Origin of the sequence: Cohnella hongkongensis, from assembly GCF_042654645.1 — a bacterium.
In the GTDB taxonomy this organism is placed as follows: domain Bacteria; phylum Bacillota; class Bacilli; order Paenibacillales; family Paenibacillaceae; genus Cohnella; species Cohnella hongkongensis.
Map to the genome: position 1 here is coordinate 1 of NZ_JBHSEP010000030.1, position 57,671 is coordinate 57,671.

50 protein-coding genes and 1 pseudogene are annotated in these 57,671 nt (G+C 55.6%); 24 read left to right on the plus strand and 27 right to left on the minus strand.

Going from position 1 to position 57,671, the window contains the following annotated elements; genetic code table 11:
- The first annotated feature begins 1,294 nt into the window (after nt 1–1,294).
- Complete coding sequence (erm, locus tag ACFO3S_RS26045) at nt 1,295–2,131, plus strand: 23S ribosomal RNA methyltransferase Erm (RefSeq protein WP_378102178.1); 837 nt, start codon at nt 1,295–1,297, stop codon at nt 2,129–2,131.
- A 259-nt stretch (nt 2,132–2,390) separates the two neighbouring features.
- Here the strand turns inward: erm and ACFO3S_RS26050 are convergent, their stop codons facing one another.
- The gene (locus ACFO3S_RS26050) at nt 2,391–3,644 is read right to left on the minus strand and encodes a molybdopterin-dependent oxidoreductase (RefSeq protein ID WP_378102181.1); all 1,254 of its coding nucleotides are present in this window, start codon (nt 3,642–3,644) and stop codon (nt 2,391–2,393) included.
- 939 nt (nt 3,645–4,583) lie between these two features.
- Here ACFO3S_RS26050 and ACFO3S_RS26055 point away from each other — a divergent pair.
- From ACFO3S_RS26055 to ACFO3S_RS26070, 4 genes are all read left to right on the plus strand, one after another.
- Nucleotides 4,584–5,066 carry a DUF2975 domain-containing protein gene (locus ACFO3S_RS26055; protein ID WP_378102184.1) on the plus strand — a complete coding sequence of 161 codons (483 nt, stop codon included), beginning with the start codon at nt 4,584–4,586 and terminating at the stop codon, nt 5,064–5,066.
- Nucleotides 5,067–5,076: 10 nt separating this feature from the next.
- Nucleotides 5,077–5,298, plus strand: coding sequence for a helix-turn-helix domain-containing protein (locus ACFO3S_RS26060; RefSeq protein ID WP_378102187.1), 222 nt, complete (start codon nt 5,077–5,079; stop codon nt 5,296–5,298).
- Between the two features lie 48 nt (nt 5,299–5,346).
- Complete coding sequence (locus ACFO3S_RS26065; protein ID WP_378102190.1) at nt 5,347–5,868, plus strand: RDD family protein; 522 nt, start codon at nt 5,347–5,349, stop codon at nt 5,866–5,868.
- An 88-nt stretch (nt 5,869–5,956) separates the two neighbouring features.
- The gene (locus tag ACFO3S_RS26070; RefSeq protein ID WP_378102191.1) at nt 5,957–8,032 is read left to right on the plus strand and encodes a serine hydrolase domain-containing protein; all 2,076 of its coding nucleotides are present in this window, start codon (nt 5,957–5,959) and stop codon (nt 8,030–8,032) included.
- A 733-nt stretch (nt 8,033–8,765) separates the two neighbouring features.
- Here the strand turns inward: ACFO3S_RS26070 and ACFO3S_RS26075 are convergent.
- The 11 genes from ACFO3S_RS26075 to ACFO3S_RS26125 all read right to left on the minus strand — a co-directional run bounded on the left by ACFO3S_RS26075 (nt 8,766) and on the right by ACFO3S_RS26125 (nt 23,040).
- Nucleotides 8,766–9,248, minus strand: a complete 483-nt coding sequence (locus ACFO3S_RS26075; RefSeq protein ID WP_378102194.1) for an AfsR/SARP family transcriptional regulator — start codon at nt 9,246–9,248, stop codon at nt 8,766–8,768.
- A 10-nt stretch (nt 9,249–9,258) separates the two neighbouring features.
- Nucleotides 9,259–9,885 (minus strand): response regulator, encoded by a 627-nt coding sequence (locus ACFO3S_RS26080; protein ID WP_378102196.1) that lies wholly within the window; start codon nt 9,883–9,885, stop codon nt 9,259–9,261.
- Nucleotides 9,882–11,609, minus strand: a complete 1,728-nt coding sequence (locus tag ACFO3S_RS26085; protein ID WP_378102198.1) for a sensor histidine kinase — start codon at nt 11,607–11,609, stop codon at nt 9,882–9,884. Before ACFO3S_RS26085 ends, ACFO3S_RS26080 begins: the two co-directional genes overlap by 4 nt.
- 97 nt (nt 11,610–11,706) lie before the next feature.
- Nucleotides 11,707–14,505: an immunoglobulin-like domain-containing protein gene (locus ACFO3S_RS26090; RefSeq protein WP_378102200.1), complete on the minus strand. Its 2,799-nt coding sequence runs from the start codon at nt 14,503–14,505 to the stop codon at nt 11,707–11,709.
- Between the two features lie 82 nt (nt 14,506–14,587).
- Nucleotides 14,588–16,126 carry a response regulator transcription factor gene (locus ACFO3S_RS26095; RefSeq protein WP_378102203.1) on the minus strand — a complete coding sequence of 513 codons (1,539 nt, stop codon included), beginning with the start codon at nt 16,124–16,126 and terminating at the stop codon, nt 14,588–14,590.
- Nucleotides 16,114–17,949 carry a cache domain-containing sensor histidine kinase gene (locus ACFO3S_RS26100; protein ID WP_378102206.1) on the minus strand — a complete coding sequence of 612 codons (1,836 nt, stop codon included), beginning with the start codon at nt 17,947–17,949 and terminating at the stop codon, nt 16,114–16,116. The genes ACFO3S_RS26095 and ACFO3S_RS26100 overlap by 13 nt, the downstream gene beginning before the upstream one ends.
- 89 nt (nt 17,950–18,038) lie before the next feature.
- Nucleotides 18,039–18,860, minus strand: a complete 822-nt coding sequence (locus ACFO3S_RS26105) for a PfkB family carbohydrate kinase (RefSeq protein WP_378102209.1) — start codon at nt 18,858–18,860, stop codon at nt 18,039–18,041.
- A gap of 21 nt (nt 18,861–18,881) precedes the next feature.
- Nucleotides 18,882–19,880: an SIS domain-containing protein gene (locus tag ACFO3S_RS26110; protein ID WP_378102212.1), complete on the minus strand. Its 999-nt coding sequence runs from the start codon at nt 19,878–19,880 to the stop codon at nt 18,882–18,884.
- A 35-nt stretch (nt 19,881–19,915) separates the two neighbouring features.
- Nucleotides 19,916–20,740, minus strand: a complete 825-nt coding sequence (locus ACFO3S_RS26115) for a carbohydrate ABC transporter permease (protein ID WP_378102215.1) — start codon at nt 20,738–20,740, stop codon at nt 19,916–19,918.
- Nucleotides 20,740–21,663, minus strand: coding sequence for a carbohydrate ABC transporter permease (locus ACFO3S_RS26120; RefSeq protein ID WP_378102218.1), 924 nt, complete (start codon nt 21,661–21,663; stop codon nt 20,740–20,742). The genes ACFO3S_RS26115 and ACFO3S_RS26120 overlap by 1 nt, the downstream gene beginning before the upstream one ends.
- Nucleotides 21,664–21,762: 99 nt before the next feature.
- Nucleotides 21,763–23,040, minus strand: a complete 1,278-nt coding sequence (locus ACFO3S_RS26125; protein WP_378102221.1) for an ABC transporter substrate-binding protein — start codon at nt 23,038–23,040, stop codon at nt 21,763–21,765.
- Between the two features lie 286 nt (nt 23,041–23,326).
- On the opposite strand from ACFO3S_RS26125, the gene ACFO3S_RS26130 reads away from it, so the two are divergent.
- The 5 genes from ACFO3S_RS26130 (at nt 23,327) to ACFO3S_RS26150 (ending at nt 28,361) form a co-directional block, all read left to right on the plus strand.
- Complete coding sequence (locus ACFO3S_RS26130; RefSeq protein ID WP_378102224.1) at nt 23,327–23,896, plus strand: PadR family transcriptional regulator; 570 nt, start codon at nt 23,327–23,329, stop codon at nt 23,894–23,896.
- Nucleotides 23,893–24,303, plus strand: coding sequence for a DUF6194 family protein (locus tag ACFO3S_RS26135; RefSeq protein ID WP_378102227.1), 411 nt, complete (start codon nt 23,893–23,895; stop codon nt 24,301–24,303). The genes ACFO3S_RS26130 and ACFO3S_RS26135 overlap by 4 nt, the downstream gene beginning before the upstream one ends.
- Nucleotides 24,304–24,497: 194 nt before the next feature.
- Nucleotides 24,498–24,899, plus strand: coding sequence for a GntR family transcriptional regulator (locus ACFO3S_RS26140; protein ID WP_378102230.1), 402 nt, complete (start codon nt 24,498–24,500; stop codon nt 24,897–24,899).
- Nucleotides 24,896–26,002 carry a DUF5808 domain-containing protein gene (locus tag ACFO3S_RS26145; RefSeq protein ID WP_378102233.1) on the plus strand — a complete coding sequence of 369 codons (1,107 nt, stop codon included), beginning with the start codon at nt 24,896–24,898 and terminating at the stop codon, nt 26,000–26,002. The genes ACFO3S_RS26140 and ACFO3S_RS26145 overlap by 4 nt, the downstream gene beginning before the upstream one ends.
- Nucleotides 26,003–26,039: 37 nt before the next feature.
- The gene (locus ACFO3S_RS26150; RefSeq protein WP_378102236.1) at nt 26,040–28,361 is read left to right on the plus strand and encodes a preprotein translocase subunit SecA; all 2,322 of its coding nucleotides are present in this window, start codon (nt 26,040–26,042) and stop codon (nt 28,359–28,361) included.
- A gap of 48 nt (nt 28,362–28,409) precedes the next feature.
- Here the strand turns inward: ACFO3S_RS26150 and ACFO3S_RS26155 are convergent, their stop codons facing one another.
- Entirely contained in the window at nt 28,410–30,425 is a 2,016-nt protein-coding gene (locus tag ACFO3S_RS26155; protein ID WP_378102239.1) for a glycoside hydrolase family 65, read from the minus strand.
- 319 nt (nt 30,426–30,744) lie between these two features.
- Between ACFO3S_RS26155 and ACFO3S_RS26160 the strand changes: the two genes are divergently transcribed.
- The gene (locus tag ACFO3S_RS26160; RefSeq protein WP_378102241.1) at nt 30,745–33,312 is read left to right on the plus strand and encodes an S-layer homology domain-containing protein; all 2,568 of its coding nucleotides are present in this window, start codon (nt 30,745–30,747) and stop codon (nt 33,310–33,312) included.
- Between the two features lie 392 nt (nt 33,313–33,704).
- On the opposite strand, the gene ACFO3S_RS26165 is transcribed toward ACFO3S_RS26160, so the two are convergent.
- Both ACFO3S_RS26165 and ACFO3S_RS26170 read right to left on the minus strand, forming a co-directional pair.
- Nucleotides 33,705–34,334: a TetR/AcrR family transcriptional regulator gene (locus ACFO3S_RS26165; RefSeq protein WP_378102244.1), complete on the minus strand. Its 630-nt coding sequence runs from the start codon at nt 34,332–34,334 to the stop codon at nt 33,705–33,707.
- Nucleotides 34,335–34,453: 119 nt separating this feature from the next.
- On the minus strand, nt 34,454–35,077 hold the full coding sequence (locus tag ACFO3S_RS26170) for a nucleotidyltransferase domain-containing protein (protein ID WP_378102246.1): 624 nt from the start codon (nt 35,075–35,077) through the stop codon (nt 34,454–34,456).
- A gap of 152 nt (nt 35,078–35,229) precedes the next feature.
- Here ACFO3S_RS26170 and ACFO3S_RS26175 point away from each other — a divergent pair, with 152 nt between their 5' ends.
- The gene (locus ACFO3S_RS26175; protein ID WP_311284003.1) at nt 35,230–35,325 is read left to right on the plus strand and encodes a putative holin-like toxin; all 96 of its coding nucleotides are present in this window, start codon (nt 35,230–35,232) and stop codon (nt 35,323–35,325) included.
- A gap of 311 nt (nt 35,326–35,636) precedes the next feature.
- Here the strand turns inward: ACFO3S_RS26175 and ACFO3S_RS26180 are convergent, their stop codons facing one another.
- Complete coding sequence (locus ACFO3S_RS26180) at nt 35,637–36,488, minus strand: sulfurtransferase (RefSeq protein ID WP_378102248.1); 852 nt, start codon at nt 36,486–36,488, stop codon at nt 35,637–35,639.
- A 34-nt stretch (nt 36,489–36,522) separates the two neighbouring features.
- Nucleotides 36,523–37,728 carry an MFS transporter gene (locus ACFO3S_RS26185; RefSeq protein WP_378102250.1) on the minus strand — a complete coding sequence of 402 codons (1,206 nt, stop codon included), beginning with the start codon at nt 37,726–37,728 and terminating at the stop codon, nt 36,523–36,525.
- 181 nt (nt 37,729–37,909) lie between these two features.
- On the opposite strand from ACFO3S_RS26185, the gene ACFO3S_RS26190 reads away from it, so the two are divergent.
- On the plus strand, nt 37,910–38,404 hold the full coding sequence (locus tag ACFO3S_RS26190; protein ID WP_378102253.1) for a GNAT family N-acetyltransferase: 495 nt from the start codon (nt 37,910–37,912) through the stop codon (nt 38,402–38,404).
- Nucleotides 38,405–38,509: 105 nt separating this feature from the next.
- A complete protein-coding gene (locus tag ACFO3S_RS26195; RefSeq protein WP_378102256.1) occupies nt 38,510–38,713 on the plus strand; it encodes a DUF378 domain-containing protein in 204 nt (67 codons plus the stop codon).
- 71 nt (nt 38,714–38,784) lie between these two features.
- Here the strand turns inward: ACFO3S_RS26195 and ACFO3S_RS26200 are convergent.
- Both ACFO3S_RS26200 and ACFO3S_RS26205 read right to left on the minus strand, forming a co-directional pair.
- Nucleotides 38,785–38,982: pseudogene (locus ACFO3S_RS26200) on the minus strand (4a-hydroxytetrahydrobiopterin dehydratase); the annotation flags it as partial.
- Between the two features lie 15 nt (nt 38,983–38,997).
- Nucleotides 38,998–39,138: a hypothetical protein gene (locus tag ACFO3S_RS26205; RefSeq protein ID WP_378102258.1), complete on the minus strand. Its 141-nt coding sequence runs from the start codon at nt 39,136–39,138 to the stop codon at nt 38,998–39,000.
- 147 nt (nt 39,139–39,285) lie between these two features.
- Here ACFO3S_RS26205 and motA point away from each other — a divergent pair, with 147 nt between their 5' ends.
- Together motA and ACFO3S_RS26215 are read left to right on the plus strand one after the other, a co-directional pair.
- Nucleotides 39,286–40,092, plus strand: a complete 807-nt coding sequence (gene motA, locus ACFO3S_RS26210) for a flagellar motor stator protein MotA (RefSeq protein WP_378102261.1) — start codon at nt 39,286–39,288, stop codon at nt 40,090–40,092.
- On the plus strand, nt 40,073–40,906 hold the full coding sequence (locus tag ACFO3S_RS26215; RefSeq protein WP_378102263.1) for a flagellar motor protein MotB: 834 nt from the start codon (nt 40,073–40,075) through the stop codon (nt 40,904–40,906). The genes motA and ACFO3S_RS26215 overlap by 20 nt, the downstream gene beginning before the upstream one ends.
- A gap of 213 nt (nt 40,907–41,119) precedes the next feature.
- Here ACFO3S_RS26215 and ACFO3S_RS26220 read toward each other — a convergent pair whose 3' ends face one another.
- Entirely contained in the window at nt 41,120–41,932 is an 813-nt protein-coding gene (locus tag ACFO3S_RS26220; RefSeq protein WP_378102266.1) for a hypothetical protein, read from the minus strand.
- Nucleotides 41,933–42,163: 231 nt separating this feature from the next.
- Between ACFO3S_RS26220 and tadA the strand changes: the two genes are divergently transcribed.
- Entirely contained in the window at nt 42,164–42,625 is a 462-nt protein-coding gene (gene tadA / locus ACFO3S_RS26225) for a tRNA adenosine(34) deaminase TadA (protein ID WP_378102269.1), read from the plus strand.
- On the opposite strand, the gene ACFO3S_RS26230 is transcribed toward tadA, so the two are convergent.
- Nucleotides 42,622–42,837 (minus strand): Spo0E family sporulation regulatory protein-aspartic acid phosphatase, encoded by a 216-nt coding sequence (locus ACFO3S_RS26230; RefSeq protein WP_378102271.1) that lies wholly within the window; start codon nt 42,835–42,837, stop codon nt 42,622–42,624. The two genes, tadA and ACFO3S_RS26230, sit on opposite strands and share 4 nt — an antisense overlap.
- Before the next feature lie 223 nt (nt 42,838–43,060).
- Between ACFO3S_RS26230 and ACFO3S_RS26235 the strand changes: the two genes are divergently transcribed.
- The 4 genes from ACFO3S_RS26235 to ACFO3S_RS26250 all read left to right on the plus strand — a co-directional run bounded on the left by ACFO3S_RS26235 (nt 43,061) and on the right by ACFO3S_RS26250 (nt 48,374).
- The gene (locus tag ACFO3S_RS26235; protein WP_378102274.1) at nt 43,061–43,744 is read left to right on the plus strand and encodes a response regulator transcription factor; all 684 of its coding nucleotides are present in this window, start codon (nt 43,061–43,063) and stop codon (nt 43,742–43,744) included.
- Nucleotides 43,732–45,042 (plus strand): sensor histidine kinase, encoded by a 1,311-nt coding sequence (locus ACFO3S_RS26240; protein ID WP_378102276.1) that lies wholly within the window; start codon nt 43,732–43,734, stop codon nt 45,040–45,042. The genes ACFO3S_RS26235 and ACFO3S_RS26240 overlap by 13 nt, the downstream gene beginning before the upstream one ends.
- A gap of 93 nt (nt 45,043–45,135) precedes the next feature.
- Nucleotides 45,136–45,828, plus strand: coding sequence for an ABC transporter ATP-binding protein (locus ACFO3S_RS26245; protein ID WP_378102279.1), 693 nt, complete (start codon nt 45,136–45,138; stop codon nt 45,826–45,828).
- On the plus strand, nt 45,825–48,374 hold the full coding sequence (locus ACFO3S_RS26250; protein ID WP_378102281.1) for an ABC transporter permease: 2,550 nt from the start codon (nt 45,825–45,827) through the stop codon (nt 48,372–48,374). The genes ACFO3S_RS26245 and ACFO3S_RS26250 overlap by 4 nt, the downstream gene beginning before the upstream one ends.
- Nucleotides 48,375–48,640: 266 nt before the next feature.
- Here the strand turns inward: ACFO3S_RS26250 and ACFO3S_RS26255 are convergent, their stop codons facing one another.
- Nucleotides 48,641–49,651, minus strand: coding sequence for a LacI family DNA-binding transcriptional regulator (locus ACFO3S_RS26255; RefSeq protein ID WP_378102284.1), 1,011 nt, complete (start codon nt 49,649–49,651; stop codon nt 48,641–48,643).
- Between the two features lie 136 nt (nt 49,652–49,787).
- Between ACFO3S_RS26255 and ACFO3S_RS26260 the strand changes: the two genes are divergently transcribed.
- Nucleotides 49,788–50,087 (plus strand): hypothetical protein, encoded by a 300-nt coding sequence (locus tag ACFO3S_RS26260; RefSeq protein ID WP_378102286.1) that lies wholly within the window; start codon nt 49,788–49,790, stop codon nt 50,085–50,087.
- Here the strand turns inward: ACFO3S_RS26260 and ACFO3S_RS26265 are convergent.
- Genes ACFO3S_RS26265 through ACFO3S_RS26280 form a run of 4 tightly spaced genes read right to left on the minus strand, consistent with a single transcriptional unit; the run spans nt 50,066 to nt 54,705 of the window.
- Nucleotides 50,066–51,031, minus strand: a complete 966-nt coding sequence (locus ACFO3S_RS26265) for an ABC transporter permease (protein WP_378102288.1) — start codon at nt 51,029–51,031, stop codon at nt 50,066–50,068. The genes ACFO3S_RS26260 and ACFO3S_RS26265 overlap by 22 nt on opposite strands.
- Nucleotides 51,032–52,093 carry an ABC transporter permease gene (locus ACFO3S_RS26270; protein WP_378102363.1) on the minus strand — a complete coding sequence of 354 codons (1,062 nt, stop codon included), beginning with the start codon at nt 52,091–52,093 and terminating at the stop codon, nt 51,032–51,034.
- Between the two features lie 4 nt (nt 52,094–52,097).
- Nucleotides 52,098–53,639 carry an ABC transporter ATP-binding protein gene (locus tag ACFO3S_RS26275; protein ID WP_378102290.1) on the minus strand — a complete coding sequence of 514 codons (1,542 nt, stop codon included), beginning with the start codon at nt 53,637–53,639 and terminating at the stop codon, nt 52,098–52,100.
- Nucleotides 53,640–53,661: 22 nt separating this feature from the next.
- Nucleotides 53,662–54,705: a BMP family lipoprotein gene (locus ACFO3S_RS26280; protein WP_378102292.1), complete on the minus strand. Its 1,044-nt coding sequence runs from the start codon at nt 54,703–54,705 to the stop codon at nt 53,662–53,664.
- Nucleotides 54,706–55,047: 342 nt separating this feature from the next.
- On the opposite strand from ACFO3S_RS26280, the gene ACFO3S_RS26285 reads away from it, so the two are divergent.
- Together ACFO3S_RS26285 and ACFO3S_RS26290 are read left to right on the plus strand one after the other, a co-directional pair.
- A complete protein-coding gene (locus ACFO3S_RS26285; protein WP_378102294.1) occupies nt 55,048–56,142 on the plus strand; it encodes a carbohydrate kinase in 1,095 nt (364 codons plus the stop codon).
- Nucleotides 56,143–56,173: 31 nt separating this feature from the next.
- Nucleotides 56,174–57,124 (plus strand): pseudouridine-5'-phosphate glycosidase, encoded by a 951-nt coding sequence (locus ACFO3S_RS26290; protein WP_378102297.1) that lies wholly within the window; start codon nt 56,174–56,176, stop codon nt 57,122–57,124.
- 198 nt (nt 57,125–57,322) lie between these two features.
- Here the strand turns inward: ACFO3S_RS26290 and ACFO3S_RS26295 are convergent, their stop codons facing one another.
- Nucleotides 57,323–57,640, minus strand: a complete 318-nt coding sequence (locus ACFO3S_RS26295) for a cupin domain-containing protein (RefSeq protein WP_378102300.1) — start codon at nt 57,638–57,640, stop codon at nt 57,323–57,325.
- Nucleotides 57,641–57,671 lie beyond the last annotated feature (31 nt).

The window sequence follows — 57,671 nt, forward strand, 5'->3', positions numbered from 1 at the left end:
TCTACACCACGAATCCAGGGGGCTGGCCCCCATCGATTTATCGTGAAAGAATGCTGTCACAAGCAGCCTAGCAACAGGATTTCTTCATGAGTGTGTTTTCAAACTGCACTTTTCTTGACAACTCCAAGCCATCCGACGGCGAAATGCCCCTACTGCGACCGCAATCGCCACCAAACCAAGTGATGAAATCCTGCGAATGAGTGAGCATTCGTGAGAAAAACCCTTAAATACGAGGGACGGTTGCCACCGCGCTTATTATTGGGTTTTCGAGCGTAACGGCGCGTTTTAAGATGAAATAGCGGCTGCTGCAACCGTTACAATCCCCACATTGCGAAAACAGCACGATTAGCGGCGCTGGCAACCGTTACGTTAGCGGGTTGGCGGGCCGGCGTGCGTTGGCGGGCTAACGTGAGTTGGCGAGCTGGCTTAGGTTGGTGGGCTAACGTGGGTTGGCGAGCTGGCGTAGGTTGGTGGGCTAACGTGAGTTGGCGAGCTGGCGTAGGTTGGTGGGCTAACGTGGGTTGGCGGGCTGGCTTAGGTTGGTGGGCCGTAGGTTGGTGGGCTAACGTGGGTTGGCGGGCCGGCGTGCGTTGGCGGGCTAACGTGAGTTGGCGAGCTGGCGTAGGTTGGTGGGCTAACGTGGGTTGGCGAGCTGGCTTAGGTTGGTGGGCTAACGTGGGTTGGCGGGCTGGCGTTTGGTGGTGAAGTGCTGGTAGGTGGTGTGCTGGTGAGTAGAGTGCTGGTGGGTTGGCGCAAGTTGGCGCGAGTTGTGGTGTGCTGGTGGGTGGTGGGCTGTATGTTGCTTATGAGCGCCAATTTGTTAGGACCGGCGGAAGTGTGCTATACTGGGCTTAATTCTAGGAACGGAGGGTTGTCCTAAATATGTGTGCAGTTAATTATGGAAGATTGCGTTTTGTCACTTTGGCCCGCTAATTGCATAGTGAGCAAAGTCTCTGCCTGCGTGCGGAGCAAAACGGAATCGGACTGCCCATTTTAGGATATCCTGCTGCATAGGTGAGGGTACGGGGACAGCTCGTCTGTCTCTTTTTGGCGTACCCGGAAGTACTTGGCGCTCTCCCAGTAGTAGGAGAGTTTTGACGTCAGAGGGAGAGCCTTGACGTCCCGCCTCCTTGCAACCGAATCTCCTGCCTACTGTTGTCCTTGCGAATACAAGGTCGACCGTTTGTTTGAATGCGCATCATAAATCCTTTCCATTCCCGTTGTTCCGCCGCAGGCACTCGCCTGCGTTTTTTTGTGTGCCGCGGAAATCGACGAGAACGGGAGGAACAATTTTATGCGCAAACAGAACAAGAAGCATAGAACGATAAGAAAGCATAAAGCGGGGCCGAACTTCACGGGCCAGCATCTGCTGCACCATCCGCGAACGATCAAGCAGCTGGTGGATACGATCGGACTCCGTCGGACCGACACCGTGCTGGAGATCGGCGCGGGTACAGGGAGCCTTACGTTCCCGGCGGCCGAACAAGCCGGTAAAGTCATTGCTGTAGAGATCGATTCGGATTTCGTCGCCGCTCTCCGCGCCAAAGCGGAAGCCCATCCCCGCATTCATATTCTCCACTGCGATGTTAGGCGAATGCGACTGCCTGCAGAACCTTTCTGCGTCCTTTCGAATCTTCCGTTTTCCATCACGACCCCTATTCTTGAGAAGCTGCTCGGGGCCGAGGGCAAGGCTTTCCAGAGAGGAGCGTTAATCCTCGAAAAAGGGGCGGCTCGAAGATTTACCCAGAGCGTTACTCTGGAGCCTCGGGTGTTGATGTGGAGGATGCATTTTCTGATCGAGATGAGGACGGTCGTCCCCCGCACTCATTTTGCTCCGCCGCCCCGGGTCGACGCCGCCATTGTGCGGATTGTCCGCAGAGACTGCCCGCTGATCCCTGTCCAGGAAGGCAGGCGCTTCGCCGCCTTTGCGGCTTATGCGCTGCGCGAACCGAGGCTAATGGCGGCTCATGCGTTCGGTAATGTGTTTACGCCGCCTCAGATGAAAACCGCATTCAGGCAGGCCGGAGTAGCCCACGAGCAGGCGGTCGCCTCCCTGTCGCAGGAGCAGTGGGCGACGCTCTTCCTTGCCATGCTGCAGCATGTCGCCCCGTATCGTTGGCCGAGAGGATGAGGAGCCCTGCGGGCTTCAATCCTCCCTTTAACTTGACGACCGCCGCGCCGACTGGCGGACGGTCGTCTTCGTGCCGGGCAGTGGCTGTCGCGTTGCTCCCGGACGGATTTCCCGAGGCGTTCACCTCGAGAACGAAGGACGACGCCCTAGTAGCTTGCACGGCGCTGCCTAGCCGCCCGCGCCGGACGACGGTGCGTCACCACATGCCGCCGCCTCTCGCAGCCATGCACGGTGAGCGCGTCTGTCCGCCCGAACCGCCTTACACCCACGCATCGTTCGCGTATCCGCGCGCTTCCCAGTAGCCGACGTGTTCCCCCTCGATAAGCTCGATCCGATTCAGCCATTTGACCGACTTGTAAGCATACATTTTCGGAACGACCAATCGTACAGGGCCGCCCAGCTCGCTTGGAATCGGTCTGCCGTCGTGCAGCACCGCGAGCATAACATCGTCCATGTCCGCTTGCTCGAGCGACAGCGTATCCGTATAAACGCCGTCCCCGGAATAAAACTTTACCGTCGTTGCACTCGCCTTCACGCCCGCTTCCTGCAGCATTCGCTTCAGCGGGATGCCTTCCCATGTATTGTTGTACACCGACCACCCCGTCACGCAGTGAAAGTCGCTCACTTGAACCGTTCTCTTGAACGTCACGAACGTATCCCAGTTCCAGGTCATCGGCTTGTCGACCAGCCCGTCGATCGTGAACGACCAGTTGGCATTGTCGAACTCCGGAATCGGCGTTACCGTGTATATCCGAAAATTCCCCTTCGCTCCCCCGCCGACGGGCGGCAGCGAGGCGGGCATCGGCTCCGGCGCGGGCACGAGCCGGTTGCGGTCTCTGCTTACGATCTCGTCCAGGCTGCCGCCTCCGAGACTGGAGCCCAGAGCGCCGCCCAGCCACTGCAGGAAAGAAGGTCCTACCAGCACGGCGAGACCCGCCCCGATCGACCACTTGATGAAGGAGCGCCGGCTGTACACCGCCTGTGGTTCGGCAGCGGGAGGAGCCCCGGCCTCTTCCCTGTCGGTCGCCTTACGCTCGGCCCGAACCGTTCGCCGCTCCGGCTCCTTCAGCCATTTCGCCCGGGTGATCGAATGATAAATGATGTAAGGCAGACCTATCCAGGTGAGCAGATCGTGTGCGGTTAACGCCGCATTCGACCAAGCCGGACCGACCGCCCGGAACTGCCAGAGCAGCACGCCGGACACGAACCAGCCAAGCAGCAGCGCCAACACGACGAGAACGTTGAGACGCTGCCTCGGCTTCTTGCGCAGCTGCTTCCAATGCTTGCCTGCCAGCAATAAATAGTAGATCACCGGCAAGATCGACACGAGGCCGACAACGATGTGCAGCTCTTTCAGCCATACGCGCCCTTCCCCTAACACCCCGCGCCAGAAGCCTCCCAGAAGCACCAGACCGGATACGGCCAAAATGGCGACGATCCATCCGTTCCAGGCGTGAAGCGAGACCAGCTTTTTCCCGTACCCTTTTTGTAGCCGACTCAGCCATCGTCCCATCCCTTCGCACCCTCCCGCTTAGAATGCCGGATTCCAAAGCCAAGATCTCTCGCCCAAGCATAAACGGCTTACGCCGTCCTTGGGACCGGCGGGAGAACGTTTATGTCGGAGGTGATTCAGATAAGGATAACGAATTTTATACTTTCTGAAGCACCAAGCAAAAACGCCTTCGGCTTCCTCCAGACGCGGAAACGCGTTTTTGTCGGAGGGGATGCAGATAAGGATAGCGAATTTTATCCCTTCTGAATCACCAAGCCTAACCGGCTTACGCCATCCTAGGTTCGGCGGGACAACGTTTATGTCGGAGGCAATTCAGATCAGATAGCGATTTTTGTCCTTTCTGAATCACTAAACAAAAACCCGCCTCACGGTTGACCGCCTAAGGTGGGTTAGCTGACTCTTCGCGAGCTGAAGGGACATCCCATCCCATCCAAGCCGATTGTATGCAACCGGGCGTTCCCGCTCCGGTCTGTTCCTGACCTCATCTTAGCATAAGCCCCATCGAGCGAACAAGAAGCAACCGGGGCGGCCGTTTCCAGGTCGAAGCCGCGCCGGGCGGCACAGAGGCGATCGGAGGGAGGGGTGTACCGTTTATGCGTTCATAAGCGTCATCGTTATCGCCACCGAACTCGCCATCGCGTCGTGATCCATTGCCGAACAACTTGTCCACCGTCTCCGCCCTGAACGGTTATCCGGGTTCCCTCTGCGGCTACCCGGCTTGGCGCTCATTCAGTGTAGTCCTGGCGCGCGGGACAGCTCTCTACCCGAGCGCCGTTCTCTTGAGAGCGTCATGACGACACCCGTCCGGCTGAAGGACCATCGCCATCCATCGAACGTTTAACAATAATTATGTATCATTTAGAGCTAAATATTTATTGTAATTCGATAAATATCGTGTTACACTACTCTCAAATCTAAGGATAAGCGAGGGGCTTAAGTATGGAACGAGGAACGACACTCTTTTTGAAGGCGGCCGTCATTGTGATAGGGATCCCGATACTTGCCATCTTTATTTTCGGGGTGCCGGAGATCGCCGATTTCGCAGCAGATCTGTATCCGGAGCAGGCTTATTTGAGGTATCTGGTTTTCGTCGATCTGTATGCCACGGCGTTCCCTTTTTATTTTGCTCTGTACCAGGCTTATAAATTGTTGACCTACATCGACAAGAACCAAGCGTTCTCCGACCTGTCCGTACAGGTGCTGAGGAAGATCAAAGCCTGCGCGTTCGTCATCAGCGGCTTGTTCGCGTTGGGCATGCCGCTCTTCTATCTTCTGGCGGAGAGAGACGATGCACCGGGGATCATTCTCATCGGAATGGTTTTGATTTTCGCCTCTATGGTGATTGCCGTTTTTGCCGCGGTTCTTCAGAAGCTGTTAAAAGAAGCTATCGATATCAAATCCGAGAACGATCTGACGGTCTGAGGTGAAGAGCATGGCGATGATCATTCATATTGACGTAATGCTGGCGAAAAGAAAGATGAGCGTAACCGAGCTCTCGGAGAGAGTCGGGATTACGATGGCTAACCTTTCCATATTAAAAAACGGCAAGGCAAAAGCGATCCGAATCTCCACGCTGGAAGCGATCTGCAAGGCGCTGGAGTGCCAGCCCGGAGATCTTCTGGAGTACAAAGCGGACGAAGATTCTGAGACGTAACGAAAAAACCGCTGGCGCCGGAATCGACATTCGAAGGAGGAACCGACGATGAACGCCTCTGTTCCGCTCCGCCTTAAAGCATTCGCGATAGATTACATCTTTATCTGCGCGTATCTGGCCTTGCTGTTCGTATTTAGCGTTTTTGTGTTTCCCTCCGTGCAGCAGTGGTTCGTCGGATCGCCCGCGATCGCTCAATTATCGGGGTTCGCGCTCGTGACGATGCCGGTCTCTCTCTACTTTATCGTATGCGAATCGAGGAGGGACGGGCAGACGCCGGGCAAAAAAATAGCGGGAATCCGGGTGGTCGACCTCAATGCCGGGCGATTATCGGTACCGCGCGCAGCCGTGCGAACGCTCTTGAAGTTCATCCCTTGGGAGCTGTCGCATTTTATGGTTTACCGCTTCGTGCATGCGGGCGACGGAGAGCCGCCGCTCGTGGCGTATATCGCCGGCGGGGTCGTCTACGCGCTGATGATCGCGTATACGGCGACCGCGATCTTTTCTAGAAGGAAACAGGCTCTGTACGACGTCATCGCCCGCACGCAAGCTGTGGACACACGGTCTCTATAACGGCCTGCCCGGTCGCGCATCGTCGAAAAGCCGAAACGGTCGGAACGTTTGCCCGTAGTACATTAGACTACGTCTTTAGGAGGTATTCATGAAAAGCAGGAAATCATTCAGGTTGTTGTCCGTGACGCTGGCGTTGTCGCTGCTCGTGCCGACAGGCGCGATGGCAGCAGCGGCTCCGAGCGAGGAAACCCCCGCCTTCGAGAATACGCTTCGGGCCGCAGCGGAGAAAGCCGCGCTCCTGACCGGGCAATACGGTACGACAAGCGTGCAGTACGCGCTGATCGATCAGGGCGAGATCGTCGTCTCCGGCCAGTCCGGCGTCAACGACCAGGCCGGGCAGCGCCCTCTGACCGAGAACACGATGTACGGCATCGGCTCCACGAGCAAGATGTTCGTCACGGCGGCCGTGATGAAGCTGGCGGAGGAGGGTAAAGTCGAGCTCGATGCGCCTATAGTGCAGTACATTCCGGATTTTAAGATGAAGGACGAACGCTACAAGCAGATTACGCCTCGCATGCTGCTGAACCACTCCGCCGGCTTGGCCGGGTCGTCGCTTGCAAACGCCTTTTTGTTGGAGGATGACGATACTTACGCGCACGACACGCTGCTGGAGCAGTTGGCCGAGCAGTCGTTGAAGGCCGACCCGGGAGCTTATTCGGTCTACTGCAACGATTGCTTTACTCTAGCGGAAATTTTGGTAGAGACCGTCAGCGGCATCGATTTTACGTCCTATATTCATCGCTATTTTACTGAACCGCTGGGCATGTCGAACACGAAGACGCCTCTGGATCGTCCGAGCTTCTCGGCGATGGCGGGAATCTACCTCCCGGGCGTCCCGAACCAACTGCCGACCGAAACGGTCAATGTGATCGGGACGGGAGGCATCTATTCCACGGCGGAGGATCTGGTTCGATTTTCGCAACTATTCACGGGGCAGGCCGGAAGCATTCTGTCGGCCGAATCGGCGAAGACAACGGCGCAACCGGAGTATAGCAAAGGACTGTGGCCCGAGGATGCCGACAACTCGATAAACTTCGGACTCGGTTGGGACAGCGTGGACCTGTTCCCGTTCGGAGAATACGGCATTCAGGCGCTGGCCAAAGGCGGGGACACGATCCTGTATCACTCGTCGCTGGTCGTGCTTCCCGATCAAAATCTGGCGGCGGCGGTGCTCTCCTCGGGAGGCTCGAGCACGATCAATCAACTGCTGGCGAACGAGATTCTGCTTCATGCGTTGAAGGAAAAAGGCGAGATCGACGAGATCAAAGCCGAGAAATCGTACGGAGAACCCGTTGAAGCCGACATGCCGAAGGATTTGCTGAACTATGCGGGAGTATACGGCGCAACGAATCAATTGCTTAAGGCAGACATCTCCGAGAACGGAGAACTGTCGATCACCATGCCTCTAGTGCCGGGGTACCCGGCCGAGGTGTATACGTATTCGGCGGACGGGTCGTTCAAGAGCGCGGACGGAAGCGTGAAGATTAATCTGGTGGAAAAGAACGGACGCACCTACATTTGGACGCGGCAATACGTTTCGCTGCCGGGACTCGGCCAAACGGCCGTGTCTCAGTATTCCGCCGAGAAGCTCGAGCCCCATACCGTCTCCGACGAAGTGTTGGCGGCTTGGCAAGAGCGCGAAGGCAAACGTTATTATCCGATCAACGAGAAGTATTCGTCCATCTCCTATTTGCTGGCTTCCTACTTGAAGGTTCAATTGCTCGACGAGACGCCCGGTTACGTATTGGACAAAAAAATCACGGGCCCGAATACAGCGTCCGGCGACCTGCAAGTCCCGGGAACCGGCAGCAGAGATGCGATGGAGTTCCATTTCTACCAGGAAGACGGCGTCGAGCACCTGCTGCTCGGGGGCAGCCTGTTCGTGCGGGAAGAGGCTTTGAAGCCGATCTATTCCGGCAAGAGCTCCTCGGCGACGATCCCGGCCAGCGGTTATGCGAAATGGTACTTGATTCCCGATCAAGCCGCCGGCAAATCCATGAAGGTGAACCCGCTTGCCGAAGGTTCTTATGCCGTGTACGACGAGAACGGCGCGTTCGTCGACTTCGGCGTTGTCAGTCCGGACCATACGACCGTGCTGCCCAAGAACGGTTCGATCGTGTTCGCGGGCGAAGCCGGGGCGAGGTTCGAGATTACTTTGAAATAATCAAGCAACAACGCTTCGGCGTTCTTGGACGCCGGAGAAGCTTGGCGTAGACGATGCAGGTAATGATAAGGTGAAACTTATTAGTCCTGCATCGCCAATCATATGGCCCTATACGGGAAAGCCGTGGACCATCGACGACTTGCAGGACGTTCCCGCCTCCCATGCCCGTTCCATCGACAAGAGCGAATCGATCCTCTCGATCGCGATCAGCGCCTTCTTCAGCATTGCGCTATACTTCTATCCGGAATTGCTCGGTTGGTATTCGAAAAACAACGGCGAGTGGAGCTTTGTCCCGATGTTTAACGAATCGGCGCTTCGCCATATATCCCGTTCTTGCTGGTCTTGATGGCGTTCTCCGTCGTCCTCGCGGCTCTCTCCGACGCTTTCGTGGCGACATTCGCGACGAGTGTAGATGCAGACCTCGCCTCTTTCGAGAAAACATGGGAGATGAGCAAATACGGCCTGGTGGCTATAATTGTACTCTCTATGGCTTGGGATGGCCTTGCCGGTCTGAGAAGGGCCCGAAAATGACCGTCTGCGCCTTGAGCCGTTCAGCCACCCCCCGGACGTTCGCTTCGCAACGATGCGCCGCAAAGCACGAAGAGGGCTGTGACAGGTGTCGCCTCGCGACAATCTGCCACAGCCCTCTTCTCTGCCGACCTCTTCGCGCCCGAACGGCAGAATATAGTATTCTCCTATTCCTTGCTGTCTATATACGGATAGCGCTTCTGAATCATTCCTGCGTTACGCCAGTCGCACGATATTGCTCATAGATTCGGCACAGCTCCTCCGAAGGCCGTAGACCCAGCTCCCGGAGCAGCAATTGAGAATAACGCTCATAGGAGCTATGAAGAGATTGTCGATCCCCCATGGCCCCGAGAACCCTCAGCAGCAGAAGATTGGACTCTTCGTCAAATTCGTTGCGGGCTACCAATCTTCTCGCGGTATGGGCCGCTTCCCGATACTGCTTCCGGGCGATCAGCCGATGGACGAGAGATTTGGCGAAGGATACGTAGACGATCCCTAACCGTTCGCGTTCATCGATCGCCCAGATATAGGCTTTGTCCTCGAACAGCTCGCCTGCATACCGCTTCTCCAGCTCCGGGCCTGCCGCATCGTACTCCGTCTCGGATAACTCCTCTATGCTCTGCTCGAATTGAATAAAGTCGACGTCCATGCGACGGACGTCTACGCGATACTGCTCTTGCGTGGACACGATCGCCTCCTTAAACCCGTGCTTTTCTAAGCTGATAAACCGCTGTATTCAGATAGATCTCCGCGTTCTTAAGCGGCATGTCCGGGAAGATGTCCTCCAGAAGGCGGGCTCTGGCTACGCTTCGCCCCCGATGAACGAGCAAATAGGCGAAGAGCTCCGCGCTTTTCTTGGATATCCACTTTACCGCTCCCGCATGCCGGCTGACCGCCTCGAAGCAGCCCAGTCCGCGAACCGTCAGGCGTTCCGGGACTTGTCCCCCCGCCCCTTCGCTGGGAGCGCCTCTTCTGCCGGCCGCTCTGGCGATCGTCTGCTCCAGGCGTTTGCCGGAAATGGGCTTAACCATATAGTCCAGCGGATACACATCGTAGGCCGGCATCGCGTATTCCGCATGAGATGTCGTAAACACGATGTCCAAGTCGGCGCATAGCGAACGCAAGCTCCGGGCCAGCTCTAACCCGTTGTCCCCGCCGATCTGGATGTCCAGGAAGGCGAGATCCACTTGGTGGTCCCGAACAAAGTCGAGAGCATCCGCCGCATTCCGGAAGCTTCCGGCCAACTCTACGCCTTCTGCCTTCGCTAGCAGCCGTTTCATGGCGAGCAGCATGGCAGGCTCGTCGTCGACAACGAGGACTCTCATCCCTCCTTCCCGCCCCTCATCGTAAAGTGAAATACGCTTCCTTGCCCGGCTCGGCTTTCCGCCCACAGCTTCCCGCCGCTTCGCTCCACGAACTGTCGGCTGACGATCAAGCCAAGTCCCGAACCCTTTTCCCCCAATGTACCCGGAGACGAGGTTAGCGGCTTCTCCTCGAATAATCGAAGGAGTTGCTCCTCATCCACCCCCACCCCGTCGTCGCGGACGGAGATCGTTGCCGTTTCGCCGGATACCCGGGCTTCCACGCGAACGGTTCCTCCCGCCCCCGTAAATTTGATGGCGTTGGATAACAAGTTGCGCAGAATCAAGCCCAGAGCTTCCCGATCGGCGTACACGAGAGTGCCTGCCGGAGTCTCGTTCTTGACGCCGATCCGTTTGGCCTCGCTTTGAACTTGAAGCACATGGCAGCAATCCTCCACGACCCCGGACAACTCCAGCCATTGCGGACGCAGCGCCATATCCTCCCGCTGACTGCGGAACCACTCGAGCAGATTGTTCGTCATTCCCAGCGTTTGGCGGATCTGATCCCCCAGCATCCCGACGATTTCCCGATGCTCCTCGTCAAGCCGGGCTCTATCCTCTTCCAGCATCGCAATCAGCTGGTACTGCGAAGCCAGCGGACTGCGAATATCGTGCGACACGATCGTGAACAGCTGATCCTTCATCTGATTCAACTGGGCAATCTCCTCGAGATGCTTCTCCCTCTCCGTCACGTCCACGATCAGCGAAACGCTGCCCTGTTTTCGCAAATGATGAACGGGATATACGTTAACGTTGTAGATTTTCCTTTCGCTGTCCAGCCAAGCCTCGATTACGGCTCGCCCCTCCTGCATGGATTCGCACAATCGGCGCCATTCCGGCCAAGGCCTCAGCAGCTCCTTCACGTCCCGTCCGGAAACCGTCGTATGCCCCATTTTTGCGAACCACCGGGCAGCCTGGTTGTTGCTGTCGATGACCTTGCCCGAAGCATTGGCGATAACTATACTTTCCTGAAGAGTATCGAGAACGAGCGTTCTGGCAAAAGGAAGGATCGCGAAGAACTTTATCCTGAGAGTAATGACCAACATCAGCGTTCCTGTAAATCCGCAGTAAACCGACAACGGAAGCAGCCAAGACGATCCGCCGGGGTTCAGGAGCTTGGCGATCTCGAGAATAAACGGAAACGTGCTTAGAAACAGCACCCACATCCCGGGCTTGCGAAAATCGCTGCGGATATTCCGTATATATTGAAACAGAAAATACAGGCACGCCGCGACGATGCTGTAGCACACGAGGCCGAACGTGATGGAATACACGGTTCTCGCCGTGACCAAGTGGCCGTTAACGAGCTCGGCGGAACGATAGATCGCATGCAGCTCGGAATCGAACCAAGACAGCAGGGACCAGAGCGCGAATATCGAGAACAGCACAATTTTCCAGCCTAGCTTGACCGGCTTCTCTCGACCGACCAACTGATAGACGAAAAGCAGAAAGAAAGGCACGATTAAGTTCAGCGCCGTACTTTGAATATGTCGAAAAAACAGCTTGTCCGCTAATAAATAGCTGCTCTTCTCCAGAATAATCGTGCTGGAGTAAATCATTCGGCAGGCGATTACGCCGATGAGATAGCTAACCCCGCGTTCTTTCCTATACCCGTACACGAAAAATAAAATGATGCCCGACAGGACCACCGAAGCGGCCATAAGGACAAGCTCTACCGTGGAGTTCATGATTCAAGTATAGCACTTCGCCAATCGACAAAAAAAGACGGGCCCGCAGCGTCAATGGAGATGACGCCGGGCCAGTCTGAATCAATGCGTGATCGAGTTAATAGAGAACCTTCCACAGCCTCAAGAGAACGACGGCGGCTTCGGACCTCGTAGTCAGCCCGTAGGGCACGAACCGATTGCCGTCTCGCCCCGTCAGAACGCCGCGCTCGCGGGCTGCTTCGACATAATCTTCAGCCCAAGCCGGAATGCTTGTCTCATCGGAGAACCGAACATCGCCTTTATTTCCGGCCTTCCACTTCACCGCTTTGACGACCATGGCAGCCATTTCGGACCGGTTAACCGTCTGCAGGGGTCTAAGAGTACCGTCCGGATATCCCTCCAGAATCCCCTTGGCCACCGCTGTCCGGATCGCTTGATCCGCCCACCTCGGAATGCGGTCCCGATCGTTGAAGGGCACGGCGCCCGCTTCTTCGTCGGTCTCGATTCGGAGCGCCCGAAGCAGCATGACGGCGAATTCCGTTCGCGTCACATCGGCATTCGGCTTGAAGACGTACGCATTCACTCCCTCCACGATTCCCAGCTCTGCTGCTTCGCAAATATCCGATTTTGCCCAGTGCTTCTCCAGATCGGTGAACGGACAGCCCGGTACGGGCGGAATCGGATTCCCGGCACCGTCCTCCCCCGCCGGCTCCTCGTTTGGATCGCCGCCGGATGGGCCTCCGCCACTCGGGCCTCCGCCACTCGGGCCTCCGCCAGTCGGGTCTCCGCCGGATGAAGATGAGGCCCGGACGACATTCACCGTCCGCACGGCGTCCGTGGCCGCATTGCCCGAGCTATCCTGTACCCGATACGTCAGCATGTACGTGCCGACTTGATTCGCGTACACCGAGCCGCTGACCGTAATGTCGGCCGTCAAGTCTCCGTCTCCCACATCGTAGGCAGTCGCTCCAGGGTCCGTAAATGTGCTGCCGACCTGGATCCGCATCGGGTTGGCTCCCAGCAGCGTAAGGACCGGAGGCGCGGTATCTACGACCTCTACGATGCGAGACGTCGATATCCGATACCCGAGTGAATTCGTGACGCGATATTCGATGGAATAGCTGCCTACCCGCCCGGTGTCAACGGATCCGATTATCTCGATCTGCCCCGTGATGTCGTCGTCCCGCTCGTCGCTCGCCGAAGCTCCCGGATCGGTAAACGCGCCGCCGACCTCCACCTGCATCGTGTGTAAGCCGTTTAACAGCAGCTGAGGGAAAAAGCTATTGTACACGATAACGGTTCGAGTCGCCGTTGCCGTGTTGCCCACGGCATCCGTCACCTGATAGGCAAGCGTATAGGTTCCTGGTTGGGTGGTATCGACTGTTCCGCTTGAGACGATAGCCCCGGTCACATCGCCGTCCAGATTATCGCTGGCGGTCGCCCCCGGATCCGTGAACGCGTCGCCGCGCTGCAGTTCCATCAGATCGGAGCCGGTCAACGAAATCACCGGCGCCGTAGAATCCACCTCGAACGTGAAGATTTGCTCTTGTCCGTTCGCCGCGACGGTATCTTCACCGATCACCGTGATCGTATAAGTTCCCTCCGGGTAGTCGTCCTCGTTCAGCGTCGCCGAGAAATGAAAAGTCTGATCCTCTCCTGTGGCGACGGTGGCGTACACCGCCGATGTTACCGTCGCATTCACAGCATTCCGGATGACGTAACCGACTGCCAAGGGCTCGCCGATACTGCCGTCCCGGATCGAACCGGAGATCTTCAGCGCATTAAATCCCGAATTCGTCGAGTACGCCGCCAACAGCGGAGCTACTTGCACCACGGGAGAAAAAGCTTTTAAGTACGGGTAGCTTATCCCTTGCCGGATTCCCCAGTAGGCCGTCTCCCATCCCGCGTAATTGACTAAATTCTTCAGCTCGTCCTCGCTGATCGCCTCGGCGCTCCCCGGTTCCCCGCCTATAGTCGTTAGACCGGGATTCGAATCCGAATTCCAATAGGAGCTTTCGATAGGAACCGAGAACAACGGACTCATAGTATTTTCTCCAACCAACCCGCCGGCCGAACCGCTTGCGGAGCTGATGCTTCCTGATGCATAGCTGTTTGTAATATCCCCATAGTACCACTCTCCAACCAACCCGCCCGATGCGGCAGTGCCGGTCGCCGTAACATTTCCGCTTGCGTAACTTTCGACAATCCGATCACCATGCAGGTAACCTGCCAGTCCGCCTCCATACCCGGACCCGCTAACGAAAACATCGCCGGTCGCATAGCTTTGTTCGATGCTTGCACCGCTGGTTAAAGAGCCAGCCAACCCTCCTACCCAGCCGCTATTAAAGGTTAAACGAACACTCGAACTGCTTTTTTCAATTGTCGCGAACGTGCTTAGTTGTCCGACTAATCCGCCGGCACTGGAAGCTTGGCCTTTTATTTCGCCCGTCACCGAATTATTGGTTATCCTACCGCGGGTGGCCACTCCGACAAGCCCTCCGACTTGAACCGTCGTGCTTTGCGATGTAATATTCACATCCACCAATCGTACGTTTTGAATCGTCACCGAATCTCCCGCGGTTTGACCGAACAGACCGATATAATCGTCGTCCGAATCGATCGTCATTCCGCTAATCGTATAGTTGGCCCCATCGAAAGTCCCTCTAAAAGGACTCACGGAATTTCCAATCGGCTCCCAATTACTGTAGGCAGATAAATCAATGTCCGCCGCCAGCCGATAACTTGCGTTCAGATCCTCACGGACACGATACAGATCCTCATCCGTTCGAACCAGGTAAGGCTTCTCCGGAGACCCGTCCTCCTCGACCTCCCCCGCCCGAGCCTTTTCCAGCCCTGCTCCCATTAAAGGCAGTCCCACAAGCAACGCTACCAACGCCATAATCAAGCTTTTTCTCATCCCGCTACCCCATTTCATTCCTATTCCGTTGGTCAATCCCCACCAACTTATCAGAACGTAATGAAAGAGGAATGAAAGAACTTTATTTGCGAGCGCGAAAGGCTCCGGGGGAACGACCCGTTATTTTTTTAAACGTGCGATTAAAGTGTTCCACGTTGCTGTATCCGACCGCATAGGCGACCTGATAGATCATGCTGCCGCCCCCCTGCAGCAATTGAAGCGCGGTATCGATTCGCGTCCGATTAATGTAATCCGTAACCGTCAATCCGATTTCCTTCCGGAAGATCCGGCTGAGGTAGCTGTCGCTTACGTTGACGTGCGATGCGATCTGTTCCAACGACAAGTCGGCGGATGCATAATGCTCGTGAATATACTCTTGTACCGCGGCAATCAACGGGTTGCCGCTGCTGGATTTGGGCGTGCTTACGGCATGCCGCATATGCAGGGTTTGCAAGAGCGTCTCCAGCATTTCATCCCGGGTCTCGGCCATCTCGATCTGTGCAAATAAGCGGTTTCGTTCTTCCGGGCCGGGAATCAAATGACAGATGACGTTTTTGGCCGCAGTGGCCGTTGCCGCCGGGCTAAGGATGGCCTGAGCATCGCCGACATAAAAGGCTTCCTCGATCAACCTCCTCCAGTCCTCCTGTGCAGCGGTTTCAAGAGCGCGGCAAAGATGATCCGTTGATATATGCTCCACGAAATGGCAATCCCGCAAGTCCGAATAATAGCGCACCGCGCCCTTGGCGGAAGTGAACTCCATCATGCCGGCCATGATCGCCTCTTCCACCGCTTGGGCCAGATTCTGGAACGAATGATGAGCTCCGCTTACGCCCGCACAAGCCTGTAAATTAAAAAAACGCTGCAGCCCTGACATCCCTTTCTGAGCCAGATAAGCAAGCTCCGTCCGCATACTCATGCGCGAAACCGTGGTAGAGAACGATTTGATGATGCAAAAAGTGCGTTTGTCGTAAAAAAGGCACTCCAATTCCTTCTGACCGCTCAGCATTTCCTTCATCATCGCCTGCACGCCCTGATATAGTCGATGCTCATGGCCAAGGTAACGCTGCTTGATTGAGGGGAATTGGCGAAAGCGCATCGTAATCACGAAGAGATGGCCCGGTCGAATCGACAAGGCCGGACAGTCGGACGGGCCGCTCAGCGCTTCGAAGTCGAGATCGTGCAGCATTCTATGCAAATACGCTTGCGAGTCGAGCGGAACGGACCGTTCGGTCTCGGACTTCCGAAGCGCCTGCATCGCATCGCTCTGCTGCTCGATGATGCGCGCGAGCAGATCTCCTCCCATCTCTTCTTTATGAATGTAGTCCGCTGCTCCAAACCTTAAGGCTTGCCGAACGTATTCAAACTCATGGAAGCTGCTCAGGATCACAATGCGAGCTTTATGCTTCTGTTGACTATATTTTTCAAGGAACTCAAGTCCGTTCATAACGGGCATCTGGATGTCCAAGAACACCAAATCCGGCCGTAGCCGTTCGATCGCTTCCAAGGCTTCCTGCCCATTCGAGGCGATGCCGACGACCTCGCAGCCGAGTGCATGCCAGTCGATATATTTTTCGAAACTGGTACGGAAAAACGTCTCGTCGTCTACGATCATAATCCGCATGCTTCATCCGCCCGCTTTCTCGTTTCCATTGGAAGGGTAATAACGACCTTCGTCCCGCTCTTGGCCTTACTCGAGAGAACGACCCCGTAGCCGTCGCCATAGTGCAGCTTGATCCGTTCCATGACGTTGCGTATTCCGATCGAGTTAAAGCCCTCCCGGTGGACGCGGTCAGCTTGAATATGCCGTAACTGCTCCTCCGACATCCCGACACCGTTGTCCTCTACCGTTAAAATCAGATCCTGGCGTTCGACTCGAGCGCTGAGGGTAAGCAGATTGGCGGCCTCGCTGCCTTGAAAACCGTGAAAAATGGCATTTTCCACGAAAGGCTGCAGCAAAAATCGCAAGCACAGACCGTCCAGCGCTTCATCGGCAAGATCGAATTTTACATCAAATCGATCGCAGTACCGCAGCTGCATGAGGGAGAGATATTTTCTGACGAATTGCAGTTCGTCGCGTATCCTAACGAAATCGCCTTGCATCGAGGATGCGTAGCGAAGCATATAAATCAGATTTTCGGTGGCATCGCCGATGTTATCGGCACACTGCATATTGGCCATCCACTTGATGGTGTTCAGGGTATTGTAGAGAAAATGGGGATTGATCTGGGCCTGCAGCGCATGGATTTCGGCGGTTCTTTTCGCGCGCTCCTGCGCCACGACTTGATTCAGCAGCTGCTTCATCTCCTCTTGCATCCGGTTAAAGCTGTGCGCCAAATCTCCCACCTCATCACTCGAGGTTACCGGCACAAGGGTACGGAAGCGCTTTTCGACGCTGCCGGCAATGACATGGCGCAACCGATTAATCGGGCGAGAGATGGATACCGCGACCCAGATCGCGGCGCCTATCGCCGCTGCTAGCATCGTCGCCATGACAAGAGTCAAATTCTGTTGCCGCTTGCGAACGCTTTCAAACAAGAGGTCGGAATTGACAAACGTGACTACGCGCCATCCCGTAAGCTCGGACACGCTCTTCAGCAGAGCCATATGCTGACCATCCAGAACTTGTTGGTCGTAATCCGCATCCTGCTCGGCAAAGGCGGCCAGCGGGCCTTCGGCAGTCAATCCGACTTGTTGACCGCTGCTGTCGTAGACGATTCGCCTGTCCTGATCCAGAATATAGCGGCGAACGCCGATTTGCTGTTGCTGGCGGAAGGTTTCGTTTAATTGCTGTGCATTGATGATCAGACAGAAGTAGCCCAAATAATGACGATTGGCAGGATCGAAGATCGGGCGAGCCACGGCAATGTAGGTGGAAGGGTAAGGGTCCGGTCCGCGAAAAGTAACCGTAGTGCCATCGGCCGCATGCGCATCCTGCAAACGCGACATGGCCTGGTCCAGCGCACGCATAACGGCATCGTCGGGGTAATATCCGCCGACGAATCGGGTGTCGGATGTCACATTGACCAGCACGGCGGTGCTGATCTTGCTGTTATATCTCAAGATTTGTTCGTGAATATAGCGTTTGTACAGTCGGGTGTCCGTTGTAATGTCCCGGAGTCCTTGCTCCGTGCGATAGTCGCGATGCAGGAAAGACTGAAAGTCGCTGTTGTAGTACGGGTAGGTCGTATATTTCCTCGCGCTGTCTAGTACGGCTCCCAGCGTGAGCAGCATTTGCTGGTTGACATTCTGGTAGGATGCAATCGCATGGGTGCTCATTTCCTGATAGATGCGCTGCAGAAAAAAGAGAACGGCCACAACCAGCGGAACCAGAAATCCGAGAACGAGAAACAGCAATATTTTTTTCAGAATTCCGCTCTTCCACAGATGATTCGACTTTTTTGCCAGGATAGCTTGTCCCCCCCGACAGTCATGCAGTGCTGTCATGACTAGTTTAGCAAAAAAAACGGATGCAGGAATAAGAAAAGAGTGACCGCAAAGCGGCCACATCTTTCCATAAGTGCAAGGCATGCATGTCAGAGTTCGAGGGCGCGTCCGAATGCGCCATGGTGCAGGCAGCACTGCGCGGCAAATTCGGAAGCGGATTCGGCGGCAAGCGCTATATCGCCGTCATGGTTAAGATAGGTGAAGAGAAAAGCCGCAATATAAGCATCGCCCGCGCCCAACGCATCGATCGCGTTCACCTGAACGGCCTTCTGCGTATGCTTACAGCCTTGTTCGAAGACGCAGGAGCCTTGCAGACCGCGCGTAATGACGACAGTACGCGCTCCGCTGCGCAGAGCCGATTGGGCAAGGGTCTCTATCTCATCCTCCGATTTATGGCCCCCGGAAAAAAAGGCAAACCGCAGAAGAGGGCATAGCCGCTCGATATTTTGAGGCGTATAACCATCCGAAAAGTCCATCGAGAGCGGGGCCCTCCGTCCGATCGCCGGCAGAAACTCGTCAAGAAAGCTGTGCACGCTGGTATGAACGAGATCATACTGCTCCATCAAGGCGTAATCTTCGTCGCGAAGCCGCAGCTGGGCCATCAATTGCGCCACGTCGAACCCGTTATGGCCGACGAAGTGGCGATCGCCCGTCTCGTCTACCCGGATATAGTTCTGCGCAGTCTTGGCGCGCATAACACGTATGCGATGGGTGTCCAGGCCCTCCTCCTCAAGGACGCGAAGAAAGTGGCGGCCCGGTTCGTCATCGCCCATTAATCCGATGTAAGCCGCTGCTTGCGCGCCGTAACGGAGGGCCAGCACGGGAACGTTCACGGAGTTGCCCCCGGGATACAACATTCGTTGGTGAAGATAAGCGTCCATGACGCTGTCGCCCACGCCCAGGATTTTCATCTGTACAGCGCCCCCTTGCCGTCAATACTTCTCAACGCCCATATACCGGCGAGAGGACATCGGATGTCCTTTCAGCAGCGATATCTCCGTGCAATAACGTGTGCCGAGGTTATTCAATACGAGAGTTCCGACATAAGGACGCGTCCATTCCGCAACCCCGGACAGATCGAAGCCGGCGGCATCCAACACGGTCAGCTTGGCCGTGATGCGCTGCAGGAACTTGACGGCTCGTTCTTCCAACGGACGGGTTTTGCCGGTACCCAGGTAAGCGAATACGGGGGTTTCCTTGTCGATGGCCTCGAACGCCCCATGGAAAAATTCGCCCGCATGCAACGGGGACGAGTGGATCCAGATCGATTCCATGAAATTGCAATTGGTTTGAACGTAGGATACGGAACAATTCAGGCCGGCAGCGATCGTGTAAATGATCGGCTCGTCCAGGTGCGAGAGCGCGAATTGACGGATTCGGGACTTGTGCTCCGCCGCAGCCCGGTCGCAAATCTCTTCAAGCGCAAGCATGGCGTCATCCATATCCTTCGCACGTTGGGTGCCGTCCAACGCGTCCAGCAGGGCAAAAATCGTCATATAGACTTCCGGATAGATGCTGAGAACCAGCGGATAGGGATTGACCGGGTCGTCGTAATAGTAAATGGGATAATCCACCGCTTGTTCCAAGGCGGACCCGGGCGCCGTGGTAAAGCAAGCGGTCAAAGCTCCCTGCTCTTTGGCCAGCTTGGCGGCGGACACGGTCTCGGGAGTGCCTCCGCTCTGGGAATTAAAGAGAACCAGACAGTCTTGGCCGAGGCGGCGCGGAGGGTCTTGATAAAACTCATTGGCAGAATAGGATGCCGTGAAGACTTTATCCGTCTCGCGCTCCATGATGTACTTACCCGGGTACAGGGTAGCAAGAGAACCTCCGCAGGAGACGAAGTAGACGGTCTGCAAATGGCGACCTTCCACCGCTTTTTTCAACGAAGCAATCTGTTGGCGAACAAGCTCGAGTTTATCTGCATGCAACATGGTGTATAATCTCCTTTTTCATCCCGTTATTGTCGTTATCCTTTAATGCCTACCATGGCGATACTCTTGGTAAAATATTTTTGCAGCAAGATGAAGACGATAACCATCGGCAAGGTGGCGCATACGACGCCGGTCATCGTAATGTTGATCCACTCGTAATACTGTCCCTTGAGAGCATGGAGTCCCACCGTAATGACGTGCATGCCGGATTTATTCGTCAAGGTTACCGGCCACAAAAACGAGTTCCAGCTGTCCTTAAAGGCGAAGATGACCAGCGTAGCAAGCGCCGTTGTGGCATTGGGAAGGACGACGCGGAAGAAGATGCCGAATCTTCCAAGGCCGTCGATCCGTGCGGCTTCCTCGATCTCGTGAGGGATGGACAAAAAGAACTGCCGCATAAAGAAAGTGAGCATGCCGCTAGTGAGAAAGGGAATGATCAGCGCCTGGTACGTATTCACCCAGCCCAACTGCACGCTCATACTGTAAATAGGCACCAGCGTCACTTGCGCCGGAATCATCATGGTGCCAATGATGATGAAAAATACGAGCTTGTTGCCCGGGAACTTGATTTTGGCCAGCGCATATCCGGCCATCGTATTCACGATCAGATTGCCGAGAATAATGCCGCCGCTCATAATGGCCGTGTTTTTATACCAGTTCAGCAAGCCGGATTCGAAGACGTGCCGGTAATTCTCGAATACCCAGCGATCGGGCATCACGAGCTTTCCGATATCCGGCTTGTCGAGGAACGAGGTGTACAGCGCAAAAAGAAAAGGCAGCAAATAAAGGAGCACGGCCCCGATCAGGACGAAGTGACGAATGACGGTTAACCATTTCAGTTTAGCGGAATATTTGTTCATTACGCATGATCCTGACTGCGGCTGGCAAGCGCGCGTTGAATAATCGAGATAATCATAAGCACCGCAAAAATAATGAACGCTGCAGAACTGCCGTATCCGGGATTGAAGTAACGGAAGTTTTGCGAATAGAAGAAAGTCACAAGCGTACTGGTTGTGCCGGCCGGACTGCCAACGACGCCGCCTGAACGCGCAAGCGTATACGGTTCGTCGAAGCACTGCATGCACCAGATAATGCTTAAGATAATGACGAGCGAGGTCGTCGGCCGCAGCTGCGGAATCGTGATGTACCACATGCGCTGCAGGCCGGAGGCGCCGTCGACCTTGGAGGCTTCGATAATGTCGTTCGAAATGGCTTGCAAGCCGGTAATGAATAACACGACAAAGAAACCAAGGTTCTTCCAGATGACAAGAATGCAGACAAAAGCAAGAGCAGTGCGCGTATCGGCCGCCCATGTTACATTGGGAATTCCGAATAGGCGATGGAGCAACGTCGGGATCTCGCCGCGCTCTATAAACAAGTACATGACCGAAATAGTTAGCGCAACCGCCGAAGTAACGGCAGGAATATAATACATCGTGCGATAGGCGGCTCTGCCGCGAATGACGGCTTCGATGTTATACGCAACGAGGAAGCCAAAGATCACGAGAACCGGAACGCTTACGCCGGTGATCACAACCGTGTTTTTGGCGGCCAGCCAAAACGCGGGATCGGCGAACAGCTTTTCGAAATTGCCCAGGCCGATGAACCGCGCATCCGCCATTCTGAGAAAGTTGATTTCCTGAAAGCTGTAAAGCAGAGATTGAAGCGCCGGGTAATAGAACCAGACGAACATGAGCAGCAGGATTGGCGCCACGAAAATGTAACCTGCGACATAATCCCTTTGAGCCAGAGACAATCTGGTTTTGGCTGGAGCGGCTGTCAAACGGTATCCCTCCTCTGCAGCAAGAAGTCATGCACGGGTTAGGGCGGGCGACAGAACTCCTGATGACCGCCCTGCATGAGAAGCATCTGATTTAATTCCTCATCTCTGATAGCCGTCCTCCGCCATCTTGTCCAGCAGGTCCTTGACCGTGCCGCGATTTTGGAAGATAACGGATTCTAGTCCGGTTACCAGATCGGTTTTGAAACGGTTTGCCGATACCGGATAGTTGAATGCGACTGCCGTGTCGGCAGTTTCCAGCACCACTTTCATTTCCGGATAGAGCTCTTCATAGGTGGGGACGAAGGAGGTCATTGCGGGAATATCTCCGCGCTCCTCTGCGAGATAACGATAAGACTCTTCGCCCAGCATGGCTGCAATGACCTCCATGGCCGCTTCCTTATTTTTCGCCGAATCCAGCATGGCCAGCGCCCACCCGTACAGCGTGGACTTCTGAACCGTTCCTGCCGGGATCGGGACCAGCTTCCATTCGAAGTCCACTTGCTTGTCGCGCAGAGTTGCGACATACCAAGGGCCTGCCGTCGTCATCGCGACTTTACCGGAAGCGAAGGCGTCGACATCTCCGTTAACACCGATCTGCGCAGGAGTAGCTGCAACCTGATGTTTGTTGAATAGATCCACGATGAACTGCAGGCCTTCCTGGTTGCCTTCGCTGTTCATATTCTCGCCGAAGTTCCAACCGCCGCCGAATGCGTGCAAGTATTGCGAAATGTGGAACTCGTGAAGATTAACGCCGACGCCATACTGGCCTTTTTCCTTATCGGTGACCGCCAGAGCTGCCTTGACCAAGTCCTCCATCGTCTTGGGCGCCTCCTCGATGCCGGCGTTTTTGAGCATCGTCATATTGACCGCCAGCGCGCTGATCGTAGTCGTCAGCGGCAGAGCGTACTGCTTGCCTTCATACTTCCATCCGTTGACGTTAGCGGCATCGAGCTTGCTGGTGTCATAACCGACCTCCTCGATCAAACCATCCAGCGAGGTAAACGTTCCGTTAATGATGAACTCCAGAACGCCCTCGTTGTTCAATCCGATCAAATCCGGAGCCGATCCGGAAACGATCTGGGCGGGAAGAACCTTCCACATTTCCTCCTCGGAGGGATAGTATTCCGCAACAACTTCGATGTTCTTTTCTTTCAATTTCTCGTTGGCGGTATTCATGAAAAATTCCAGCGCGCGTCTCCAGGCGTCATCCGGAATGCCCGTTGAAAATACCACTTTCGTTTTTTCGACGGACGGACCGGCTTCCCCCTCGGATGCCGATTTGGACGGCGAGGCGGCTTGTTCCGATTTGCTGCTGCAAGCGGTGAACAGCGCAACGACCATGACAGATGCCAAAAGCAGACGAATAATCTTTCCCACGAATGCTCTCCCCCTTGTATTTGATGATGCCTAGGCGTCGGTTCTGTCTCAGTGTAGCACCGCTGGGGTTAAACGAATTGATGATTTTTGATCGATTCATTGATGATTTTTGTCGTCTTTTTAACGAGCCTTATAGGGGCTCCGAGCGGCAGGAGGGCTGCAACTGCACTATTGCTTTGTATCCTTTACTATTCAAGTTTGACTAGGTAGAGTTTGCAGACTATAATAAGCTATGCCGTATTCAAATTTGACTAGTGGGTCAGATCGTTGTGAAGGAGGTAAATTCGTGTCTACCGCCAGACTGCTCGTATTAGGTTCCATTTTGCGAAAGGGAATTAGTCATGGCTACGCGGTATATCGTGATATCACTTCTTGGAATGCTGAAGCCTGGACCAACATAAAGCCCGGATCTATTTATCACGCCTTGGACAAGCTCGAATCTCAGGGGATGACGAGGTCGGCTCATTCAGAGGTCAATGCCAAACTGGGTCCGTCGCGCAAGGAATATACGGTCACCGAACAAGGAGAAGCCGAATTCAGAGCTTTGCTTGAATCCGCGCTTGTTAGTGTGGACATTCAGCAGCTTTCAGCAGGAATTGCTTTTATGGACATGCTGCCACGGCAAAAAGTGGTTGAGCTTTTACAAAAAAGGCGGATTGAACTAGAGAAATCGACTGACTTCCTAAGGAGTTTGCCGACGGAAGAGCACCCGACCGAGCCAGCCAGACATCCAGAGCTTGTCGGAACTTGGATTCGTTATGTTGAGAATGAGTTGGCCACTACAGAAAGAATATTGGGCAATGTTCAGACAGGCAAATACGAGTTCAAATCTGAAAGTCAGGAGCGAAAACGATGAAGCAGGCGGATTTTGAATCATTTATTATGGAATTGCCGAATGTACAACGAGAAGAGATTTTCGGATATTCATTCTTTTTTGTCGGCGACGATCACCGCCTTCCGTTTGTCACCATTGCCCATTCGGACAATGACTATGACCATGTGTCCAACCTTGACCGAGAGGATGTATTTCGCCTTAATATAGGGGTTAGCAGTGAGACATTCAACAATCTCATCGCTTCCGAAGCGGAGGAAGGCATGGATTACACCGCGCTAAACGTATTTCTGCCCCACCCCCAATATTCCCGGCAGCATTTCGTGTGTATCCTTAATCCGGTTGGCGATACTGCCGAGAAAACGAAGCAGCTGATTGCAGAGGCTCATTTCATTGCGGAAAATCGGCTTCAGCGTAAGGGTGGAAGCTAAAAGACGTCAAAATACTAGAAGGCGATTCCTCCGCCTTCTTTTTCTTTTTGTATATCTGTTATATAATAAATATAACAGATATACAACTCTGAAGGAGAAGTCGACGTGCGCGGAACGTGTCGTCAGGCGAGTCGGTTGGGAGGCAACGTTCCTTCGGTAATTGGGGATACGGAGTCGGACAAGGAGAGATGTTGATGTTCATCGAGCTGGATCTGCAATCGGAGACTCCGCTATACGAGCAATTAATTAACCAGCTGATCGAAGGGATCGCATCGGGCGCTCTAAAGCCTGGCGATCCGCTTCCATCTGTCAGGAATCTAGCCGAGAATCTGGGCATCAATCTGCATACGGTCAACAAGTCGTACACCTTGCTGAAGCAGGAGGGCTTTCTGCAGGTGCACCGGAAGAAGGGCGTTATCGTTCAGCCGGACGCGATGCCGGGCGTGACGGCGGAATTCGAGGCCAAGCTGTTTCGACAGCTTCGTTCGCTTGCCGCGGAAGCGGCTGTGCGCGGAATGACGGAAGAAGCTTTCGTGAAGCAATGCAGAAGGCTGTATGGAGACACCCTTATGAAGCGCGGAGGGGACGGGCAATGATGAATGGAACGGTCATAGCGGTCGCAAGCCTTTATTTCATTCAAGCGCTGTTGATCAGCGTCCAAAATTTCTTCGGTCCTCGAACCTTGCTGTTCGGAGTGCCGATTCCGGCTGCCGAGACGAAGGATCCTGCTGTTCGGCGGATACGCGTACAATATACCATTCTGATGGGGATAAGCGTGCTGGGTATGGCCGCCGCCTGCTTTTCATGGATTCGGTACCTGGGCGTTGCGCACGCTTTGATATACGTTTTGATCGCACTGTTCCTTCCATTTCCGTTCTCCGGCATCGCGATCGCGATCTGCAGACAATCGGCGCTACGATTGAATGCAATCCGTGGTTGGCAGGTCCCCGTCGAAAGCAGAAGGGCTGCCCTCATCTCAAACGGACGACGCCGTTCCCCCGTGCTCGGCTTGCCATGGTTCGGCGCCCACTTGGCCGTTATCGCCGTATGCGTCGTCATCGCCGTTGTGAAGTGGAACGATATCCCGGTTCATTTCGCCATACATGGGAACGCGGACAGACTGCCGGACTGGTATTCCTGGTATTCCGCCAAATCCGTCGGTTCCGTTTTCTATGAAAACTATGGCCAGCTGATCGGAACCGGACTTTTTATGCTTCTGAACCTCATTGTCGGCCGGACAAGAACATCTCTGGATCCGAATGACCCGGATCGTTCGCTGCACAAGCAAATCCAGCACAAGCGAATTCACTCTTTCGTGATATGGGGGATATCGCTAGCTGTGACCGTGTTCCTGGGGCTGTTCCAGGCGGGCAGGATCTATTCCTTCAAATTGGACTTGTGGATCCAATTAACGTTCGCGCTCATTCTTACGATCTATCTGCTGCTGCTGGGCATGCTGGTTTATTCGAGGGCGAAGGGATTGGACCAATTGCGCGACTTCTCTTCGCAGAGAGCTCGTCATTGGAAGGTCATGGGCTCGGTCTATTACAATCCCGACGATCCGGCGATCTTCGTTCCGAAGCCTTACGGCATAGGCTGGACTGTCAATATGGCCAAACCGACAGGATGGCTAACGGTCTCTGCCATGGCGGGGATCCCACTGATGTTCTTACTATGGGTATGGCTCCTGGTCAAGTAAACGAAGCAAATTTCTACCGAGGAGGGAACCGATTCCGATGAATCCAGCCGTCAAGTGGATGCGAAAAATCAAAGACAGCCATACCCGGCAGAAGCTGGTAAGCTATCGGGACAAAGCGGAGCTCATAAGGAAACGGAATTTGGACGCATGGGACGAACAGCGGCTGCAAGCGGAATCTCTCCGGCTGCAAAAGGAAGCAAAATCGGGTACGCCTTTGGACGAGCTGCTTGTCGACGCCTATGCGCTAGTCTGCGAAGCAGCGAAGAGAAAGCTCGGATTACAGCCTTACGAGGTCCAGATTATGGCTGCCGTCGCGCTGCACGAAGGATTTTTGATCGAGCAGCATACCGGCGAAGGAAAAACGCTCTCTGCTGTCCTGCCTGCTTATCTCCATGCGCTAACCGGCAAAGGCGTGCACATTCTGACGTTTAACGACTATTTGGCCAGCAGGGACGCGGAATGGATGGGCCCGATCTATCGGTTTCTCGGTCTATCGGTTGTCGCCGTTCAAGCGGGCATGAGCTTGACCGAGAAACGGGTAGCGTACGCCGCGGATGTCACCTATGTGACGGCCAAAGAGGCGGGATTCGATTATTTGCGCGACACGATCGCGATCACCGCAGACGACACCGTCCATCGGGCTTTTCATTACGCCATCATCGACGAAGCGGATTCGCTGCTGCTCGACGAGGCGCGCGTTCCGCTCGTCATTGCAGGCGAAACTGCAGCTTCTGAAAGAAACGACGACACCACGTTCGCGGAAGTGGCCAAGCAGCTGCGTCACGAAGAGCATTTCGTTTTCGACGAGTTTAACCGCAACGTCTACTTAACCGAGGCAGGCGCCGAAAAGGTAGAATCGCTGTTGAACTGCGGTAATTTGTACGAAAGCCATAACAGTCATGCGTTAACGTCCGTCAATTGCGCTCTTCACGCCAATGCTCTATTAAAACGGGATATCGATTACATCGTGCGCCACGGTAAAGTCGAGCTCATTGACGAATATACCGGACGCGTGGCGGAGAACCGGCACTTGCCGGACGGGCTCCAAGCTGCGCTGGAAGCCAAGGAAGGGCTGCGTTCGAAAACCGGCGGCCAAATACTCGGCACCATCACGCTACAGCATTTTCTAAGCTTATATCCGATAATCTGCGGAATGACGGCTACCGCCCAAGCTTCCGCAATCGAATTCAAAGAACTTTATTCGCTGCAGGTGGTTCAAATACCGCCCAATCGCCCTTGCATCCGGATCGACCACCCTCACAAAATCTATACGCATAAGGAAGCGAAGCTGAAAGCGCTGGTCGCCGAAATGGTGTCCGTCCACGCGACCGGAAGGCCGATGTTGATCGGCACGTCGAGCGTCGAAGAGTCGGGCATTCTGGCGGAGCGTCTCCGGCAGATGGGCGTGAACAGCTATGTGCTTAACGCGAAGAACGACGCGGAAGAGGCCGAGATCATCGCCAGAGCGGGAGAAATCGGCGCCGTAACGGTGTCCACGAATATGGCCGGGCGCGGTGTGGATATCAGGCTTGGCGGCGGAGATGCCAAGCAGGCGGAGGTTGTCGCGAAGCTGGGCGGGCTGTATGTGATCGGCACGCATGTGAACGAGAGCGTGCGAATCGACGACCAACTGCGCGGGCGCGCAGGCCGGCAGGGCGATCCGGGGGCGTCCAGATTTTTCGTAAGCTTGGAGGACGAGTTGATCGTGCAATTCGGCATCGACAAAGCGATTCCGCCCCTGTATCGCGATCTGAAGCAGGACGAGCCGCTCGATGAAGCGATGCTCCGCAACAAAATCGCCCACATTCAGCGTGTGATCATGGCTCAAAATTTTCACATCCGCCAAGAGCTCAACCACTATTCCGATATGGTGGAGGAGCAAAGGCGCATCCTGTATCAAGACCGCCTCGCTATTTTGACCGGAGAAACGCCAATGAGCCCTTCGGAACGGCGCGTCAGATTGTTTTATATCGACAAATATTGGGCCGAGCATCTTGCTTATGTCTCGTACATTCGCGAGAGCATCCATCTGGAGGCCCTCGTGAACCTCAACCCGATTCACGAGTTTCATACGCAAATCATTCAGGCGTTCGAACAAATTCCGGAGAAGATAGAAAAAGAAACCGCGAGAATGCTGGCCAAGCTTGGCCGTTCGAACGATCCTTCCGAGTGGGAACGGTTAGGCTTGAAAAGCCCTTCCTCAACGCGGACGTATATCATCAACGATCAATATGCCGAAAAGAACCTCCTGGCCCCCGTCGCCGTAGGTCCCGACTTTATCGGCGCTTTAACGCTGATCCTGAAGCCCGTCCTCAGACCCGTTCTCAGCCGGCTTTTTAGGTGGCTGCGCGAGCGGTAAGGGTACAAGCTCCATCTGTACCCTGTTTCTCCTATTTGTCCCTTATGACTATGCCGAAAATGAAAAGCCTTCCGCTTTAATATCCCAACTGCCGTCCTGCGGAAAGCCGTTGTTCTCCAGCATGATCGCCACTGCGAACAACAAAGAGCCGTTCCCCGGCAAATATAAAGGCAAATCGGTTCGACCTTTCTGATAATTGTTGCCACTGGCAACAAAACTGTTTTTGGCGGTATCCATGAGAAGCAGGTCAACAGCTTCCTCGCGTCTGCCTATCGCTGCCAAAGCCATGGCGATGAACGCGAAGTCCCATCCCCACATGGTGGAGAAGTCCCAGCTCTGTTTGACTTTGTCGAAGGTTTTTGAAACAACGTCGTGTTGGACCTGTTCGTTCGGAATAAAACCGCAGCCGAACAGCATAGACGGATGATCCCGATTAAAATGCTCAAACGTGTCCGGACAATTTTCATGCGCCAAATACACGCCGTCCTTAAGCGGCAGTTCGGCAAGGTTCTCGCATACCTTTGTCCACACCGAACAGTCATGATTCATTTCCTTCGCCCATGAGGCTGCAGTGCGGAGGCCGAACCGCCAATAAGCCAACTCGAACGTCGGGTTTTGGGTGACCTCCGGCTTATGTTCCTCCTGCGCGGGAATTAGAGGCATTAATAAATCGTATTTCCCGGTTTTCAGGTTTAACTGAGCGAAATCCGCCATAAAGTCGGCAGTTTCCTTCATCAGCGGCCAGAATTTCTCCAAAAACACTTCTCGTTCCTTGCCCCGCTTTGCAGCCAGAAGCAAGTTCAGCATATAGACGATGTGCGGTTGCTGCCAGATTAATAACGTACCGATAGGGGATGGGCTTTCCACGCCCTCGTAAGAAGTCATTTTCGGCCAACGCGCGCCCTTGTAGCCGTTGCGCGCGGCATTCTCCTTTGCTTTGTCCAAGATTTCGAAGTACCAGTCCAAGCTTCTTTCCAACCATTCGCTGCGCCCCCATAAGGCGAACTGCGCGCTGTGAATAAAATGCATCTCCAAATGAAACTTTCCGTACCAGCTGTTGCACATGAGCCCCGTTTCCTGTGGCGGCAGATCTCCCGCCGAATGCACAGCGGTCAAATATTGCGACAGTACAATGCGGCGTTCCAATTCCATAGCACGCGGATCTCTACATGGCGAGAAATCCACGGCTCCGCCCTTTTGCCAGTAGACGTCCCAACCTTCGCTGGCATCCGCGACAACTTTTCCGAAATCCCAATCGGCAGCGTTTTGCATGTCGGTCTCATTTTTGAAAAAGCCTAAGGCGAATGCGGCTTCTCCGCTTTCCAATGTGAGATGAAGAGTGTGCTTGGCGACAGGCACGAATAAGCAATCTCCGAAAGCTTTGACAAAATAGCGATCCTCGTCAAGCTTTCGCAGTATTCTACTTCCGGTGACCTCAGTCGTGTGACTTTCCGGGCTCGACCAGTCGCTTCCATTGGTTTCGTGAGAAGCGTAAGGGAAGGAGATTTCGACATTCAACTTGCTGCCCGCCGGGCATGTGATGTGAACTCCCAGCACGTCAGCGCTTTGGGCGCATACGGTAACAACAGTGACTTGTTCGCCAAGAACGTTAAAATGGCTGTGCAGAGCTCCGGAATATAAATCCAGTTCCTGCCTGATGTCCGTAATCTCCGAAGCGCGAATCGCTTTGCCGCTGTGATTTAGCGATATTTTGGCCAGATTGAATTTATGGGGATTGTGCCGCAGCCAATCGTATACTTCTTCATTTCCGGGCTTGCGGTCTGAGGCATAATAGTAACTTTTCCCGTTCAAGCTGTATTCCGTCATCTCCAAATCGCTGAATGCAAACTTGCCTCCATCGCGATTGGGTCGGGAATGCCACCCCCATTGAGACATCGTACACAAGGGCGCATGGGCATTGTCGTATTCATGATATAAAGTTTGAAGACCCGTGATATCGGCTGTAAAAGCAAACCGGCCGTTACCAACCGAAATGGGACTTTCCAAATCCATGGCTGTTAATATCGGATTGTGGCGCCTCACTAATCTTTTCCTGTCCATCACCGTTTTCAGCTCCAGTCATTTTTGGATTTGATCGTTAGCTTGCCACTTCAGTAGCGTGCTTTTTCCAACACCATCTACCCATATACCCCTTGCACAAAATACTAAAACAGGTCTTACGATCTTGTATTAAAATTACTAGTCACTTCAGTATACCAAAACCTCCTGATCATACCACAGCCGGGAAGGTTTAGAAGAATACGCCGGTCGATTCCATATTGATCTTATATAAAAAATGACATATTTTTCATGGATCAAATATATTGCTGTGGTAAAATTATCCTAATGAAGAGACAGACCCTAACTTATGGAGGAATGTGGATTGAAACGCAGCAGGAAAATCGTCATGGCTTTTCTAGCTCTAAATCTGGTATTCGGAACATTGCTTTCCTCCGCGTTCGCAGCGGTCCCTCAGGATACGCAGAGTCATTGGGCATCGGCAACGCTGCAGAAGTGGGTCGAATCTGGACTGATCAAAGGGTATAAGGACGGCTCAGTCAAACCTGATGCGCCGATCAAGCGCAGTGAATTCGTGGCATTACTGAATCGTGCACTGAAGTTGAGCGACGCCCAAAACGATCTCGCTTTTGGCGACTTGCCGACAACGAGTTGGGCATTCGACGACTTCGCGATCGCCGTGAAAGCCGGGTACTTGCAAGGCGCTGGCGGCAAAGCCTACCCGAACAGGTTGACGACCCGCCAGGAGGCGGCTGTCATGATCGCGAAAGCGTTCAAACTGGACTCGGCCGGCGTCGCAGACGCCCCTGTATTCAAGGACGCCGATCAGATCGCCTCCTGGAGCAGGGAAGCGATCACAGTATTAGTCGCGAAGAAAGTGCTTAAAGGCGACACAGAAGGCAATATGCGTCCGCAAGCGGCCATCACCCGCGCGGAAGCGGTCGTCGCGATTGATGCAGCCCTTGCCTTGAAACCCGTCGCTACGGCGAAAGTGATCGATAGGGCCGGCGTTTACGGCTCCGCCGACAGGTCGGAGACGATCGAAGGCGACATGATTATCGCTTCCGACGGCGTTACGCTTCAGAATACGGTCATCACCGGAGATCTGATCATAGCCAAAGAAGTCGGAGACGGCGACGTGACTTTGAAGAAAGTAACGGTCAAAGGCACGACGAAAGTTAACGGCGGCGGAGAGAACTCTATTCACGTCGAAGATTCCGTTTTGCTTCGAGTTATCGTGGACAAAGCTTCCGGTAAAGTGCGTATCGTCGCGATTGGCAAAACCAAAGTCTACGACGTTATCGTCCAATCCGCAGTCAGATTGGAAGAATCGAACACGACGGACAGCGGGTTCGCCAATGTAGAGCTGGCCAAAGCGCTGCCGAAAGACGCAAGCGTCGATCTCGTTGGCCAATTCGAAGACGTTCGCGTGCTGGTCGCTAACGTGAAGATCAACATCCCGAGCGGTTCCGTCGATCATCTGATTGTCGCGGACGGCGCGGAGAACAATACGATCAACATCAGCAAGGAAGCGCAGATACATAAGCTCGTGCTGAACGCGGTATCAAAGCTGATCGGCGACGGCAAAATCGAGAGCGCGACGATTAACGAGAAGGCTACAGGCTCCGAGTTCGCGAACAAACCGGCTACAGTAAACGGCCCCGCCAAAGACGACATTAAAGTTTCGACGCCAAACGGCGGAGGCGGAGGGGGTGGTTCAGGCACGGGGACAAATCCGAATCCGAGCCATCCAAATCCAAGCTGCACCGTCGATTGCGACAACTCGAAGCTGAGCGCCATTTCCGTGACCAGCAGTGTATACGACCAATTGCAGCTCGTACAGCGGGACGAAAGCAAAAATATTGCTGGCACCGGCTTTAATAGCGATGCCTTGTATTATTCGGTTGACGTTCCTCGCAGCTTCGTGGAGTCCGACATTGCCGTTAGCGTGACGGCCGCCACTTATGCCAAAATTTCGTACTCGTTGACACAGAACGACGGCACTTATCTCGGCGGATTTTTACAGAACGGTCAGAACACGATCAATGTGCATCTGAAACCGCTGGAGGACGCACATCTTTATCTATTCGTGACAAGCGGTAACGGCAAGAACGCTAAGGTTTACGAGATTCAATTCGTTTATGATCGCGATATCCAAGAAGCATTTTATCTTCAGAACAATATCTTTTACGAAGGGGCTCCCTATCAATTGGTGAGCAACTCACTGGAAAACGGGGATGTCGTAACCGTCAAGATTCCGGCCTCCAATCATTTATCGCAGCAGGAGACCCTAGTTACCGGCACTGTTAATTACGGCCAAGGTCTCGTTCTATTGAATGGATTCGAACCTACTCTTCCGCAAGGTAATCTGCACGTAACGGTCGCCCGGGATGGACAGCTTATCATGGATGGCGAGTACGCGTACGACTTAACAAAGGCCCCAATCGTCACGAACGGCGACGGCATCGAGATCTCCCTTTGGACCAAAGCCGAGTTGACCGCTCACGATCAACAAGGCAATACCATGCACCGGTCCAACTATGGCTACAAGGTTCGCTTTGACGCTCAAGCGATAGCTGCTAATCCGCAGTTGGCGAACGCCAAGTATGTCAGCTTCAAGTGGCACGATATCTATATTGAAAACTCGATGCCGGGCATTTGGACGAAAGAAGCCACGAAGTTCAGTTGGAATCGGTTCTGGGCCGTTCACGAGCTCAAAAGAATAGACCAATTTGAAAGCACGCCATATACTCATCTTTTCGTAGGCAGCAATTCTGTCGAAGAGGTCCGTAACCAATACATGTATGTATTCGCTTTTGACGCGAACAAACAATTGATCGGTTATTACACTCATACCGTTACCTTCGACGCAGACCATGTAGGCAGCCACGTCACGCTGGTTCCGCCAATACCACTACCTCAGCTGCCTTAACGGAGAAAATACAAAAAACCCGAGAAACGCGCGCTTTCCATAAGCGCCTGCTCTCGGGTTTTCGTTTTTAGGCCCTCTAATCGACTTGATCCGGGAGCTTTAGAAAAACGTTAAGACGGACTTACCCAGTTTAATTGTTGCCACGGCGTTTAGTGCCATATTTGACGATAATCGTTGAGAAAATAAAAAATTAAAAACGACTAATCCCACGCATAAAATTCAAAATTGCTTCAATGCGTATTTGATCAGCACAATCTTCGCAACAAAAAAACTTAACCTTTCTTTCCTTAGCTTGTTTATATTCTAGTGAACCTTCGTATACCCTGAATGTTTTTTTACAAGCATAACAAAGTACATCATAGTAAAACATGGGTAACCCCCTTAGCGACACATCACTTCTTAGTGGATATGTCGAAGATTGTAACCAGTTCTCTTGTATATTCCTGAACATCTAAATGAGGCTTTCTCATCAATTCCATGGTGAACCCGTCAATGGCATTTCTTATTGTTAGCGCAATCACCCTTGCTGATGATTGGGTAAATTTCCGAAAAAGCCCTTCTTGCACCCCTAGGGCGAGAATATTTTCAATTGGAACTAAAACAGCTTCATCATGGTCTGCTGAAAACTGAAGCTTACCCTTAGCAGTTATGTTTTTAGAAACCAATTTTATAACAGCGAAAACATGCTGCCGATTTTCAGCTACAAATGCAAGATTGGATTCAATATACACTCGAAGCATTTCTTTAGGAGATTTTTGAGCCTCTATTCGTGGAGCAATGTATGATTGCCAAGCTATATAGTATTCGATAGCTATTTGCTCCAATAATTCCTCTTTATTTGCAAAGTGATAAGAAATGACCCCCTTGCTGATTTTTGCCCGTTTCGCAATTTCTCCTAAAGAGGCTTGAGTGTAACCTACTTCTGCGATTGTCTCAATCGCACATTTTACAATTTGAGCTCTACGAGCTTTTTCGATGAATGACATTTGTTTTTGTCCAGATGGTTTGTTTTTTATACTCATGGTTTTATTTTAGTACGTACGTACAAAAAAATCAAACAAAAACATCTAGTTGAATTTATCTATACGGTTTTACCTCCTCCGACTTTTTCAAATCGCCGTCTTGGTAAAAATGGTTGCTATTAAGACAAAAAGGAAAAACCGCTTAAATAATTCATCCAAACATGTCCCTCTGGAAATTGTATCTGCAACGAAGCTTTGAGCCACTCTCTGGCTTGTGGTGTAAGCAAGGGAAAAACAGTCAAGAAGTCATGATGATCCTTTTCTCGGACTTTTGAACTTCCACCTTTATAAAGAAGCTGTATTTCTGGTTTTAAGTATGGGATACCTTCTTTTGTTTTTGCTATTATTTCTGCCATTGGTCTGTTGATAGACTTTTCCCTTCCGTAAATCCACGAATCATGGCTTGAATCTATCAACATAATTTGAAAGGCCCATGGGGAGTTGCTATCTTTACTGACCCATATATCATTTGTAGTGGCGAGAAACTCTCCTTTTTCCCGAAGAGCGAGCTTCCCATTCTCAGCCTTGTACAGCGTCCAACCTTCCGATAGATATTGGAACGCAGTTAATTGCTCCTCACGTAATATTATTACGTCCACATCATCATGTTTCCTTGACTGCTTGCCCGCATATAAATCTAAAGCCCAGCCTCCTGCAATACACCATGTAACAGGTATCTCTGAAAAAATCGTGCATATTTCGGATACACTTAAGGGCACCCAATTGCTGATATCCGTCCTCAAAGTAATCCTCCTCATGCAACGTAGAACTTTACAATTCAATCGGTGCTCGATCCCAATAAGAACATTTGCTCCCATGCTGTTAATGAGATAAGATGAAATTGTACAATTGAATCTTGGGTGGGCATGGTTTCCCTTCGAAAGGAGGTGAAGCCATGGAAATCAAAGATGCAATCCTCATCATGATCGCTTTTTCAACCTTTGTCATTGCTCTTTTAACATACATCGCGAATAACTACAAGAGAAAGTAAAAACCCACCCCAAGGTTAGCGCCGTAGGTGGGTTTTTTGTCGCTTATTAACTTGAAGGGACATCCCATCCAAGCCAATTGTATAGGCCGAGTGTTCGCGCACTCGGTCTTTCTGAAAATAATTCTAACATATACGATACAGCATTAACAAGTGGGTTAAATACTGCTGCCAGTCTCGCCGACAGACCACTGTAACGGATATTTTTCCCGATCTCTTGTTTGCAAGCTGTTGACAGAAAAGCCCAAAGAGGGCTGCGACAGGTTACATGCTCCTAACCTGCTACAGCCCCCAAACCCGCGTCTGACGCGGCCCTACGCCTTTCCCTCTTCCCCCGTCGCAATTGGATTCTCCGGATACGAAATCCAATCGCTCCAGCTGCCCGCATACAGCTTCACCCTGCTGAAGCCCGCTTCCTGCAGGGCCAGCACGTTCGGAGTAGCGGTGACGCCGGAGCCGCAGTAGACGACGATCTCGTCGTCGGGGGACAAGCCGGCACTCGCGAAGCGCTCCAACTGCTCGTCCGCATTCTTCCAGCTGCCGTCGGCGCGGCGCACCTCCGCCCAGAACAAGTTTCTGGCCCCCGGAATGTGTCCGGCTGCCGGATCGATCGGCTCGACCTCTCCGCGATAGCGGGGAGCCTCCCGGGAATCGATCAGGACGTAACGTCCCGTGCCCAGCGATTCGCGAACATCGTCGACCTCGACCAGCATATTGTGCTGCACCGTGGCGAGGAACTGCGCGGGAACGACGATCTTCTGCTCGGCCGACACCGGGCATCCGGCCTCCTTCCATGCGGAGTAGCCGCCATCCATCACGAATACGTTCTCGTGACCCAAGTACTTCAGCAGCCACCACAGCCGGGAAGCCATCGCCCCGCCCTGATCGTCGTACGCGATGACGCGCGTGTCGCTGCCGATCCCCGCCCTGCCGAAGCGAGCAGCCAGCTCCGCCGCGTCCGGAAGCGGATGCCGGCCTCCGTGCTCGCCGAGCGGCCCGGACAAATCCTTCTCCAGATCCATATAGACCGCTCCGGGAATGTGCGACTCCTCATACGCCTTTCTTCCGGCCTCCGGCTGGCCCAGCTGGAACCGGCAGTCCACCACGACCAAATCCGGCTCGTACAGCCTGGCCAGCACCCATCTTACGGAAACGATATTTTTCATCTCGATTGACCGCCTTTCATCGTTATTCCATGTCTTAGACGCTTCCTGCCGCGGCTGCTCCAGCGGAGCGAGCCCGCTCCAGCGCTCTGGCGGACAGCAACGCCCATACGATCACCGCAAGCATCAGCACCGCGAAGCCCGCGAACAGCCATCGCGTCGCCTCCATCCCGTTCTCGTCCAGGAACCATCCGGTCAGCTTCGGCATCAGCGCGCCTCCGATTCCCCCGAACGCCATCAACAGGCTGGTCGTTCGCTCGGTCATCCCCGGCACCGCCCGGTTGGCAAAGACGAGCGCAATCGCGAACATTCCCGACATCGCCAGCCCCGCCAGGAACGTCAACGCGAACGTCGACCAGGTCCCGCTCAGTCCGCCCATCAGCACGAAGAGCGCCGCAGCGGCGATGCAGGCGACCAGCATATAGGCTCCCCCGCCCCAGCGGTCTGCCGCTTGTCCCGACACCAGTCTCCCGATCGCCATCGCTCCCCAGAACAAGCTTAGCGACAACGAGGCCGACGACTCCGTCAGTCCGTTCTGGTTAACCAGAAGCGACGGAAGGTAATGCACGAAGCTCATCTCCAGCCCGACGTAAACGGCGAAGAATACGGAGCAAGCCGCGAGCACCAGAATCGCCAATCCCCGATTCGGCATGCGGCGCAGGCCGGCTTCCGCATGTGACGCATGCTCGGGAGGCCGATCCAGAATTTTCGGCCAGTAGACCCACCAGGCCGCCAGCGTCACCGCCGCCATTCCTCCGACAAGCGCAAACGCCGACTCCCAGTATCCGCCGGAGATGAGCGCCGCCCCGGCGAACGGCATCAGCAGCGCGCCGACGCCGAAGAAGATTTCGACCCTGCTCATCGCCACGTTGGCATTGCCCATCGCCGCTCCAATAATGAAAGACCCCACGACCGCCTCCGTCGTTCCGAAGCCGTACCCGGCGAACGGCGCCACGGCCAGCATGACGCCCCACGGCGGTTGGAACGCATAGAGAATCTCGGCGGCGGCCATCATTCCGAGAGCGCCGAGCAGCAGCGTCTTCTTGCCGATTCGTCCCATCAGCCACGGCGCGAGCATAATGCCGATCAATCCGCCCAGAAACTGATTCATGACCAACTGTCCGCCGTCTCCGTACTTAATTCCGTACGCCGCGACCATCGGTTCCATCACCGTGCCTACGACGAGCTGTCCGATGCCGACGACCAGGTAGGCCATACACCCTAAGAACACTAATCTACGCACGACTTCCTATCTCCTTTTTCACTATCAGCCTCCTTATCATATCACGTTCTTTCTCCTTTGGGCTCCCGAAGAAAATAAGGCCCGCCCGACATCCATCGAGACCTTCCGTCCCGCTTCCCTTATAATAGAGCGTAAAGCAGCGCTCCGCATGAAAGACTGAGCCGACGGAAGGAGAAAAAGGATGAGCCGACAGCCCGTTCCCCCGTTAAGACTGGAGCCGATGACCGAGCAGGACGGTCAGGCGATATGCGAATGGCGTTATCCGGAGCCGTACCACTTGTTCCGATGGCCGTCCTGGGCCGATATGGTCAAGCACGAAAAGGAGTTTGGCGATCCTCGCATCCGGGCGAGCCAATACTTGTCCGTACGGAACGCCGAAGACGGACAGCTCGTCGGATACGTGCAGCTGTTCCCGATGGAACGGACGATCCGAATCGGGATGGGCTTACGCCCGGACTGCTGCGATCGGGGGTGGGGAGCACGCTTGACCGAACTGGTCGTTCAGGAAGCGGCCAGACGCCAGCCTGGCGCGGAGATCGATCTGGAGGTCGAGAAGTGGAACCGCCGAGCGATCCGCACCTACGAGAAAGCGGGGTTCGGGATCACCGATCGCTACGACCGGAGAGCCGCCCACGGGATCGTCAGCGTGTACTGCATGGTATGGCATAAGCGCTAGGCCCTCTTCATAGAACTATAGAGAACAACCAAGAATGAGTTTGCTCCTGTCAGGCAGTTTCACCAGAAAAGGGCGCGCAACCCTTATGAAGGAGGCTGTAACTGAATGAAGGCGCTAAACGTCATTAGCCTGATCCTCGTTATCTTGGGAGGATTAAACTGGCTATCGGTCGGCTTGTTCGAGTTCGATGTCGTCAGCGAGCTGTTCGGCAGCGCAGTGGAGATCGGCTCGAAGATCGTGTACATCGTCGTCGGAATCGCGGCGTTGTACTCGATCGTCCTTCTTCCGAAGGTCGCCAAGGACGACTGAAGCGAGGGGCACAATAGGCTGCGGCAGCTTCCCGGCGGCTACTCCGGGACAAGTGTCGCGGCCTCTTTGTTTTACAGCCGGTCGTAGGCTTTCGCCGAATCGATATCGAGCCGCGTCAAACCTCCCGAATGCCACGTCGTCAGCCGCAGCGTCACGCGCCTGTAGTCGATGGCGATCAGAGGGTGGTGGTTCATCCTCTCCGCGACTTCCGCGACCTGGTTCACGTACGAGACCGCCTCCATGAAAGTCGGGAACACCCTCGTCCGTACGAGCCGTTTGCCCTCCTACTCGACCTTCCACCCTTCCAGCTCCGCCAGAGCCTCCTCCAGCTCCCTTTGTCCCAACAGCGGGTTGCCGCCCATCGTTCTCGTCCTCCCTTTTTGTCTTCCTCTTTCCGCCCGGTTCGACCCGAGTCCTTGCTCCACTAAGCTTTTCCTTGCGACGAATTTGCGAAAAAGAGGGTTCTTCTCTAAAGCTTTCGCCCTGTTCTGTCGATAAACCTATTATCGTGTCGGTTGAAATTGCACTTTCCTGTCGCGTACATAACATTCTTCCATATTCCGGGGTGTACGATGAAAAACTCAACGATTATTGGTCTAGCTCTAGGTCTGGTAGCTCTTGTATTCGGGATGTACCTGAAAGGCGCCCCGATCATCAGTCTGGTGAACAACCCGGCCGCTTACGTCATCATCTTGGTCGGAACGGTCGCGTCCGTCTTCATGGCGTTCCCGATGTCGGATCTGTCCAAGGTTCCCAAGCTGTTCAAGCTGCTCTTCGCCGAACCGAAGCTGCTGCCGCGGCAGCAATTGATCGGCATGTTCATGGAATGGGCGACCATTACCCGACGCGAAGGCTTGCTCGCTCTGGAAGCGCGCGTCGATGAGATCGAGGACCCTTTTCTGAAAAACGGCATGCGCATGATTATCGACGGCAACGAACAAGACTTCGTGCGCGACGTTCTGCTCGAGGACATCTCGGCGACGGAAGACCGTCACCGCGCCGGCGCGCAAATCTTCTCCCAGGCCGGCATGTACGCTCCGACTCTCGGGGTGTTGGGGGCCGTCATCGGGCTTGTCGCCGCTCTGGGTAACCTGGAGGATATGTCCACCCTGGCTCATGCCATAGCCGCCGCGTTTATCGCGACGCTGCTCGGGATTTTCACGGGCTACGTGCTCTGGCATCCGATGTCCAACAAGTTGAAGCGGCTTTCGAAACGCGAGATCGATCTGAAGCTGATGATGGTCGAGGGGCTGCTGTCGATTCAGTCCGGCGTGTCGACCATCGCCATCCAGCAGAAGCTTCTGGTCTTCTTGACTCCTACGGAGCGGTTGGCGTTCGCCGAGAAGGAGGACGAGCAAAGTGAGCAGAAAACGGCATGAACCGCATGAGGAGCATGCGGACGAATCCTGGCTGCTTCCCTACTCCGACCTGATGACTCTGCTGCTGGCGCTATTCATCGTATTATATGCGGCCAGCTCTGCAAACACGGCAAAATTGGAGCAGATGAGTCAGGCGTTCAAATCTGCGCTAAGCTCCGGGATCGGCGTTCTCAACGGGGGCTCCATTATGGAGGACGACCAATTGAAGCGCCGCACCAACGACGTTCAGACCCGCCTGGACGACGGGCGCACGAGCAAGAGCCGCGAGACCCTGAAGCAGGAAGAGCAGAAAAATCTGGAGCAGCTGAAGGACAATCTGGACGAGTACATTCAGAAGAACGGCTTGTCCACGCAGCTCGAGACGCAGTTGAACCAGTCCCAGCTCCTGATAACGATACGGGACAATGCGCTGTTCGCTTCCGGCAGCGCCACCGTCAAACCCGATTCCCAGAAGCTGGCCGTTGCCATCGGCACCATGCTGCAGCAATACACGGACTACGAGATTCTGGTTACGGGGCATACCGACAATCAACCGATCAATACGGCCGAATTCCCGTCCAACTGGGAGCTCAGCTCCAAGCGCGCGATCAACTTCATGAAAATTCTGCTCGAGAACGAAGCCTTCGATCCGAAGCGATTCAGCGCCACCGGCTACGGAGAATTCCGGCCTCTGGAGAGCAACGCGACCGAAGCCGGCAGAGCCGTAAACCGCCGAGTCGAGGTTTCCATTCTGCGCAATTACGCGGATCCGGCCGAGACCGGGCAGGAGCTAACGCTTAACGCAGCCCAGACGGACGGCGAAGCCTCGGAATAATACTCGAATAGCGCGGAACGCCCGGAGAGAGCTTCTCTCTGAGGCGTTCTTCTCGTTTCAAGGCGACAGGCCTTCCCTTCGCACCCCTCGCAGCGATGCGCCCGCCACGCCGCCGCTGCGAGCCGCCCGAACTATAGCGGCGGCTACCGTTTGTCCGCATGAACGGCTTGTACTTGGCGAGTGGATCGACGAGCAGCGGGTTCAACGGCCTCATCATGATGAAGAAGACAGGTTCTGTCCCTCTTTCCTGGAGGAGGCTTGCTTCTCCTCCATTGTAACCGCGACCGGACGACTTTCCCATTGGCGAAGCAGGGCGGCCAGCTCCTCCCAGGTCACCTTGCGATCGGGGTGCGGGGACGGAACGGGAAGCAGCCGTCGATTCTGCAGCCATTTCATCTGCTCGCTGACGAAGGAGGACCAGTCCACTGCCGCGGTCCTCCGCACGCCGGCGCGAACGGAAGGGCCGGACTCCTGACGGTAGACCGGCTGCTTGGCGGGCACTCCCTTCCCGTCCCATTCCAATACGCCCCGCCACATCGCCACGACATAGCTGCCGTAGCGGGGGTTTCCGTGATGCGTCCATTTTCCGCCAAGCTCCTCCCAGCACGTCGCCGCGCCCCGCCAGCCCGCCTGCTCGATATAGCTGACGGGCCTGTCGTCCGCCAGCTTGGCTTCCGCCGGGAGCGGCATCAGCGTCGCGAAGGTATGAAGCATCTGAAAGCGGGCTTCTATCGCGGCTTCGTCCGTCCACTGCGCTCTTAATTGAGGCGCCCAGTCCGGTCCGGAAAGCTCCGCGGTCCACCACCTCGTATCGTACGCCGCCTGGCAATAAGCGACATCGCCGCGAATTCCGTATTGCCGGCCGTGACGGATATAAATCTCCGCCACGTCCGGAGCCTGCGGATTCCTCCTTCTGGCATACGCGAGCAAGCGATCCCCCGAGCAGCTCGCTTCTCCCCGTATGGACAGCTTGCCTGTCGGCCCGAACTCGGGATGACTCCGAAACGCCGCATCGACCTTTTTCATTCGAGACGCCCCCTCGACCCCGGACAGGTTGTCCGAGTTATTCATTTATATGTATTCGCCGAAGACGAGGATTTGAACTTATTTGCCAACCTGTTACAATAATATTCAGTTATTCACATCGTTATTAACATAAACTGTGCATAAGTCTGTGGGTAAGACAAGGTTTATCCACAGACTTATGCACAGCATGTTAACATCGAATACACGTTCGCGGAGTAAGGAGCATTATCGATGAATGTAATGGATGATGAACGTTGGATGCGGGAGGCGATTGTCCAGGCGCGGCATGCCGAATCGCTCGGAGAGGTCCCGATCGGGGCCGTCATCGTTCGCGATGGCGCTATCGTAGGGGCGGGATACAATCTGAGGGAACGGGATCGAGACCCGACCGCTCATGCGGAGATGATCGCCATTCGTCAAGCCAGCGAGCGTCTTCAAGCCTGGCGGCTGCTGGGCTGCACCCTGTACGTCACGCTTGAGCCTTGTCCGATGTGCTCGGGCGCAATTCTCCAATCCCGCGTGGAACGGGTCGTCTACGGCGCCTCCGATCCGAAGGCCGGCTGCGCGGGCACCTTGATGGATCTGCTGCAGGACTCCCGGTTTAACCATATGTCGCCCTGGACGTCGGGAGTGCTTCAGGAGGAATGCTCGGCTTTGCTTACCGATTTCTTCCGGAGGCTGCGAGGGCGTTAATAGAGGCGCACCGGATACTCGTTATTCAGCTTCCGGACGTCCGACTCCTCCTTGCGCAGACGTTGAAGCTGGATAATCAGGCGGTCGGCTTCCTCGCTAACCGCGACGATCTCCGGGTCGGTCAGATTGCCCAAGTCGTTGGCCATTTCGTATAGTTGACTCTGCAGCCGTTGGAGGCGCCTGATTAATTCGGAAGTCTCCATCTCTGTCATCTGGCCGATCCTCTTCTTTCGTAATAATGGTAGAAATTTGTCACACTCCGTCACCGACTGCTAGGATGAATGAACTACCTCCATTATAGGATAAAATTATCCATTTTTTTGTAGAATGCTGTCGAGGTTAATCGCTCATTTTTGAATAATTTTCCGACAAAATCAGGAAAAAAGAACTAGTGCTAAAGATGTTCATTTTTCCATCGAGAAAGGAGCCTTCCCTTTGAGCCTCCGTCTACTGCTCGTCGAAGACGACGATTCCCTGCACCGCGGCATTCAGTTCACGCTGCTGCAGGAGGGCTACGAGGTGATCGGCGCGCGCAGCCTCGCCGAGGCACGGACGCTGATCGACAGCCAGGAAATTCATCTGCTCCTGCTCGACGTGCAGCTTCCCGACGGCAGCGGCTTCGACTTCTGCGCAGAGGTTCGGAGGCAGCGCGACGTTCCGATCATTTTCTTGACCGCTAGCGATCAGGAATTCGACATCGTCCGCGGGCTGGATCTGGGCGGCGACGACTATATTACGAAGCCGTTCCGCCTGCGCGAGTTTCTGTCGCGCATCCAGGCAGTGCTTCGCCGCAGATCGCCCGCAGGGAGAGAAGAAGACGCGATCGTCGCCGGGCCGTTAACGCTTCATGTCGGTGAAATGCGCCTGGACAAGCGTGGACGCGACGTTCCTCTGAGCGTCACGGAATTCCGCCTGCTGCTGCTGTTCATGACGCATCCTCGCGCCGTCTTGTCCAAGGATCAGATTATCCGGCAGGTCTGGCCGGACGGCGCCGAAGTGCTGGACGACAATACGGTGGCGGTCAACATCCGCAGACTCAGGGAGAAAATCGAGGACGAGCCTCAGCATCCCCAATGGATCGTCACCGTTCGAGGAGCCGGATATCGATGGAACGTCTAGAGAACGAACGGATCCGATTCTCCGAACAATGGCGCAACCCTTCCTTCCGGCGGCTCTTCCTGGTCCTATCCCTGCTCCTTCTTCTCTTCGTCGTCCTCGCCCTGCTCTATGGCCACTATTCCTCCGAGAAGCTGAAGAGAGACTGGCTGAACCGGGAGGCCGCTCTCTTGGGCAGCATGGCGGCGGAGCATCCCGACTGGGCGGAGCAATGGGTCGGCCTGCTGACCGATTCGGAACAAGCTTCTCCGCAGACGATAGCGGAAGGACTTCAACAGCTGGAGCGGTATGGCCTGAACGCGCAGACCGATGCCCGGTGGCTTCCCGTGCTGGACGACTATCGCGGCCGGACGATCCGGATTCTGCTCCTCGGCGGCGTCTGCTTCACCGCGCTCGCCGCCGTTCTGCTCTATCGCGAGCGTGCCCGGCAATCCCGTATCCTGCGCCGGCTGGCCGTCTCCATGGAAGGGGCGGTGAAGCGGAACGAGCCGATCGACTACACCATCTACGAGGAAGGGGATATCGGGCTTCTGGCCAGCTCGGCTCAGGAGCTCTCGAGGCGGCTCAAGGAAACGATTGACCAGCTTCACCGGGACAAGTCGTTCCTGAGGATGACGGTGGCGGACATCTCCCACCAGCTGAAGACCCCCCTTGCCTCGCTCATGATCTACACCGATCTGCTGCAGGACGGCAAGCTCGACGAAGCCCATACCGCCGAATTCATCGGCCGATGCCGGCAGGAGCTTGATCGGATGGAATGGTTGATCCTGACGCTGCTCAAGCTGGCCCGGCTGGAGGCCGGCGCTCTCGAGCTGAGCATGAAGCCGGCGCCGCTGGCGGATACGGTGCGGCAGGCCGTCGAGTCCGTGAGCAGGCTGATGGAAGCCAAACAGGTTCGTATCGTCGTCGACGGCTCGGACCCGTCTCCGGTCGTTCCCCACGATCCGCACTGGCTGGGAGAGGCGCTCTCTAATCTGCTCAAGAACGCCGTCGATCACAGCCCTGTCGGCGGCGTCGTCTCCGTGGAGTGGGAGCAGACGCCCACCTTCACTCATCTTCGGGTGGCGGATCAGGGGCCCGGCATCGATCCCCGTCACCTGCCGCACATTTTCAAGAAGTTTTATCGCGTGTCCGCAGAAGGCGCCGGGGTCGGACTCGGCTTGCCGCTCGCCCGCTCGATTATCGAGAAGCACGGGGGCGTCTTGACCGCAGGCGCGGGCGCTTCGGAAGGCGCCGTATTCCATGTTACGCTGCCCCTGCATCCTTTTCCGCCGAAGACGGAGAATCTTACGGAACTGTAAGCGGCGCCCCCTTCGGCCTGTAAGGGAGCCTCGGTATACTGGATTCATCCTGCGGGAAGCTTCCCGCGAATCCATCATCGGAGGACGAATCGCATGAATGTCATTAGCGCAGACGGCTTAAGCAAGCACTACGGCACAGGCTCGACGCAGGTCGTCGCCCTTAGCCAGGTTTCCTTCCAGATCGGTCAGGGAGAGTTCGTGGCCGTCGTCGGAGCGAGCGGCTCAGGGAAGAGCACGCTGCTGCACCTGCTCGGCGGCTTGGACAAGCCAAGCGGAGGAGACGTGCACATCGACGGAGAGAATCTGTACTCGTTAAAGGAGAAGGAGCGAGCCGTGTTCCGCCGACGCAAGATCGGGTTTATTTTCCAATCGTACAACCTGATCCCGGTGCTGAACGTGGAGGAGAATATCCAACTGCCGCTTCTTCTTGACCATCGCCAACCGGATAAAGCCTACATTAACAACCTTATCCATACGCTGGGCCTGCACGACAGACGCAAGCATCTGCCCTCCGAGCTGTCCGGAGGCCAGCAGCAGCGGGTCGCGATCGGCAGAGCGCTCGCCTACCGGCCCGCGATCATTCTGGCGGACGAGCCTACAGGCAACCTGGACAGCGCCAACGGGCGGGAAGTCATTGAGCTGCTGAAGCTGGCCGTGCGCCAATATCACCAGACCGTCATCATCATTACCCACGACATGAACATCGCCGCCGAAGCGGACCGGGTTCTCCATCTTCAGGACGGAAGACTCCTCAGCGATTCGATGAGTCTCGGGAGGGACCTATGAGAAGCTACAGCGCGATGGCGGGCAGGTATTTAAAACAGCAGCGCAAGCGGACGATTCTGACGATCGTCGGCATCATTCTCTCCGTGGCGCTGATCAGCGCGCTCGGCACGATGGGGCAGACGCTCAAGGACAATCTGATCCAGAACACGAAATACGAGGACGGCGCCTTTCATTTCGGCTACAGCAAGCCAACCCCCGAGCTCTACGAGGTGCTGCGGAAGCATGCGCTCGTCGAACGGCTGGGCTACTATCGAGCGGGAGAGAGCCGTCCGCTGGAAAGCTCGATTAACGTATCGATCGAAGAAGCGGACGGCGAAGCCCTGCAGCTGCTTCCTATTCATCTGCACCAAGGACGGCTGCCGGCGGCTCCGGACGAGCTGATCGTCGAACGATGGATTCTGGAGCGGCTGCCGGGATCTCCCGGTCTGAACGGCTCCGCGCGGCTGGTCGGCCCGGACGGAGAACTGCGGGACTATCGCATCGTCGGCGTCCTGAACAATGAGAAGAGCAGCCAGATTAACGGGAGCTCCAGGGCGTTCACGCTGGCGGATCCGGCGAATATACGGATCGATTCGAAGGGGCTGCTGCTGCTGACGTTTAAATCCGGCGTCGACATCAGCGGTCAGATCGATGACTTTACCCGGCTGAACGCCAGTCTGTTCACGAACACGACTCTGCTCGCCTATCTCGGAGAGTCGGAGGACAACAGTCTGAACTCGGCGCTCTCCGTTATTTTCGGCACATTGATCGGTCTCGTCGTCCTGTCGACGGTCGCCGTCATCTACAACGCCTTCCATATCGCGGTGCTGGAGCGCGTGCGCCAGTTCGGCCTGCTCCGCACGCTGGGCGCCACGCCGGCGCAGATTCGAAGTCTGGTTCTGCGGGAAGCGACCGTGCTCTCTACGATCGGCGTCCCTGCCGGCTTGCTGATCGGGTGGTTCGGACTTTGGCTTGTGCTGTGGCTCATGACGAAGGCCGGATTGCAGATTCTCATGATGGAGACGTTCGAGCTGACCTTCCATTGGTGGATCTTCGCCGGCAGCTTCGCGATCGGCTATCTCGCCGTTCACCTTGCCGCCTGGCTTCCTGCGCATAAAGCTTCAAGCGTGTCGCCGGTCGATGCCGCGAAGGGGGCGGGAGGCATCGTTCGCGAATCCTACAGACGGCTGCGGATTCCCTCCCTGCTCCATCTCGCGGGCATCGAGGGCCGTATGGCGGCCAACAACATTCGCCGCAATCGGACGAAGTTCCGGATCACGACCTTCTCGATCGTCATCAGCATTATGCTGTTTATCGTGTTCCACTATTTCACGCAGCAGACGCTGTCCTTGACGACAACGACCAACGAGGACGATCGGATCGCCTTCCAGCTGACCCGGACAGCCGCCCCGGACGAGAACGGAGGCCAATCGCTGACCGCCCCCTTAATCCCGGACGAATGGATCGGCGAGATCGCCGACTGGCCCGGAGTAGAGGACGTATACGGCATCTACGACCGGCTGCTGCTTCCCGCTCTCGTACCGGAGGCGAAGCTGAATTCGGATTTTCTGGAAAGAACGAACAGCCTGTACGAGAAGGCGGCAGCCGGCGGCCATGAGAGCTATCAGGTCCCGTCGCGCATTCTGCTCTACGATGAGGCGAGGCTTAAGCGGGCAGCCCAATATCTGCAGACGGGGACGGCCGATCCGGTCCGGCTCGCCGAAGGGGACGGCGTGCTGCTGATCCAGACGGTCAAGCCCGTTCAGCGCAACGGCAAGAAGGGAATAATGGACCTGACCCGTTACAAGGTCGGAGACACGATCGCCGTCCGAACCTCGTCCGATTCGAACAGCGAGACTGCGGCTTTCCGCGAAGTGACGGTGGCCGGCATTTTGACGCAATCTCCGTTCGATTCGCCTTACCAGGAAGAAGGGCTGACGATCATCGGAACGAAAGGAACGTTCGCCAAGCTGTTGGAAGCAGCGGCGGCAGACGATCCCTCTGCCGACTACGATGCGGAAAGACGCGGGGTGGAGATTGCGCTCAGGGACGGGGCGGACGCGGAGCCTGTCAGGGAGAGGCTGCAGGAGCTCGCTCGCGCCCATCCCGGAAGCAGGCTGATCGATTATGCCGAGAACCAGAAGCAGGCTCGGAATTTCAACGTTCAGATGCAAATATTCGTCTATGGCTTCCTCGTCGTTATCGGCGGGATCGGCAGCCTTAACATTATCAACACCGTCCAGACGAATCTGCTGCTGCGGCGCCGCGAGATCGGCCTTCTGCAGGCGGTCGGCATGACGATGGGACAGATCCGGAAGATGGCCACCGGGGAAGGCGTCTGGTTCGGCGTCATCGGAAGCTTCTGGGGCATTCTGCTCGGCGTCGTGCTCAGCGGCTTCCTCCATATGCAGATCACCAACGTGCAGGATTATCCGTTCCAATTCCCTTGGGGGGCGTCGCTGATCGCATGCTCGGCCGCTCTGCTCGTAGGCGTGGTCTCGGTTCAGGGACCGCTTAGAAAGATGGAGAAGGCGAACCTGCTCGAGGAGCTGCGGGAAGAAGCCTAACCGAACTAACCAAGCAAAAACGCCTTCGGCGGCCTCTAGACGCAGAATCGCGTTTTTGTCGGAGGTGATTCAGAGAAGTATAGGTAATTTTATACTTTCTGAATCACCTAGCATAAGCGGCTTAAGCCGTCCTTGGGATCGGCGGGATAACGTTGATGTCGGAGACGATTTCAAATAAGGGTAGCGAATTTTATCCTTGCTGAATCACGCACAAAGGCGACCTCTGTCCCCGGATTCTCGAGGGCGGCAGAGGTCGCCTGTTCCCTTCAGTCGGCTGGCGCCGGGCCGCAGGATTCCCGCACGACAAGCTCCGTCGGCACGATCACTTCGGGAGGAGCCAGCGACTCGTCGACGATCAGCTCGTCCAGCAGCTCGATCGCCCGGCGTCCGATCGTCATCATATCCTGGCGGACTGTCGTCAGCGCCGGTCTGACATAGCCGGCCAGCTCGATATCGTCGAACCCGATCACCGATACCTCCTTCGGGACGGACAAGCCTGCGTCGCGGATGGCGTCGATCGCGCCGATCGCGCTCATGTCCGAGCAGCATACGACGGCCGTAGGCGGCTCCGGCAGCGCCAGCAGCTCTTGCATCGCCTGGTACCCCGTCTCCCGGGTATAATCCCCCTTCGTTACATACTCCTCCCGCCAAGCAAGGCCCGCCCCGGCCAGACCCGCCCGATACCCGGCCAACCGCTGCCGGTTGGCGTACGAGTATTCGTTTCCGCTCAAATACGAGATTTTGCGATGATTCAGTCCGGCCAGATAAGCGACCGCTCGCTCCGCCGCCTCCAGATTATCCGAGCTGATATAGCCCGCACGGCCCTCCCGGATGTCGAGATCGATAAACACGGCGGGAATTCGCGACTCGATCAGCTCTCCGAAATCCGCCCCTCCCTGATCGAAGCCGAATACGACGACGCCTTCGACATTGCGGCTCTGGCAATGACGGACGAGGCTGTATTCCTTGCTCCAGGACATCTGGGCCAGATAGATCAGGTCGTAGCCCCGTTTCTGCAGAGCCTGCTCCATTCCAGCAAGAATGCGGGTGAAGAACGGATGCGCCAGCCCGGTCGTCAGGAAGATCCCGATCGTCATCGATCGGCGTCCCACGAGCGACCGTGCCGCCAGGTTCGGCCGGAACTGCAGCTCCCGCACGCACTGCAGCACCTTCTCCTTCGTCTGCTTGTTGACCGTCGTATAGCCGTTCAGCACCTTGGACACGGTCGCCACCGACACTCCGGCCGCTTTCGCCACATCCCGTATGTTGGTCGCCATATCCGTCCTCCATGCATCCGCCGATTTTCCTCTTGATGTTACCATAAGGTTCGTGGATGTTTCCACAAGCCCTTGTTATTCCTCTTTGCATTCGCTAAAATAAGAACAAATGTTCCTGTGTGGAGTGTGGTTTCTTTTGGTCAATCCATCGGTTATCGAGAAGTGCGTCGGACGAAAGGTCGATCTGATCTACGTAGACACGAGCGGGAAGTTCACGATGCGCCGGGTCGATCTTTTCTCGGTCCGCAACGGCAAGGCTCGCGTATACGACGTCCGGAAGCGCGGATTCCGCACGCTGGTCGTCGACCGGATTTTGGCGGTTCAGCCCTGCTCCTCGGGCGAATCCTCGCGGGTCGGCACGGAAAAAAACGAAGCCCCGGAGCCGGTCCGGGACTTCGATTCTATTCAAGCCGCTCATCGTACCGTCGGGTCGTAGATTTTGCCGATGGCGCCGGGAGGGCGGGCTTTGCCGATGACGCCCACGAGCACGAGAACGGTTAAAACGTAAGGCAGCATGTAAATGTATTCCCGAGGGATGCCGTCCGCCCAGGAATAAATCTGCAGGATGCTTCCGATCGCTTGCGCGAAGCCGAAGAACATCGCGGCTCCCAATGCGCCGAACGGGTTCCATTTTCCGAAGATCATGACGGCCAAGGCAATGAAGCCTTGCCCTGAGATCGTATTATAGGTAAAGTTGCTCGTCGTCGTCAGCGTAATGGCGGCGCCGCCGAGGCCGGCCAAAGCTCCGCTCGCCATGACCGCCGCATAGCGGATCCGGTAGACGGATATGCCCAAAGTGTCCACCGCGCCGGGATGCTCGCCGGTCGCCCTTAACCGCAGGCCGGCAGGCGTCTTGAACAAGATGAAATAAACGGCGCCGACGAGCAGCAGAGCCAGATAGGTCGTCGGATATGCCGAGAAGAGCGCCGGGCCCAGGAAAGGGATGGACGACAAGAACGGAATATCGACCTTGGAGAAGACGACGGACAACGTATCGGTCGTCGCCGAGCCTTCGAACAGCAGCTTCACCAAATACAACGTCGAGCCAGCAGCCAGAAAATTGATGACGATCCCGCTGATCACCTGATTCGACTTAAAGGTAATCGCGGCCACCGCATGGATAAGAGAGAACAGCGCTCCCGCCGCCACGGCGGCCCCTACCCCGATCCATAGCGACGTTCCGGCAAGCTGCCAATGGGCTTGCATGAAATGAACGGATACCGCAGCGGTGAACGCGCCGACGGTCATCAGACCCTCCAGCCCGACGTTCTCCACGCCGGATTTCTCCGAGAGAATGCCTCCCAAGGAAGCGAGCACGAGCGCCGTGGAATACACGAGCGTAATATTCAGCATGTTGCCGAGCAAATTCAGAACGTCCAATCAGCTCACCTTCTTCCCGGGAATAACGCGAGTTTTGACCAGCAGCAATCTGACGATTCCTTGGGCGGCAATGAAGAAGATGATGGAACCGAACACGATCCGGACGACTTCGGGCGGAGCGCCCGTCGCGAAGCTCATGCCGGACGAGCCGTAATTAAGCGACCCGAACAGCGTAGACGAGAGCAGAATGCCGAACGGATGATTCATGCCGAGCAGCGCGACGGCGATTCCGTCAAAGCCGTAACCGGGCAAAGACGAGAGAATGGACTGGTAGTGAAAGACGCCCAGCACTTCGAAGGCGCCGGCCAGACCGGCGAACATGCCGCTGATCGCCATCGTCTTGACCATGTTGAACGGAATGTTCATGCCGGCGTACTCCGCGGCGGTCGGGCTATGGCCGATCGCCCGCAGCTCGTAGCCTTGTTTCGTTTTCCAGAGATACACGTAGAAGAACGCGACGCACAGGAGGGCGATCGGCATTCCCCAGTGCACCCGGGCATTGTCGAAGAAGCCGAGCAGTCCCGCGATGCTGGCGGAGGCCGAATCGGCCACGTCCCGGGAGCGCTGCTGCCCCGGTTCCATCAACAGGCTTTGAACAAGGTTGTTGCTTAGGTACAAGGCGACCCAATTGAGCATAATGCAGACGATGACTTCGTTGATTCCCCGCTTGGCTTTCAGAAATCCGACGATAGCGGCCCATAGTCCGCCGAACGCGGCCCCCGACAGAACGGCAAGCGGCGCGTGTATATACCAAGGCAGCGAGAACAAGATGCCCACCAGGGAAGCTCCGGTCATGCCCATCAGAAATTGCCCCTCCACGCCGATGTTGAACATGCCGGTCCGGAAAGCGAAAGCCACCGCCAACCCGGTCAGCATGAGCGGGGTGATCTGGCGAAGCGTCTCTCCGACGTCGTAGGCGTTGCCGGTCACCTTGGCGAAGAGAGCCGAGTAAGCGGCAAGCGGATCGTATCCCCCGAGCAGAAGCACGACGGCTCCGCAGAGCAGCCCGAGAACGATCGACACGATCGGAAGCAAGAAAGAGTCGGTTTTGTATTTCGCCATCCATTTATCCACGTTCCGAACCTCCTGACTTCGTCGACCCGCCCGCCATCATCAGGCCGAGCTCCTTGTCGTTCGTATCCCGCGGGTACACCTCGCCGACGATTCGGCCCCCGTAGATTACGGCGATCCGGTCGGCGACGTTCAAGATTTCGTCGAGCTCGAACGAGACGAGCAGGACGGCCTTGCCCCGGTCGCGATGCCGGACGAGCTGCCGGTGCACGAACTCGATCGCGCCGACGTCCAGTCCCCTCGTCGGTTGGGCGGCGATGAGAAGATCCGGATCGCGGTCGATTTCCCGGGCGATGATCGCCTTCTGCTGGTTGCCGCCCGATAGCGCCCGGGAAAGGGTCCGAATCGAAGGCGTCCGCACATCGAAGCCGGAGATCAGCTTTTCCGCGTGCTCGTCGATCGCTTTTTTCTTCAGGAATCCCTTCCCGGTAAACTCCGGTTGTTCGTACGTCTGAAGAACCAGGTTCTCGCTCATCGTAAAATCGAGCACGAGTCCGTGCTTGTGCCGGTCCTCCGGGATATGCGCGACTCCCGCTCTCGTCACGTTCCGCGGCTTCCAGCCCGTCACGTCCCGACCGTTCAGCCGAATGGAACCGGACTCGACCTTGCGGAGCCCGGTAATCGCTTCGACGAGCTCCGTCTGGCCGTTGCCGTCGACGCCCGCGATCCCGAGAATCTCCCCGGCGCGGACCGTGAAGGACAAGCCGTTCAGCGCCGGTTGTCCCTGAGCGTTCAGGCACGTCAGTTCCTGTACCGTCAACGTCTCGCTCCCGATCGACGGCTCCCGCTTATCGAGGGAGAAGCTGACGCTGCGGCCGACCATCTTCTCGGCTAGAATCGACGGGTCCGCCCCGGCCACGGGCAAGGTTTCGACGACCTTGCCCCGCCGGATGACCGTGACCGTATCCGCCGCCTCCATGATTTCCTTCAGCTTGTGCGTGATCAGAATGATGGACTTGCCCTCCCGGGCCAGCTTCTTCAAGATCGCCAGAAGCTCGACGATTTCCTGAGGAGTAAGGACCGCCGTAGGCTCGTCGAAAATGAGAATGTCGGCCTTGCGGTATAGCGCTTTAAGAATCTCGACCCGCTGCTGCATACCGACGGAAATCTGCTCGATTCGGGCGAAGGGATCGACGTACATCCCGTATTGCCTGGAGATTTCGGCCACCTCGAGAGCGGCGGTCTTATAGTCGATCCGAACGTCCTTCGTCGGTTCCATTCCCAAAATAATATTCTCGGTGACGGTAAACGGCTGGACGAGCTTGAAATGCTGGTGGACCATGCCGATGCCCAGCTCGATCGCCCGGCGCGGATTCGAGATCTCGACCGGGTTGCCCGCGATCCGAATCGTTCCTTCGTCCGGTTGATAGAGCCCGAACAGAATGTTCATCAACGTGGACTTGCCCGCGCCGTTTTCTCCCAGCAAGGCATGGATTTCCCCTTTGCGCAGCCGGAGATCGATACCGTCGTTCGCCGTGATTCCGGGGAAGCGTTTCGTGATGCGGACCAGTTCGGCGGCTAAAGGCGCTTCGTTCACGAGATCACCTGCTTTTTCTTCTTTATTGGACGGGGATTTGAATTTCGCCGTCGATGATTTTCTGCTTGTACTCCTCTACTTTGGCGAGGACGTCGGCCGGAACGTTCTTGGAAGACGTATCCGCGATGCCGACCCCGTTCTCTTTCAGGCCGAGCTGCAGCGTCGTTCCGCCCTGGAAGTTGCCTTCGGCCATCTCCTTGGAGACCCGGTACACCGCTTCGTCCACGCGCTTCATCATCGAGGACAGCGTGATGTCGTCTCCGTATTCGAGCGACTGGTCCTTGTCGACGCCGATGACCCATACGCGTTGTCCCTTCTGGAAACGGTCCTTCGCTTCGTTGAATACGCCCGCCCCCGTCGCGCTGGCGGCATGGAAGATGATATCGACGCCGTCGTTATAGAGAACCGACGCCGCGGTTTTGCCCAGATCCGGCTTGTCGAAGGCCCCCGTGTAGTTGACGAGAATCTCGGCCTCCGGATTGGCGGCGGCTACCCCGGCTTTGAAACCGGCTTCAAATTTGGCGATAACCGGAATCTTCATGCCGCCTACGAAGCCGACTTTGCCCGTGGTGGTCATCATGCCCGCGATGACGCCGACCAGGAACGAGCCCTCCTGCTCGGAGAAAAGAACGGATTGGACGTTCGGCTCGTCGACCTCGTTGTCGACGATGGCCAGCTTCGCATTGGGATTCTCTTGGGCGACCTTCCTGACCGCGTCCGCCATGACGAAGCCGGTTCCCCAGGTCAGATCGTAGTCGTTCCGGACGAATTGGCTCAGATTGGGAACGAAGTCGGCATCGGTCTTGCTCTGCAGGTAGCGGACCTGAATGCCCAGATCCTGACGGATCTTGCTAAGCGCCTCCCAGGCGCTCTGGCTGAACGCTTTGTCGTTAACGCCGGTGACGTCCGTGACGAGTCCGATATTCAACGGTTTGCCGGATGTCTCCGCGGTCGGAGAGCCGGCCGGGGAGGATGCGGACGGAGCGGGCTTATCGGAGCCGCAGCCGGAGAGAAGCCAGGAAAACGCCATCGCGAACGTCAGGGTAAGCAGCTTGAACTTTTTCATTGGATCATGCCTCCATATCGAGTATTGGTCTTTGCGGTCTTTGTCTCCATGTGCCTTGCAAGTCCCCCTTCGAGGCGTCCGGCACCAGACGCTTTTGTTATAAATCAAAACAATTGTTACGGAACAGCTTGTTTCTTTTATAACACATGTTATTTTTATTGACAATAGTTTTATTTTGCTTCATGATTTGAGTTGAGAGATTTTCGGCATCAAGGAAAGATCAAGGGATAAGCCCGATTTTTAGCTACTCTTCATAAAAAATGTTGGAGAAAGTTGTTGAAAAACATTTGTTTTTCTGATTAACTATTGTTAAACAAGACAAATTGGTGGTGCTGAACAGGGATGGATAAAGAAAAGCAGATTTTACAATTTATCAGATTAAATCCGTATATTTCTCAGCAAGAGCTGGCCGACAAGCTGGGCGTGTCCCGATCGGCGATCGCGGCCATCATCTCCCATCTGACGAAAGCCGGAGAGATCAAAGGCAGGGCCTACATCCTTCGCGAAGAGTCGGCGATTCTGTGCATCGGAACGACCAACTTCGACCGTAAAGCCCAGAGCACCCAGAAGCTGATTCTCGGCACCTCCAATCCGGTCGTCTACACGGAATCCTGCGGCGGCGTCGCCCGGAACGTGGCGGAGAATCTGGCCAGGCTGGGCCTGAACTCCTCCTTGCTTTCCTGCGTCGGGAATGACAAAGAAGGATTGTGGGTGCTGGAGGAGACTCGCCTGAACAAGGTGGACGTCAGTCTGGTCAGCGTGCTTCCGGATCAACGTACGGGGACTTATACGGCGGTGTTGGACACGAACGGGGAGATGTGCATTTGTTTGAACGACATGACAATCTGCGAGCAGATCACCCCCAAGATGGTCGCGGATCGCTGGTCGTACGTGTCGTCGGCCCGAATGGTGTTTCTGGACGCGAACGTCTCGTCGGAGACGCTTCACTATGTCATTAGCCGCTGCCATGAGGAGGGCATCCAGCTGTTCGTCGATCCGGTATCCTTGCCGGATTGCTTAAAGCTGCCCGAGAATCTGACCGGCATCGACACGATCTTCCCGAATCGGGGGGAAGCGGCGCTGCTCGCGGGAATGGAAAAGCTGGAAAATACCGAGGACTTCCAGGAGGCGGCGAGAAGAATCAAAGCCCGGGGCGTTCGCAACGTGATGATCACGCTGGGAGAGAAGGGGATCTTCTATTCCTCCGAGACCGGCACGGAGCTGCTCATGCCGACGAAGGCGCAGGAGGTCGTAGACGTGACCGGAGCGGGAGACGCGTTCGCGGCGGGCTACATGTTCGGCATCGTGAAGGGCGAAGAGGCGGAGATGGCTTGCCGGCTCGGCTTGTCGGCCTCCGCGCTGACTATGCAGACGGACGATTCGGTATCGCCGAAACTGCAGGCGGAGCTGATCTATTCGATGGCGTATGCGAAATAAGGGGCTCATCCCCGATCAAGGAGTGAACAGGATGAAAGAATACCTGCGTATTTCGGAGGAAGTGCAAACCGCGCTGGCGGAAGGGAAACCGGTCGTGGCTCTGGAGACGACGCTGATCGCTTTCGGGCTGCCGCATCCGCACAATCTGCAGACGGCGATCGACATGGAGAACATGATCCGGCGGGAGGGAGCCGTGCCCGCCACGATCGGACTCTTGGACGGCGTGATCCAGGTGGGGCTGACCGAGGAGGAGATCGAGCGGTTCGCGACCGGGTCTTCCGTCTCCAAAACCAGCCGCCGCGATATTCCCTATCTGCTCGCCAACCGGACGATGGGGGCGACGACCATCTCCGGGACGATGATCGCGGCGCAGCTCGCCGGCATCCCGGTGTTCGCGACGGGCGGACTCGGCGGCGTGCATCGCGAGGGAGAGATCAGCTGGGACGTCTCAGCGGACCTGATCGAGATGTCGCGGACGAAGGTCGCCGTCGTAAGCTCGGGAGCGAAAGCGATCCTGGATCTCACACGGACGCTGGAATACCTGGAGACGTTCGGCGTTCCGGTCATCGGCTACCAGTCGGATTACTTCGCCTCTTTCTATTCGCGGCAAAGCGGCCTCCTGGCCGATATCCGGCTGGACACGCCCAATGAAGTCGCGGCGGTCATGGACGCCAAGTGGAGACTCGGCCTGTCCGGAGGCATCCTGGTAGCGAATCCGGTTCCGGCGGAAAACGAAATCCCGTTCGAGGAGATCAACGTGTACATCGAACAGGCCGTGGCCGAAGCCGCCCGCGACGGCATCACGGGCAAGGACGTGACCCCGTATCTGCTGCGCAGAATCAACGAGCTGACGGGGGGCCGGAGCCTGTCCACCAACTTGGCGCTCGTTCGCAACAACGCCCGAGTCGGCGCGCAGATCGCCGTCGCCTACGCGAAGCTGCAGGCGAAGCTCTCCCTGAGCTCGCGTTCCACGGCTTCTTGACCTCAAGCAAAAGGTACAGCCTCCTCGTTTTTTGAGGTGCTGTACCTTTTTTAGTTCATTAAGACTTTTTCAACGGCCTCCTTACGTGAGAGGGCGCGCAGACATCTTCTAACGGCATTCTTGTCCGCCTCGAGTGGGCTGCTCCCGCTCATAGCGTCCATGTCTCACTCTCGTTAGCCTGCGCCTTCGGCTGTCGAATTACCGATTGATCAGATCCTGTCGAACCGGAGTAAAAGCGTCCAAGAGCTTGCTTGCTTTCAATGCTCTACAGCCATGTAGAGCCCCGCTGGGAATATAGATCGCTTCGCCGGCCGAGATCGTCCTTGTCACCCCGTCTACCGTAAACTCCACCAGTCCTTCCAGACAGTATGTCAGTTGCTCATGGATGTGACTGTGCGTTTTTCCGATCGAGTTTTCCTCGAAGTGGACTTCCATCATCATGATTCCGTTCCCTGGCTCGAATATTTTGCGCCGCACGCCTGGTTCCGGATCCTCCCAAACATTTATATTCCCCACGGTATTCCCTCCATCTTTATGCGATCTTATA

Bases quoted from the DNA above. Each gene is read 5' to 3' on its own strand.
- erm (WP_378102178.1), top strand. From the start codon at position 1,295: ATGCGCAAACAGAACAAGAAGCATAGAACGATAAGAAAGCATAAAGCG.
- ACFO3S_RS26050 (WP_378102181.1), bottom strand. From the start codon at position 3,644: ATGGGACGATGGCTGAGTCGGCTACAAAAAGGGTACGGGAAAAAGCTG.
- ACFO3S_RS26055 (WP_378102184.1), top strand. From the start codon at position 4,584: ATGGAACGAGGAACGACACTCTTTTTGAAGGCGGCCGTCATTGTGATA.
- ACFO3S_RS26060 (WP_378102187.1), top strand. From the start codon at position 5,077: ATGGCGATGATCATTCATATTGACGTAATGCTGGCGAAAAGAAAGATG.
- ACFO3S_RS26065 (WP_378102190.1), top strand. From the start codon at position 5,347: ATGAACGCCTCTGTTCCGCTCCGCCTTAAAGCATTCGCGATAGATTAC.
- ACFO3S_RS26070 (WP_378102191.1), top strand. From the start codon at position 5,957: ATGAAAAGCAGGAAATCATTCAGGTTGTTGTCCGTGACGCTGGCGTTG.
- ACFO3S_RS26080 (WP_378102196.1), bottom strand. From the start codon at position 9,885: ATGAGAGTCCTCGTTGTCGACGACGAGCCTGCCATGCTGCTCGCCATG.
- ACFO3S_RS26085 (WP_378102198.1), bottom strand. From the start codon at position 11,609: ATGAACTCCACGGTAGAGCTTGTCCTTATGGCCGCTTCGGTGGTCCTG.
- ACFO3S_RS26090 (WP_378102200.1), bottom strand. From the start codon at position 14,505: ATGAGAAAAAGCTTGATTATGGCGTTGGTAGCGTTGCTTGTGGGACTG.
- ACFO3S_RS26095 (WP_378102203.1), bottom strand. From the start codon at position 16,126: ATGCGGATTATGATCGTAGACGACGAGACGTTTTTCCGTACCAGTTTC.
- ACFO3S_RS26100 (WP_378102206.1), bottom strand. From the start codon at position 17,949: ATGACAGCACTGCATGACTGTCGGGGGGGACAAGCTATCCTGGCAAAA.
- ACFO3S_RS26105 (WP_378102209.1), bottom strand. From the start codon at position 18,860: ATGAAAATCCTGGGCGTGGGCGACAGCGTCATGGACGCTTATCTTCAC.
- ACFO3S_RS26110 (WP_378102212.1), bottom strand. From the start codon at position 19,880: ATGTTGCATGCAGATAAACTCGAGCTTGTTCGCCAACAGATTGCTTCG.
- ACFO3S_RS26115 (WP_378102215.1), bottom strand. From the start codon at position 20,740: ATGAACAAATATTCCGCTAAACTGAAATGGTTAACCGTCATTCGTCAC.
- ACFO3S_RS26135 (WP_378102227.1), top strand. From the start codon at position 23,893: ATGAAGCAGGCGGATTTTGAATCATTTATTATGGAATTGCCGAATGTA.
- ACFO3S_RS26140 (WP_378102230.1), top strand. From the start codon at position 24,498: ATGTTCATCGAGCTGGATCTGCAATCGGAGACTCCGCTATACGAGCAA.
- ACFO3S_RS26145 (WP_378102233.1), top strand. From the start codon at position 24,896: ATGATGAATGGAACGGTCATAGCGGTCGCAAGCCTTTATTTCATTCAA.
- ACFO3S_RS26150 (WP_378102236.1), top strand. From the start codon at position 26,040: ATGAATCCAGCCGTCAAGTGGATGCGAAAAATCAAAGACAGCCATACC.
- ACFO3S_RS26165 (WP_378102244.1), bottom strand. From the start codon at position 34,334: ATGAGTATAAAAAACAAACCATCTGGACAAAAACAAATGTCATTCATC.
- ACFO3S_RS26175 (WP_311284003.1), top strand. From the start codon at position 35,230: ATGGAAATCAAAGATGCAATCCTCATCATGATCGCTTTTTCAACCTTT.
- ACFO3S_RS26180 (WP_378102248.1), bottom strand. From the start codon at position 36,488: ATGAAAAATATCGTTTCCGTAAGATGGGTGCTGGCCAGGCTGTACGAG.
- ACFO3S_RS26190 (WP_378102253.1), top strand. From the start codon at position 37,910: ATGAGCCGACAGCCCGTTCCCCCGTTAAGACTGGAGCCGATGACCGAG.
- ACFO3S_RS26195 (WP_378102256.1), top strand. From the start codon at position 38,510: ATGAAGGCGCTAAACGTCATTAGCCTGATCCTCGTTATCTTGGGAGGA.
- motA (WP_378102261.1), top strand. From the start codon at position 39,286: ATGAAAAACTCAACGATTATTGGTCTAGCTCTAGGTCTGGTAGCTCTT.
- ACFO3S_RS26220 (WP_378102266.1), bottom strand. From the start codon at position 41,932: ATGAAAAAGGTCGATGCGGCGTTTCGGAGTCATCCCGAGTTCGGGCCG.
- tadA (WP_378102269.1), top strand. From the start codon at position 42,164: ATGAATGTAATGGATGATGAACGTTGGATGCGGGAGGCGATTGTCCAG.
- ACFO3S_RS26230 (WP_378102271.1), bottom strand. From the start codon at position 42,837: ATGACAGAGATGGAGACTTCCGAATTAATCAGGCGCCTCCAACGGCTG.
- ACFO3S_RS26240 (WP_378102276.1), top strand. From the start codon at position 43,732: ATGGAACGTCTAGAGAACGAACGGATCCGATTCTCCGAACAATGGCGC.
- ACFO3S_RS26245 (WP_378102279.1), top strand. From the start codon at position 45,136: ATGAATGTCATTAGCGCAGACGGCTTAAGCAAGCACTACGGCACAGGC.
- ACFO3S_RS26250 (WP_378102281.1), top strand. From the start codon at position 45,825: ATGAGAAGCTACAGCGCGATGGCGGGCAGGTATTTAAAACAGCAGCGC.
- ACFO3S_RS26255 (WP_378102284.1), bottom strand. From the start codon at position 49,651: ATGGCGACCAACATACGGGATGTGGCGAAAGCGGCCGGAGTGTCGGTG.
- ACFO3S_RS26270 (WP_378102363.1), bottom strand. From the start codon at position 52,093: ATGGCGAAATACAAAACCGACTCTTTCTTGCTTCCGATCGTGTCGATC.
- ACFO3S_RS26280 (WP_378102292.1), bottom strand. From the start codon at position 54,705: ATGAAAAAGTTCAAGCTGCTTACCCTGACGTTCGCGATGGCGTTTTCC.
- ACFO3S_RS26285 (WP_378102294.1), top strand. From the start codon at position 55,048: ATGGATAAAGAAAAGCAGATTTTACAATTTATCAGATTAAATCCGTAT.
- ACFO3S_RS26290 (WP_378102297.1), top strand. From the start codon at position 56,174: ATGAAAGAATACCTGCGTATTTCGGAGGAAGTGCAAACCGCGCTGGCG.